General features: G+C 74.5%; 55 protein-coding genes (2 of these 55 only partly in view). 25 read left to right on the forward strand and 30 right to left on the reverse strand.

Features of this window, described 5'->3' with window-relative positions; all coding sequences use genetic code 11:
- A protein-coding gene (gene treZ, locus BM142_RS16195) for a malto-oligosyltrehalose trehalohydrolase (RefSeq protein WP_092201104.1) crosses the window boundary here: on the forward strand, positions 1-1431 show its 3' portion. Its footprint begins 327 nt before the window's first position; 1431 of the gene's 1758 nt are visible here — the last part of the coding sequence; the start codon falls outside the window, past its left edge; it ends in the stop codon at positions 1429-1431.
- On the forward strand, positions 1431-2171 hold the full coding sequence (locus BM142_RS16200) for a dihydrofolate reductase family protein (protein WP_092201105.1): 741 nt from the start codon (positions 1431-1433) through the stop codon (positions 2169-2171). Before treZ ends, BM142_RS16200 begins: the two co-directional genes overlap by 1 nt.
- Here BM142_RS16200 and BM142_RS16205 read toward each other — a convergent pair.
- On the reverse strand, positions 2141-2470 hold the full coding sequence (locus BM142_RS16205; RefSeq protein WP_254791016.1) for a GYD domain-containing protein: 330 nt from the start codon (positions 2468-2470) through the stop codon (positions 2141-2143). The two genes, BM142_RS16200 and BM142_RS16205, sit on opposite strands and share 31 nt — an antisense overlap.
- Before the next feature lie 122 nt (positions 2471-2592).
- Between BM142_RS16205 and BM142_RS16210 the strand changes: the two genes are divergently transcribed.
- The 3 genes from BM142_RS16210 to BM142_RS16220 are packed head-to-tail and all read left to right on the forward strand — an operon-like array spanning position 2593 to position 6385.
- Positions 2593-3684, forward strand: coding sequence for an ATP-dependent DNA ligase (locus BM142_RS16210; protein WP_092201109.1), 1092 nt, complete (start codon positions 2593-2595; stop codon positions 3682-3684).
- 40 nt (positions 3685-3724) lie between these two features.
- Positions 3725-5287: an alpha/beta hydrolase gene (locus BM142_RS16215; RefSeq protein ID WP_092201285.1), complete on the forward strand. Its 1563-nt coding sequence runs from the start codon at positions 3725-3727 to the stop codon at positions 5285-5287.
- A gap of 36 nt (positions 5288-5323) precedes the next feature.
- Positions 5324-6385: a DNA polymerase domain-containing protein gene (locus BM142_RS16220; RefSeq protein ID WP_092201111.1), complete on the forward strand. Its 1062-nt coding sequence runs from the start codon at positions 5324-5326 to the stop codon at positions 6383-6385.
- 54 nt (positions 6386-6439) lie between these two features.
- On the opposite strand, the gene BM142_RS16225 is transcribed toward BM142_RS16220, so the two are convergent.
- Positions 6440-7105, reverse strand: coding sequence for a hypothetical protein (locus BM142_RS16225; RefSeq protein ID WP_139228909.1), 666 nt, complete (start codon positions 7103-7105; stop codon positions 6440-6442).
- Positions 7106-7500: 395 nt separating this feature from the next.
- On the opposite strand from BM142_RS16225, the gene BM142_RS16230 reads away from it, so the two are divergent.
- Positions 7501-7899, forward strand: a complete 399-nt coding sequence (locus BM142_RS16230; protein ID WP_092201115.1) for a hypothetical protein — start codon at positions 7501-7503, stop codon at positions 7897-7899.
- Between the two features lie 4 nt (positions 7900-7903).
- Here BM142_RS16230 and BM142_RS16235 read toward each other — a convergent pair whose 3' ends face one another.
- Positions 7904-8122: a hypothetical protein gene (locus BM142_RS16235; protein ID WP_092201117.1), complete on the reverse strand. Its 219-nt coding sequence runs from the start codon at positions 8120-8122 to the stop codon at positions 7904-7906.
- Between the two features lie 266 nt (positions 8123-8388).
- On the opposite strand from BM142_RS16235, the gene BM142_RS16240 reads away from it, so the two are divergent.
- Complete coding sequence (locus tag BM142_RS16240; RefSeq protein WP_040339721.1) at positions 8389-8592, forward strand: cold-shock protein; 204 nt, start codon at positions 8389-8391, stop codon at positions 8590-8592.
- A gap of 65 nt (positions 8593-8657) precedes the next feature.
- On the opposite strand, the gene BM142_RS16245 is transcribed toward BM142_RS16240, so the two are convergent.
- Together BM142_RS16245 and BM142_RS16250 are read right to left on the reverse strand one after the other, a co-directional pair.
- Positions 8658-9137 carry a hypothetical protein gene (locus tag BM142_RS16245; protein ID WP_092201119.1) on the reverse strand — a complete coding sequence of 160 codons (480 nt, stop codon included), beginning with the start codon at positions 9135-9137 and terminating at the stop codon, positions 8658-8660.
- Positions 9138-9214: 77 nt separating this feature from the next.
- Positions 9215-9862 carry a hypothetical protein gene (locus BM142_RS16250; protein WP_092201121.1) on the reverse strand — a complete coding sequence of 216 codons (648 nt, stop codon included), beginning with the start codon at positions 9860-9862 and terminating at the stop codon, positions 9215-9217.
- Positions 9863-10039: 177 nt separating this feature from the next.
- Between BM142_RS16250 and BM142_RS16255 the strand changes: the two genes are divergently transcribed.
- The 3 genes from BM142_RS16255 to msrB are packed head-to-tail and all read left to right on the forward strand — an operon-like array spanning position 10040 to position 13309.
- On the forward strand, positions 10040-12190 hold the full coding sequence (locus tag BM142_RS16255) for a sensor histidine kinase (protein ID WP_092201123.1): 2151 nt from the start codon (positions 10040-10042) through the stop codon (positions 12188-12190).
- Positions 12183-12848 (forward strand): response regulator, encoded by a 666-nt coding sequence (locus tag BM142_RS16260; protein ID WP_092201125.1) that lies wholly within the window; start codon positions 12183-12185, stop codon positions 12846-12848. The genes BM142_RS16255 and BM142_RS16260 overlap by 8 nt, the downstream gene beginning before the upstream one ends.
- A gap of 41 nt (positions 12849-12889) precedes the next feature.
- Positions 12890-13309, forward strand: coding sequence for a peptide-methionine (R)-S-oxide reductase MsrB (msrB, locus tag BM142_RS16265; protein WP_092201127.1), 420 nt, complete (start codon positions 12890-12892; stop codon positions 13307-13309).
- A gap of 21 nt (positions 13310-13330) precedes the next feature.
- On the opposite strand, the gene BM142_RS16270 is transcribed toward msrB, so the two are convergent.
- The 4 genes from BM142_RS16270 to BM142_RS16285 form a co-directional block, all read right to left on the reverse strand.
- Positions 13331-14860, reverse strand: coding sequence for an HNH endonuclease (locus tag BM142_RS16270; RefSeq protein WP_092201129.1), 1530 nt, complete (start codon positions 14858-14860; stop codon positions 13331-13333).
- A gap of 90 nt (positions 14861-14950) precedes the next feature.
- Entirely contained in the window at positions 14951-15682 is a 732-nt protein-coding gene (gene hemQ / locus BM142_RS16275; RefSeq protein ID WP_092201131.1) for a hydrogen peroxide-dependent heme synthase, read from the reverse strand.
- 270 nt (positions 15683-15952) lie between these two features.
- Positions 15953-16474, reverse strand: a complete 522-nt coding sequence (locus BM142_RS16280; RefSeq protein ID WP_092201133.1) for a YceI family protein — start codon at positions 16472-16474, stop codon at positions 15953-15955.
- Positions 16471-16998, reverse strand: a complete 528-nt coding sequence (locus BM142_RS16285) for a hypothetical protein (protein ID WP_139228910.1) — start codon at positions 16996-16998, stop codon at positions 16471-16473. The genes BM142_RS16280 and BM142_RS16285 overlap by 4 nt, the downstream gene beginning before the upstream one ends.
- 162 nt (positions 16999-17160) lie before the next feature.
- On the opposite strand from BM142_RS16285, the gene BM142_RS16290 reads away from it, so the two are divergent.
- Positions 17161-19995, forward strand: a complete 2835-nt coding sequence (locus BM142_RS16290) for an ATP-binding protein (RefSeq protein WP_092201137.1) — start codon at positions 17161-17163, stop codon at positions 19993-19995.
- Positions 19996-20011: 16 nt separating this feature from the next.
- On the opposite strand, the gene BM142_RS16295 is transcribed toward BM142_RS16290, so the two are convergent.
- From BM142_RS16295 to hemE, 3 genes are read right to left on the reverse strand one after another with little or no spacing between them, the layout of a single operon-like run.
- On the reverse strand, positions 20012-20998 hold the full coding sequence (locus BM142_RS16295) for a hypothetical protein (protein WP_092201139.1): 987 nt from the start codon (positions 20996-20998) through the stop codon (positions 20012-20014).
- 47 nt (positions 20999-21045) lie between these two features.
- Complete coding sequence (gene hemG / locus BM142_RS16300; protein ID WP_092201141.1) at positions 21046-22422, reverse strand: protoporphyrinogen oxidase; 1377 nt, start codon at positions 22420-22422, stop codon at positions 21046-21048.
- Positions 22419-23507, reverse strand: a complete 1089-nt coding sequence (gene hemE / locus BM142_RS16305) for a uroporphyrinogen decarboxylase (RefSeq protein WP_175527307.1) — start codon at positions 23505-23507, stop codon at positions 22419-22421. The genes hemG and hemE overlap by 4 nt, the downstream gene beginning before the upstream one ends.
- A gap of 119 nt (positions 23508-23626) precedes the next feature.
- On the opposite strand from hemE, the gene BM142_RS16310 reads away from it, so the two are divergent.
- The 3 genes from BM142_RS16310 to BM142_RS16320 all read left to right on the forward strand — a co-directional run bounded on the left by BM142_RS16310 (position 23627) and on the right by BM142_RS16320 (position 27127).
- Entirely contained in the window at positions 23627-24265 is a 639-nt protein-coding gene (locus BM142_RS16310) for a DUF3000 domain-containing protein (RefSeq protein ID WP_092201287.1), read from the forward strand.
- Positions 24266-24352: 87 nt separating this feature from the next.
- A complete protein-coding gene (locus BM142_RS16315; protein WP_092201145.1) occupies positions 24353-25603 on the forward strand; it encodes an HRDC domain-containing protein in 1251 nt (416 codons plus the stop codon).
- A gap of 102 nt (positions 25604-25705) precedes the next feature.
- Positions 25706-27127 (forward strand): hypothetical protein, encoded by a 1422-nt coding sequence (locus tag BM142_RS16320; RefSeq protein WP_092201147.1) that lies wholly within the window; start codon positions 25706-25708, stop codon positions 27125-27127.
- Between the two features lie 148 nt (positions 27128-27275).
- Here the strand turns inward: BM142_RS16320 and BM142_RS16325 are convergent, their stop codons facing one another.
- The 3 genes from BM142_RS16325 to BM142_RS16335 form a co-directional block, all read right to left on the reverse strand.
- Entirely contained in the window at positions 27276-28562 is a 1287-nt protein-coding gene (locus BM142_RS16325) for a sugar ABC transporter permease (protein WP_092201149.1), read from the reverse strand.
- 10 nt (positions 28563-28572) lie between these two features.
- Positions 28573-29379, reverse strand: a complete 807-nt coding sequence (locus BM142_RS16330; protein ID WP_092201152.1) for an ATP-binding cassette domain-containing protein — start codon at positions 29377-29379, stop codon at positions 28573-28575.
- A gap of 147 nt (positions 29380-29526) precedes the next feature.
- The gene (locus tag BM142_RS16335) at positions 29527-30621 is read right to left on the reverse strand and encodes a sugar ABC transporter substrate-binding protein (protein WP_092201154.1); all 1095 of its coding nucleotides are present in this window, start codon (positions 30619-30621) and stop codon (positions 29527-29529) included.
- Positions 30622-30842: 221 nt separating this feature from the next.
- Between BM142_RS16335 and BM142_RS16340 the strand changes: the two genes are divergently transcribed.
- On the forward strand, positions 30843-32066 hold the full coding sequence (locus BM142_RS16340; protein WP_092201156.1) for a thiolase family protein: 1224 nt from the start codon (positions 30843-30845) through the stop codon (positions 32064-32066).
- Positions 32063-34150 (forward strand): 3-hydroxyacyl-CoA dehydrogenase NAD-binding domain-containing protein, encoded by a 2088-nt coding sequence (locus tag BM142_RS16345; RefSeq protein WP_092201158.1) that lies wholly within the window; start codon positions 32063-32065, stop codon positions 34148-34150. The genes BM142_RS16340 and BM142_RS16345 overlap by 4 nt, the downstream gene beginning before the upstream one ends.
- 108 nt (positions 34151-34258) lie before the next feature.
- Here BM142_RS16345 and BM142_RS16350 read toward each other — a convergent pair whose 3' ends face one another.
- The 7 genes from BM142_RS16350 to BM142_RS16380 form a co-directional block, all read right to left on the reverse strand.
- On the reverse strand, positions 34259-34537 hold the full coding sequence (locus tag BM142_RS16350; RefSeq protein WP_092201160.1) for a thiamine-binding protein: 279 nt from the start codon (positions 34535-34537) through the stop codon (positions 34259-34261).
- Positions 34538-34624: 87 nt separating this feature from the next.
- Positions 34625-36541, reverse strand: a complete 1917-nt coding sequence (gene dxs, locus BM142_RS16355; RefSeq protein ID WP_092201162.1) for a 1-deoxy-D-xylulose-5-phosphate synthase — start codon at positions 36539-36541, stop codon at positions 34625-34627.
- 135 nt (positions 36542-36676) lie between these two features.
- Positions 36677-37045, reverse strand: coding sequence for a hypothetical protein (locus tag BM142_RS16360; RefSeq protein ID WP_217640752.1), 369 nt, complete (start codon positions 37043-37045; stop codon positions 36677-36679).
- 75 nt (positions 37046-37120) lie between these two features.
- Positions 37121-37351 carry a DUF4177 domain-containing protein gene (locus tag BM142_RS16365; RefSeq protein WP_092201166.1) on the reverse strand — a complete coding sequence of 77 codons (231 nt, stop codon included), beginning with the start codon at positions 37349-37351 and terminating at the stop codon, positions 37121-37123.
- A 63-nt stretch (positions 37352-37414) separates the two neighbouring features.
- On the reverse strand, positions 37415-37939 hold the full coding sequence (locus tag BM142_RS24610) for a hypothetical protein (protein WP_092201168.1): 525 nt from the start codon (positions 37937-37939) through the stop codon (positions 37415-37417).
- Positions 37940-37982: 43 nt separating this feature from the next.
- A complete protein-coding gene (locus tag BM142_RS16375; protein WP_092201170.1) occupies positions 37983-39308 on the reverse strand; it encodes a class I SAM-dependent RNA methyltransferase in 1326 nt (441 codons plus the stop codon).
- On the reverse strand, positions 39301-41346 hold the full coding sequence (locus BM142_RS16380) for an APC family permease (protein WP_092201173.1): 2046 nt from the start codon (positions 41344-41346) through the stop codon (positions 39301-39303). Before BM142_RS16380 ends, BM142_RS16375 begins: the two co-directional genes overlap by 8 nt.
- Positions 41347-41519: 173 nt before the next feature.
- Between BM142_RS16380 and BM142_RS16385 the strand changes: the two genes are divergently transcribed.
- Together BM142_RS16385 and BM142_RS16390 are read left to right on the forward strand one after the other, a co-directional pair.
- Entirely contained in the window at positions 41520-42188 is a 669-nt protein-coding gene (locus BM142_RS16385) for a potassium channel family protein (RefSeq protein ID WP_092201175.1), read from the forward strand.
- A complete protein-coding gene (locus BM142_RS16390; protein WP_092201177.1) occupies positions 42188-42862 on the forward strand; it encodes a potassium channel family protein in 675 nt (224 codons plus the stop codon). Before BM142_RS16385 ends, BM142_RS16390 begins: the two co-directional genes overlap by 1 nt.
- A gap of 57 nt (positions 42863-42919) precedes the next feature.
- Here BM142_RS16390 and BM142_RS16395 read toward each other — a convergent pair whose 3' ends face one another.
- From BM142_RS16395 to BM142_RS16420, 6 genes are all read right to left on the reverse strand, one after another.
- On the reverse strand, positions 42920-43732 hold the full coding sequence (locus BM142_RS16395) for a DUF3159 domain-containing protein (protein ID WP_092201289.1): 813 nt from the start codon (positions 43730-43732) through the stop codon (positions 42920-42922).
- 67 nt (positions 43733-43799) lie between these two features.
- Positions 43800-44174, reverse strand: coding sequence for an OB-fold nucleic acid binding domain-containing protein (locus BM142_RS16400; RefSeq protein WP_092201291.1), 375 nt, complete (start codon positions 44172-44174; stop codon positions 43800-43802).
- Between the two features lie 137 nt (positions 44175-44311).
- Positions 44312-45031 (reverse strand): DUF3710 domain-containing protein, encoded by a 720-nt coding sequence (locus BM142_RS16405; protein WP_092201179.1) that lies wholly within the window; start codon positions 45029-45031, stop codon positions 44312-44314.
- Between the two features lies 1 nt (position 45032).
- Positions 45033-45530 carry a dUTP diphosphatase gene (gene dut / locus BM142_RS16410; RefSeq protein WP_175527308.1) on the reverse strand — a complete coding sequence of 166 codons (498 nt, stop codon included), beginning with the start codon at positions 45528-45530 and terminating at the stop codon, positions 45033-45035.
- A gap of 104 nt (positions 45531-45634) precedes the next feature.
- Positions 45635-46540, reverse strand: a complete 906-nt coding sequence (locus BM142_RS16415) for a hypothetical protein (protein WP_092201181.1) — start codon at positions 46538-46540, stop codon at positions 45635-45637.
- Between the two features lie 72 nt (positions 46541-46612).
- Positions 46613-46912 carry a DUF4193 domain-containing protein gene (locus tag BM142_RS16420; protein WP_092201183.1) on the reverse strand — a complete coding sequence of 100 codons (300 nt, stop codon included), beginning with the start codon at positions 46910-46912 and terminating at the stop codon, positions 46613-46615.
- 350 nt (positions 46913-47262) lie between these two features.
- Here BM142_RS16420 and BM142_RS16425 point away from each other — a divergent pair, with 350 nt between their 5' ends.
- Positions 47263-48321, forward strand: coding sequence for a phosphotransferase family protein (locus BM142_RS16425; RefSeq protein ID WP_092201185.1), 1059 nt, complete (start codon positions 47263-47265; stop codon positions 48319-48321).
- Between the two features lie 117 nt (positions 48322-48438).
- Entirely contained in the window at positions 48439-48978 is a 540-nt protein-coding gene (locus BM142_RS16430; protein ID WP_092201187.1) for a LytR C-terminal domain-containing protein, read from the forward strand.
- Positions 48979-48999: 21 nt separating this feature from the next.
- Here the strand turns inward: BM142_RS16430 and BM142_RS16435 are convergent, their stop codons facing one another.
- Positions 49000-49818 carry an inositol monophosphatase family protein gene (locus BM142_RS16435; RefSeq protein ID WP_092201189.1) on the reverse strand — a complete coding sequence of 273 codons (819 nt, stop codon included), beginning with the start codon at positions 49816-49818 and terminating at the stop codon, positions 49000-49002.
- A 148-nt stretch (positions 49819-49966) separates the two neighbouring features.
- Between BM142_RS16435 and ppgK the strand changes: the two genes are divergently transcribed.
- The 5 genes from ppgK to BM142_RS16460 all read left to right on the forward strand — a co-directional run bounded on the left by ppgK (position 49967) and on the right by BM142_RS16460 (position 56568).
- A complete protein-coding gene (gene ppgK, locus BM142_RS16440; RefSeq protein WP_092201295.1) occupies positions 49967-50710 on the forward strand; it encodes a polyphosphate--glucose phosphotransferase in 744 nt (247 codons plus the stop codon).
- Between the two features lie 359 nt (positions 50711-51069).
- Positions 51070-52446 (forward strand): RNA polymerase sigma factor, encoded by a 1377-nt coding sequence (locus tag BM142_RS16445; protein WP_092201191.1) that lies wholly within the window; start codon positions 51070-51072, stop codon positions 52444-52446.
- A 402-nt stretch (positions 52447-52848) separates the two neighbouring features.
- Positions 52849-53073: a DUF7455 domain-containing protein gene (locus BM142_RS16450; protein ID WP_092201296.1), complete on the forward strand. Its 225-nt coding sequence runs from the start codon at positions 52849-52851 to the stop codon at positions 53071-53073.
- Between the two features lie 145 nt (positions 53074-53218).
- A complete protein-coding gene (locus BM142_RS16455; RefSeq protein ID WP_092201193.1) occupies positions 53219-55354 on the forward strand; it encodes a VanW family protein in 2136 nt (711 codons plus the stop codon).
- A gap of 83 nt (positions 55355-55437) precedes the next feature.
- On the forward strand, positions 55438-56568 hold the full coding sequence (locus BM142_RS16460) for a YihY/virulence factor BrkB family protein (protein ID WP_092201195.1): 1131 nt from the start codon (positions 55438-55440) through the stop codon (positions 56566-56568).
- A 149-nt stretch (positions 56569-56717) separates the two neighbouring features.
- On the opposite strand, the gene BM142_RS16465 is transcribed toward BM142_RS16460, so the two are convergent.
- Positions 56718-56740 carry the final stretch of a DUF3039 domain-containing protein gene (locus BM142_RS16465; RefSeq protein WP_092201197.1) on the reverse strand. It continues 205 nt past the right edge of the window, so 23 of the gene's 228 nt are visible here — the last part of the coding sequence; the start codon falls outside the window, past its right edge; it ends in the stop codon at positions 56718-56720.

The raw sequence follows: 56740 nt of genomic DNA on the forward strand, positions 1-56740 counted from the left end.
ACCCCCGAGGGCACGCTCGACGCGGCGATCGGCCGGCTGGGCCACCTGGTGCGCCTGGGCGTCGACTTCGTCGAGCTGCTGCCGGTCAACGCGTTCAACGGCACGCACAACTGGGGCTACGACGGCGTCCTCTGGTACGCCGTCCAGGAGGAGTACGGCGGCCCGGCTGCCTACCAGCGCTTCGTCGACGCCTGCCACCAGCAGGGCCTGGGCGTGATCCAGGACGTCGTCCACAACCACCTCGGGCCGTCGGGCAACTACCTGCCGGAGTTCTTCCCGATCTTCGCCGAGGGAGGGGGGAACACCTGGGGCAACTCGATCAACCTCAGCGGCCCGGACTCCGACGAGGTGCGCCGCTACGTCGTCGACAACGCGCTGATGTGGCTGCGCGACATGCACGTCGACGGCCTGCGGCTGGACGCCGTGCATGCCCTCGTCGACGAGCGCGCCACGCACGTGTTGGAGGAGATGGCCCAGGAGGTCGACAAGCTGTCGGTCGCCGTCGGCCGCCCGCTCACGCTGATCGCCGAGTCCGACCTCAACGACCCGCGCATGGTGACCCCCCGCGCCGCCGGCGGGCTGGGTCTGACCGCCCAGTGGAGCGACGACTTCCACCACTCGCTGCACGCGGTGCTGACCGGCGAGGGGCAGGGCTACTACGGCGACTTCGCCGAGGCCGGCCTCGGTGGTCTGGCCAAGGTGCTCACCGGCGCCTTCTTCCACGACGGCGCGTGGTCGAGCTTCCGCCGCCGGCACCACGGCCGCCCGGTCGACACCGCCACGCTGCCCGGCTGGAAGTTCCTCGGCTACCTCCAGGACCACGACCAGATCGGCAACCGCGCCGTCGGCGACCGCATCTCCGGCTCCCTCTCCCCCGGCCTCCTGGCCGTGGGCGCGACCCTGGTGCTCACCGGCCCGTTCACGCCGATGCTGTTCATGGGCGAGGAGTGGGGTGCGAGCACGCCGTGGCAGTTCTTCACCAGCCACCCCGAGCCGGAGCTCGGCCGGGCCACCGCGGAGGGCCGGATCGGCGAGTTCGCCGAGCACGGCTGGGACGCCGACGTCGTGCCCGACCCGCAGGACCCGGAGACCTTCACCCGGTCGAAGCTGGACTGGTCGGAGCTGACGCGGGAGCCGCACGAGCGGCTGCTCGCCGTCCACCGGTCGCTGCTGGCGCTGCGCCGGGCCCACCCCGACCTGGTCGACCCCGACCTCACCGCCGTCCAGGTCACCTGGGACGACGCGGACCGCTGGCTGGTCGTGCACCGCGGCTCGCTGCGGGTGGTGATGAACCTGGCCGGCGAGCCCCGGGAGATCGACCTCGACCGCCCGGTGGCCGACGTCCTGTTCTGCACCGCCGAGCTGCCGGCCGTCGACGGGGAGGCCGTCACGCTGCCCGCCGAGAGCGCCGCCGTCCTCAGCACCCGCTGATGCGCCGCCTCCTGCCGGAACCGGCCGAGCTGGACGACGACGGGCTGGTCGAGGCCTATCGGCTGCCCCCGGGCCGGTCGCTGCGGGTCAACTTCGTGGCCTCCCTGGACGGCGCGGTCACCGTCGACGGGCGCAGCGAGGGGCTCGGCTCGCCCGGCGACAAGCGGATCTTCCGGCTGCTGCGGGCGCTGTCGGACGCCGTCCTGGTCGGGCACGGGACGGCGTCGGCCGAGGGCTACCGGCCGATCATCGCGGACTCCACCGTCGGCCGGCTGCGCGCCGGACTCGGGCGCCCGGCCACCGCCCCCGTCGTGGTGGTCTCCCGGCGGGCCTCGCTGGCTCCCGACGACCGGCTCGTGCACGGCGCCGTCTCCCCCACCGTGCTCGTGACCTGCGAGGCGGCGGACTGGGATCGCCGCGACGCACTGGCCGCGGCCGGGGTGCACGTGCTGGTCTGCGGGGACGACGACGTCGACCTGCCGCTCGCTCTCGACCGGCTGGCCGACCGGGGCCTCGAGCAGCTCCTCTCCGAGGGCGGGCCGGGCCTCCTGCACAGCGCACTGACCGCCGGTGTCGTCGACGAGCTGGACCTCACGGTCGCGCCCGCCCTCGTCGGCGACGAGGCCCGGTTGCTCGGCGGCGCGCTCGTGCGCCCGGCCCGGCTGGAGCTGCGGCAGGTGCTGGAGGAGGACGGCGTGCTCTTCACCCGCTACGCGGTCGCCGCACCGGGGGCCCGGTAGCCCACGTCCTGCGCACGCCCCAGCGCCTCAAGGGTCTCCTCCACCGTCATCAGCACCGTTGTCTCGATCGAGCTGAGCGCACCGCCACCACCGATGGCCAGCGCGACGGCGGCCATCGAGACGTTGTCCGGCGCCTCCCACAGGTTGATCCCGTCGTGGGAGCCGAAGGAGTACCAGAACCCGTGCAGCGTCCCGCCGACCGATTCGATGTAGGCGGCCGCCGCCCGCCGGCGGTCCTCGGGCTGGGCGATCATCATCGCCCAGGTCTCCGGGGTGTAGCGGAACCGAGTCAGGTACATGGGCATCGTCGGACCTCCGGGTCGTCCCCCGCGGGTCGACGCTAGGGGCCCGGCCGGACGGCGTCGAGGGCCCACGGCACGACGCCGTCCGGGTGTCCTGCCCTGCTGCTTGACTGACCGGCATGGACCTGCCCGTGATGCCGCCGGTGAAGCCGATGCTGGCCAAGGCGGCGACGACGCTCCCCGTCGCCGACGACATGTTCTACGAGCCCAAGTGGGACGGGTTCCGCTGCGTCGTCTTCCGCGACGGCGACGAGGTCGAGCTGGGCAGCCGCAACGAGCGCCCGCTGACCCGCTACTTCCCCGAGGTGGTCGCCGCCGTCAAGGCCTCGCTCCCGGAGCGGTGCGTCGTCGACGGCGAGATCGTCGTCCCGACCGGCGACCGGCTGCACTTCGAGGCGCTGCTGCAGCGCATCCACCCCGCGCAGTCGCGGGTGGACCTCCTGGCCGAGCAGACCCCGGCCTCCTTTGTCGCCTTCGACCTGCTGGCCCTCGGGGACGAGTCGTTGCTCGAGGTGCCCTTCGCCCAGCGACGGGCCCGGCTGGAGGCGGCCCTGGCCGGCGTCCGGCCGCCGGTGTACCTGACCAGCGTCACCCGCGACCCGGCCACCGCGGAACGCTGGTTCGAGACCTTCGAGGGCGCCGGCCTCGACGGCGTCGTCGCCAAGGCGGCCGACCTGCCCTACGGCCCCGACCAGCGGCTGATGACCAAGATCAAGCACGTCCGGACGGCGGACTGCGTGGTCGCCGGGTTCCGCTGGCACAAGAGCGGCCCGATCGTCGGGTCGCTGCTGCTGGGGCTCTACGACGGCGGGACGCTGCAGCACATCGGCGTCGCGGCGTCCTTCCCCATGAAGCGCCGGGCCGAGCTCGTCGACGAGCTGGCGCCGTACCGCGCCGACGCGCTGGACGGGCACCCGTGGCAGGACTGGGCGAACGCACAGGTGCAGGCGGACGGGGAGAACCGCATGCCCGGTGCGGTGAGCCGGTGGAACGCGAAGAAGGATCTCTCGTGGGTGCCGCTGCGCCCGGAGCTGGTCGTCGAGATCAAGTACGACCAGCTCGAGGGGCGTCGGCTTCGTCACACCGGCCAGTTCCTCCGGTGGCGACCCGATCGCGATCCGCTGAGCTGCACCTACGACCAGCTGGAGGTGCCGGTGCGCTACGACCTGGGCGAGGTGCTGACCGGTGGTCCGTCGCCCGATCGGGAGTGATCGCCTGCGGCGCGGCCGCCCGGCTCCTACGCTCGTGATCATGCGTCTGCACCGCGGCCGGCTGGCCGTTCCGTCGACCCTGCTCGCCCTGAGCCTGGTCCTGGCCAGCTGCACGTCCTTCTCCGAGTCGTTCGGGGAGGACCCGGCACCCACGACGACCTCGGCCGCCCCCGAGCCCGAGGCGGCGCCGATCGAGTGGACCGACTGCAACGAGCAGATCCAGGCGATCGTCGCCGACCGCCCCGGCAGCGAGCGCGACCTGTCCTTCGAGTGCGGTCGCACCGAGGTGCCGATCAGCTACGACGAGCCGCAGGGCGCGACGCTGCCGCTGTTCCTCGTGCGGGTGGTCAGCGCCACCCAGACCGACCGCATCGGCTCGCTGTTCGTCAACCCGGGCGGCCCGGGCGCCTCCGGCGCCGACGCCGCGATCGGGCTGGCCCTGACGCTGCCCGACGAGATCCTGGCCCGGTTCGACATCGTCGGCTTCGACCCCCGCGGGGTGGGGCTGTCCACCCCCGTCGAGTGCATCCCCGACGAGCGCCACGAGCAGCTGGTCGCCGCCGACCCGCGCCCGGTGACCGAGGAGGAGATCGACGCGGCCTTCACGTTTGCCGAGGAGATCGCCGACGGGTGCGCCGACGAGTACGGCGACGCCCTGGGCACCTTCAACACGGTGGACACCGCCCGGGACCTGGACCGCCTGCGCGAGGCCCTGGACGAGGAGCAGCTGAACTACCTCGGCTACTCCTACGGGACCACGCTGGGCTCGACCTACGCAGAGCTGTTCCCCGACCGGGTCCGCGCCATGGTGCTGGACGCGGCCGTCGACCCCGACACCGACCTGCAGGCCAACGCCGAGGAACGGGCGGCCGGGCTCGAGGCCGGCTTCGACGCCTTCGCGGCCAACTGCGTCGGGCTGCTGGCCGGCTGCCCGCTGGGCGCGGACCCGCGGCAGTTCGTGGAGCAGCTGCTCGCCCAGGCGGAGGCGACCCCCATCCCCAGCAGCGAGCCGGGCGAGACCCGGCAGGCGACACCCGGCGTGATCATGACCGCCATCCGGGCCGGCCTCAGCGGTACCGAGTCCTGGCCGCAGCTCGCCCAGGCCCTCGCCGCCGCGCAGGCCGGCGACGCCCGCGGGGTGTTCTCCCTCGCCGACAGCTACTCGGGACGGCTCGAGGACGGCACCTACTCCAACCTCTTCGACGCCAACATCGCGATCAACTGCGCCGACCACGACGCGCGGTTCGAGCCGGAGGAGGTCCGCACCCTCGTCGCGGAGTGGAGCGAGCAGTACCCGCTGTTCGGCGCCGGATCCGCGATCGGCCTGTACACCTGCTCGGTCTGGGACGCCGAGCGCACCCCGCTGCCGGAACGCGACGCGGAGGGCAGTGCGCCGATCCTCGTCATCGGCACCTCGGGCGACCCGGTGACGCCGCTGGCCGGTGCCGTCGACCTGGCCGAGGACCTGGAGGCCGGCGTCCTGCTCACCTGGCAGGGGCAGGGCCACACCGCCTATCCCAAGAGCGACTGCGTGAACGCGGCGGTCAACGCCTACCTGATCGACCTGACCGTGCCCATGGACGGCCTCACCTGCCCTGCGTGACACTCTGCGCTGGTCCACGGTGAGGGAGAACGGTTGATGGCCAGCAGCAAGGACGCCGTCGTCCTGGACGTCGGGGGCCTCGAGGTGCGCGTCTCCAACCCGGAGAAGCCCTACTTCGCCGACAAGGGCATCCGGAAGATCGACGTCGTCGAGTACTTCGTCGCCGTCGGCGAGGGCATCCTGTTCGCCCTGCGGGACCGGCCGACGACGCTCGAGCGCTGGCCCGGAGGGGTGTTCGAGGGGGCCCGCATCTCCACCCGGGCGGACAACACCGGCGACGCGTTCTACCAGAAGCGGGTGCCCAAGAACGCCCCGCCGTGGGTGCCGACGGCGCACATCACCTTCCCCAGCGGCCGGACGGCGGACGAGATCGCGCCCGACTCGGTGGCCGTCGTCGCCTGGTGCGCGAACCTCGGCACGCTGACCTTCCACCCGTGGCCGGTGGACAAGACCGACGTCGAGTCGCCGAACCAGATCCGCATCGACCTCGACCCGCAGCCGGGCACCGACTTCTCCGACGCCGTCTGGGTGGCCCCGCACGTGCGCGAGCTGCTGCACGAGTTCGGCATGGAGGGCTGGCCGAAGACCTCCGGCGGCCGCGGGGTGCACATCTACGTGCCGATCCAGCCGCGGTGGACCTTCACCGAGGTCCGGCACGCGGTCATCGCGTTCGGCCGCGAGCTGGAACGCCGGCTCCCCGAGCGGGTGACCATGTCGTGGTGGAAGGAGGAGCGCGGCGAGAAGATCTTCATCGACTACAACCAGATGGCCCGGGACCGCACGATCGCCTCGGCGTACTCCATCCGCCCCAAGCCGCACGCCCCGGTCTCGGCGCCGGTCGACTGGGACGAGCTGCCCGACGTCTCGCCGCTGGACTTCGACGTCCTCACCATGCCCGACCGCTTCCGGACGGTCGGCGACCGGCACGCCGGCCTGGCCGACCACTCGTTCGGCATCGAGCCGCTGCTGGAGCTCTTCGAGAAGCAGACCCAGGACGCCGGCATCGGCGACCTGCCCTATCCCCCCGACTACCCGAAGATGCCGGGCGAGCCGATGCGGGTGCAGCCCAGCCGGGCGAAGAAGCCGGCCGAGGGGTGATCGCCCACTGAGAACGACGGTCAGCAGCCATATCGGCCGCCGCGACCAGAAGACTCAGACGGCACAGAGCCCAGGCGCCGCCCCGCTGGAGCGCGAGCGACCGCGCCACCAGGTGGGTACGGCGACCACGGAGATCGACAGCAGCAGGATTGACAGCCTCACGGGGCCTTCCCAGATGTGGAGGTCAGGCAGGATTCCGATCAAGGCGTCCTGCGCCACGAACACCGCCAGCAGGGCCGTGGGACGGGTCACTTCGCCGAAGACCCTGATCCGCCAGTCGGGCTCGGGACCGGCATGGGCTAGCACCTCGTTCATCTGCAGAGTGGCATAGCCATGGAGGGCGCCCAGAACCCACCGGGCGAAGAGGAACAAGGGCACGAGCATGAGCGCGCCGACCACCGTCAGCCAGACAGGGCGCACATCATGCAGGAGAGGAACCAGCGTCACGAGCACGAAGACGAGCAGCGTGAACAAGTCCGGGGGCGAGAGCTTCCGCTCCTCCTCGTAGGACGGGCGCCCCCTAAGTGCCGCGTGCACCAGCCGGAAGACGGCAATGAGCCCGACCGACAGGGTCACGAGCAAGAGGAGCACACCGGCGATGAAGACCGTCTGCCCGATCTGGTCCAGCCGGTCCCCAGTCCCGGGCCAAAGCTGCGCCGCGATCCCGAACGCCACTCCCGCGCAGATGACGAGGACGATGAGCGAGAGGCCGAGGTACACGGTCCCAGTCACCCATCGCCCGACTGGGACGGAGACAGCAATGGCTCCGGACCTGTCTGACAAACCGATCGGCGGTGGGGCTTCCTGGGCCGCGAGCCGTCCAGGCGTCGTCGCCGTCGCCGTGATCGGCGACTCAGCCCGATCACACGAACGGCCAGTCCCCTGACCGAAGATCCACCACCCCACGACGACCGCCGCGGTGGCCGCCAGGCCGCCCACTATGCACCGCACTCCGCGTTCTCCTGTCCTACCGTCCGCCTGTCTCGCTGGTCTCCACGGCCGGTTGACGAGCTCCCTGGAGGGCGCCTGCGTGGCCACCCATCCCTGATCATCCGGACGGGTGAGGCCGGACCACGAGGCTCCAGGGCCGGACGGAACCGGTCGATCCGATCCGGGTGAGGGTCTCGTTCCTGGTCTACGGCGTGCTGTACGTCGTCCTCGAAGTGGTCGGGTACCAGCTCGACCAGGTCGGGTGGACCGAGATCTCCGCTCTGGACGTGGCGACGGCGCTGACCGATGCCTTCCTGGTCCTCGCGGTGTGCGCCGCGACGGTCGTGGCCGGGGACCTGGGGCTCCGGCGCTGGGGGCGGTCGATGGCCGCCTGGCGCCTCCGCGGCCCCGTCCTGCACGGGGAGATCTGGGACGAGCCGAGCGCGTCCCGCTCGCGGCGGCCGGCACCGCTGGCCGTCACCGCCGAGCGGGTGGAACAACCCCCGGAGCGCCGGCCCTGGACCGGCAACCCGTACTCGTTCGCCGGGCACCGCTTTCCGAAGGACCCGGGCGCACTGCTCTAGCCGGTCAGAAGACGGCGAGCAGCAGGAGGTGGGCGGGCAGCGCGTGCGCGGTGAGCGCCGCCCGTGCCGACCGGCCGGTGAGCGCGGCCAGGTCCTCCGCGGAGGTGACCGCCCCGGTCAGCTGCTCGGCCAGGACGCGGTCGAGGTCGGCCTCGTGCAGGTCGTCCAGGTCCACCAGCGGGTAGGGGGTGGTCGCGGACGGGCGGGCTGCGGCGGTCTCCATGACGGCTTCTCCTGGCTCGGTCGGTCGGCGGGGTCCTTCCCGCCACGGACCACCCTCCGGGCCGGACCGCACGCCCGTGTCGAGGAACCCGCAGGAATCCCGCAAGACCGCCGCCGGCGACGGCGCCCGCGCGGCCGCCCGGAACCGCAGGTCACGAAGCGGCCTCCACCTGGTCCGATGCCGCGCTCTCCCGCTAGGGTTGTCGCATCGGGAAGGCCCTGCGCTATGGCAGGACCCCGATGCACCACCACAGCTAGGAGCGAGCAATGCCCGAAGGAACAGTGAAGTGGTTCAACGCTGAGAAGGGGTTCGGCTTCGCCACCCCCGACGGTGGCGGACCGGACGTCTTCGTCCACTACTCGGCCATCCAGACCAGCGGGTACCGCTCGCTCGATGAGGGCCAGCGGATCGCGTTCGACATCGAGCAGGGCCAGAAGGGCCCGCAGGCTGCGAACGTCACGCCGCTCTGATCACCTGATCAGCACAGCGCCCCCGCCCGGATCTCCGGGCGGGGGCGCTGTCGTCCTGGGGCAGGTCAGCGGGCCCGGGGGACGTAGCCGCCGATCAGCGCCGACATGAGCAGGGCGCCGTCGTGCTCGCCGACGGCGGCCACCGCGTCGGCCACGGCCTGCCAGCGCGCCCGCTCCACGTCGGTGGGCGCGTGCGATGCCCGGGCTGCCAGCTGCTCGGTGAGCCGCTGCCACTCGCTCTGCGGCGTCGGCCACAGGCCGGTGAGCCGCCGCGCCTCGGCCGAGACGCCGGTGATCCGCACGATGTCGCCCGCGTGGTTGGTGAGCGGCTCGATGTACCCCGCGTCCGCCAGCGCCCTGGCCGCGGCGATCACCTCGGCCTTGGGCAGGCCGCTGGCGGGGACCACCGCACCCAGCAGGTAGGGCGAGTTGCCGTGCTCGGAGCTGTCGACGAGGCGGGCGATGGCGCGCAGCACCGGCAGGTCACGGGTGAACCAGGCGTCGGGGAGCAGGTCGCCCGGCGCGGTGGGATCAGGGGAGGTCACTCCCCCAGTCTCCCCTCCCGGCCGCGGGCACGACCGGGCCCCGCCCCGGGATCACGGGGACGGGGCCGCGGCGTCCCTCACCCGTGGGCGAGGGTCAGCTCCGGCCGGACCGCGAGGATGATCCCCAGCGCGGTGTACCCGACCAGCAGGTGCCCGGCGCTGACGAAGGCCGACGCCTCCTCGCTGACCAGCGCCATCGCCGGGAACATGACCAGCGCCCACGTCTCGGCGATCGCGGGCCAGATCCGCGCTGCTCCCCGCCAGCGTCCGGCGATCGCGATCCGGATGCCGATGGCCGCCATTCCCAGCATGGACAACGGCCAGAACAGGTCCAGCGCCACGAAGAACGCGTTCTCGGACAGGCCCGGCGCGAGGATCCACTGCAACGACGCGGCGATCGCCAGGCCGAGCAGTGCGTGCTCGACGTGCAGGAACCCGCGCGCCAGCCGCCCGGTCCCGGTGGCCGCGGTGCGCAGCTGCACGGAGACCAGGGCGACCAGGCCCAGCTGGAACAGCAGCGAGCTCACCTTGTACGCGACGGGATACGCCTCGCCCGCCGGGTCGACGTCGTAGGTCAGCACGGTGCCGACCGCCCACGCGAGCGCCCCGGCCGCCATGGCGAGACCGCCGAGCCGGACCAACCGGGCGGGGTCCGGCGTCGGCCGCTCGAGAGCGGCCGGCGGCAGGCCGGTGCGGGTGGACGGGGGGCTGGCGTTCGTGGACATCGATCCTCCGGTGGCTGCGCGCTGCGGCGCCCGGTGGCACCGCCGGTCGTCACCGTCGCGGCCGTCCGTCCCGGGCGGCCAGGGCCGTCGGGGACGACCTCGCCCGGGAGGTGTCCCGGGTCCGACGGGACGCCGTGCCCCTGTCCTCCGGGACGCCGCGCCCGGCATGATCCGCGCGTGGAGGTGCGGGAGCAGGCCGTGGCGGCCCAGCCGGCCGGGATGCCGCCGGTGGTCCCGGCGCTCCCGCCGCCGCGCCGTTCCCTGCTCGTGCCGGCGCTCGGCTGGGCATCGATGGTGCTCACGCTGGCCGCCGTGGCCGGCACCCTCGCGCTCGACCTGGCCACGCCCGAGGCCGCGCGCCGGGCCGCCGACTCCGGCCCCGGCTGGGAGATCGGGCTGTCCGGGGCGCTGCTGGCACTGCCCGGGGCGCTGCTGCTGCGCCGTGCGCCGCGCAACGCCGTCTCCTGGGTGGTGGCGGGGAGCGGTCTCTTCTGGGCGCTGGACGGCCTCGCGTCGGCGTACCTCACCTACGCGGTGCAGAGCGACCCGCCGCTGGTGGGTGCGTCGGCCGCGTTCTGGTTCGTGTCGCGGTTCGGGGCGTGGCTGCTCCTGGGTCTGCCGCTCCTGCTGCTGCTCTACCCCGACGGCCGGCTGCCGACCGGCCGCTGGCGCACCGTGTCGATCACGAGCCTCGCGTGCACCGCGGCGCTGCCCGTCCTGCTCCTGGTGGCCCCGTCGGCCATCGCCGAGCGGCGGTCGCAGAACCCGGTCCCGGACGTCTACCGCTCGCTCGACCTCGACCCGACCAGCCTGCCGCTGCCCGAGGGCCTCCTCCTCCCCCTCCTGCAGCTCGCCTTCCCCCTGGGCGCGCTCGGCATCCTCGGGCCGCTGGCCGTCGTCGTCCACCGGCTCCGCGCATCGACCGGTGACGACCGCCGCCGGATGCGCTGGCTGCTCTGGGCCGGCGTGGTCGACGCCCTCGTGATGCTCCCCGCGCTGCTGTTCCCCAGCACCACCGTGAGCATCGACCTGGCGGTCGCGGTGGGCCTCACCGGCCTGGCCGTCACCGTCGGCATCCTGCGGCCGCGGGCGGTCGACATCGACCGGCTGCTGGGCGGCACCCTGGTCTACGGCGCCCTGGCGGTCGGGGTCGTCGTCCTCGACCTGGCCGTGCTGGCCGTGGCCGGTGCGGTGCTCGGCGAAGGCTTCGGCCAGGAGAACGCGGTCCCGCTGGCGCTGCTCCTCGTCGCCGGGGTGTACGGACCGCTGCGCGCCCCGCTGTGGCGCTTCGTGCGGCGCTGGGTGCTGGGTGAGCGCGAGGACCCCTACCGCGTCGTGTCCGGCCTGGCCGAGCGGCTGGAGCGCTCCGACGGCGCCGACGAGCAGCTGCGGGCGGTGGCCGCGGCCGTCGCCGAGGCGTTCCGCTCCCCCTACGTGGGCGTCGAGGTCGACTCGGTGGACGGCCGGCAGCTGGTCGTCGAGCACGGCCGGCGGCCGACCGCCGTCCAGCCGCTGTCCATCGCCTACCGCGGCACGGAGGTCGGCCGGCTGCTGCTCCCGCGCGACGGCGTCCGCGCGCAGCTGGTCAGCCGGGACGAGCGTCTCCTGGCCGACGTGGTCCGCCAGGCCGCGGCCGCGGCGCACGCCAGCTCGCTCGCCGCGCAGCTGCAGCACAGCCGGGGGCAGCTGGTCACCGCCCGCGAGGAGGAGCGCCGCCGGCTGCGCCGCGACCTGCACGACGGGCTCGGCCCCAGCCTCGGTGCGGTCGTGCTGCGGATCGACACGGCGCGCAACCTCACCGTCGCCGGTCGGGCGGAGGACGCCGACCGGGTGCTGCGGCAGGCCCGGGACGACGTGGCCGCGGCGCTGGCCGACGTCCGGCGGCTGGTGCACGACCTGCGTCCCCCCGCCCTCGACGACCTCGGCCTGGCCGCCGCGGTCCGCCAGCAGGCCGAGCGGCTGCTCGGTCCCGGGACGGTCGGCGCGGTGGAGGCCGGACCGGGCGCCGACGACCTCCCGGCCGCGGTGGAGGTGGCCAGGTACCGGATCGCGTCGGAGGCGCTGACCAACGTCGCCCGGCACGCCCGCGCGACCACCTGCCGGGTGGAGCTGGTCCGCGACGCGGACCGGTCGCTCGTGGTCACGGTGAGCGACGACGGCGTCGGCCTCGCCCCCGACGCGGTCGCCGGGGTCGGCCTGGTGTCGCTGCGCGAGCGCGCCGCGGAGCTCGGCGGGCGGTGCTCCGTGGTCTGCCCGCCCGACGGCGGGACGGTGGTGCGGGCGGTGCTGCCGGTCGGCGGGACCGGGAGGGGACGCGGTCATGGCTGAGCCCGAGCACGGGGAGGAACCACTGCGCATCGTGGTCGTCGACGACCACCCGGTGTACCGCGACGGCCTGGCGGTGCTGCTGGGCTCGGTACCCGGCCTGAGCGTCGCCGGCACCGCGGCCGACGGGGAGGCCGCGGTGGCGCTCGCGCTCGAGGAGCAGCCCGACGTCGTCGTCATGGACGTGCAGATGCCCGGCATCGACGGCATCGAGGCCACCCGCCGGATCACCTCGACGTCCCCGTCGATCGGCGTCGTCGTCCTCACCATGAGCGAGGACGACGGGACCGTCTTCGCCGCCGTCCGTGCCGGCGCCCGCGGCTACCTGCTGAAGGGCGCCGACCAGGAGGAGGTGGTCCGCGCCATCACCACCGTCGCCTCCGGCGGCGCCGTGTTCGGCGCCGCGCTCGCCCGCCGCATCGCCCAGTTCTTCGCCGCCGGGCCCCCGGGGCCGGAGGCGGCCTTCCCCCAGCTCACCGCCCGCGAGCGCGAGGTGCTCGGCCTGGTGGCCGCCGGCCGCTCCAACGGTCAGATCGCGGCGGCCCTGTACCTGTCCCCGAAGACGGTGCGCAACAACGTCTCCAACGTGCTCGCCAAGCTGCAGGTCACCGACCGTGCGCAGGCGATCGTCCGGGCGCGGGAAGCGGGCCTGGGCCGCTGAGCGGCGGGAATGGCGGTCCGGCCGGAGCCGTTCCTCCGAGCATGACGACCTCCTCCCCGACCCCCAAGGTGCAGAAGACCGACGAGGAGTGGCGGGCGCAGCTGTCGCCGGAGGAGTACGCGGTGCTCCGCCAGGCCGGCACCGAGCGCCCCTGGAGCGGCGAGTACGTCGACACGAAGGCCGTCGGCGTCTACGAGTGCCGCGCCTGCGGCGCCGAGCTGTTCCGCTCGGAGACCAAGTTCGACTCGCACTGCGGCTGGCCCTCTTTCTACGAGGCCTCCGCCGAGGACAACGTGGTGCTGCGCGAGGACCGCGGCTTCGGGATGGTGCGCACCGAGGTGCTGTGCGGCACCTGCCACAGCCACCTCGGCCACCTCTTCGACGACGCCCCGCAGACCCCGACCGGCGACCGCTACTGCATCAACTCGGTGAGCATCCGGCTCGCACCGGCCGAGGGCTGATCGAGGGCACAGGACTGAAGGTCAGAAGGGCGGCGGATCGTCGTCGGACGTCGGTTGTCGTTCGGCGGCGACCCGCAGCACGATGTCGCCCGGCGCGGTCTGCATGCCGGGTGGCCGGCTGACGCGGGTGATCCCGCTGGGCGTGGAGACCGTCAGGACGCCCTCGGGCGTCATCGCGTAGCACCAGCCTCGCGCGTGCGTCTTCAGCCGGTGGTGCCGGCGGCACAGACAGCACAGATTGGCGCAGCCGGTGTCGCCTCCGTCGGCGTGCGCGACGACGTGGTCGAGGTCGGCCCAGCCGGCGCGGTTGCCGCAGCCGGGGTGGCGGCAGGTGCGATCCCGGGTGCGCGTGAAGCGCCGCTGTGCGGGGCTGGGCTCGTACCGGTCCACGGACGGCGGAGGCCCCAGTCCCTGTCCGCAGCGGACGGCGGCCTCCAGCTCGCGGCGCGTGACGGCGGCGATCAGCCGCCCGTCGGCGTCGACGACCGCGAGGGACAGCGTGCCGTCGGTCGGCGCCTGCAGCCCGCCCGGACACAGCGCGTCGAGCCGCTCCAGCAGCTCGCGGGCCAGCGCAGCGGTCACCGGCTCGCCGTCGACCAGCACCGGTGCCCTGCCCGCTCCCGGCGCGCCGGCCGCGGCGGACTCCAGCGTGTCGAGGGAGGCGACCACCTCGACGTGCGCGCTCACCGCCGGCTGGTCCTCCCAGGGACGGGTCATCCGGTCGTGCAGCGCCATGCCGCGCAGCTGACCGAGCGCCCGCTCGTCACCTGCCTTCTTCAGCGCGCGGGCCTGTGCGTCCGCCGCGGACCGCACGGCGGCCGCCTCCGGGTAGGGCATCGTGGCCCGCAGTTCACCCATGCCGTCCCCGAGGCCGCGCACCGTGACGTCGGCGGACCGTTCGGCCCGCCTCCGCCGGCGGTCGGCGGCGGCCGGGTCGGCCGCGATCAGCTCGCCGCGCACCAGGGCGCGCAACCGGTGGATCGACAGCCCGGCAGCCTGCGGCAGCACCGCCGCCTCGACCGCGGCCAGCACGTCGTCCGGCGACTCCCGGCCCGGCCACCCCAGCTCGAGGGCGATCGCCCGGGCCCGCGGCCAGTCCAGAACCCCGTCCGCCAGCGCCGCCCACGTCGCCGGCAGCCGGCGCAGCAACGTCGTCGACACCTCCCACAGCTGCGTCGCCGCCGTCCGCGAGCAGGTGAGGATCAGCGCCAGCTCGTCGGGGAAGAACTCCGACACGTCCTCGTCGAGCGGCTGCGCAGCCCACTCCCCGGACGCCGCCCCGGCCTGGCCCCGCTGACGGTCGGCGCCGGCGGGCCGGTCGGTGGCGAGCCCGACCACCAGCTCGGCCTTGTACGCGGCGAGCGCGGCCTCCACCTCACCCACCCGCTGCAGGTGTGCCGCCTTCTCCTCCGGGGTCATCAGCCCGACCGGCAGCAGGTCGCCGGGACGGGACGGCCGCGACACCACCCCGGCCGGTAGCACGTCGTCACGCACGGCCGGGCGCAACTCGGCCACCGTCACGCCGACGCCGTACGAACCCGGGGGGAACATGCCTGCACGGTAGGCCGGGGGTACGACATTTCGGCCCCGTCCCGGGACCCACCTCGAGCCTGCGAGGGGCGGGGAGGACGGGGTCCGCTCTCACGCCAGGTCGGTGACGATCTCCGCGACGGACTTGCGGACGCCGCTGTAGAACGGCACCTCCTCGCGCACGTGCCGCCGGGCCCGGCTGGCCCGCAGGTCCCGCATCAGGTCGACGATGCGGTGCATCTCGTCGGCCTCGAACGCGAGCATCCACTCGTAGTCGCCCAGGGCGAACGCCGCGACGGTGTTGGCCCGGACGTCCGGGTAGGGGCGGGCCTGCATGCCGTGCTCCTTGAGCATGTCCCGCCGCTCCTCGTCGGGCAGCAGGTACCACTCGTAGGACCGCACGAAGGGGTACACGCAGACGTAGCGGCGCGGCGACTCGTCGGCCAGGAACGCCGGGATGTGGCTGCGGTTGAACTCGGCCGGCCGGTGCAGCGCCATCTGCGACCACACCGGGTCCAGGTGCCGGCCGAGGGCGGTGCGGCGCAGCCGGGTGTAGGCCTCCTGCAGCGCCTCGGGGGTGGCGGCGTGCCACCACACCATGAGGTCGGCGTCGGCGCGGAAACCGGCGACGTCGTAGGTCCCGCGGGTGACGACGCCCTTGCCGGCGAGCTCCTCGAGCAGCGCGCCGAGCTCGTCGGCCGCCGTCGCCCGCTGGTCGTCGCCGAGCGGCCGGGCCAGCCGGAAGACCGACCACATGGTGTAGCGGATGGTCTCGTTGAGCTCGTTCGCCCGCTTGCCGATGCTCCGCTCGTCCACCGGTGTGCCGGTCCCCTGCTCGCTCATGCCGCCATTGTCCCCCGCGTCGCGCCGGTCCCCGCGGTGCGGGGTCGGCTCCGCTCCCGCCGGAGCTTCGCCCGGCGCGCGTCGCGGCAGTCCTCGCAGACGGCCATCGACACCTGGTGGCGGAGGCAGCGGACGGACCGGGTGGGGATGGGCAGTCGGTCGGGGTGGTGCTGGTTGTTCACGGAGGCTCCAACACGCATCGGGCCACGCTGATGCCCGGACCCGTGGTGGGCTGGACCACCACGGGCCAGAGCTCCGGCGGTGCCGTCCTCACGCCGGGCAGGGGCGGCGCAGCCACGCGTCGATGTCGATGGAGACGGTGCGCCCGATCAGGAACCGGGGCGCCCGGATGCCGACGGTCCTCCGGTCGAGGGTGCCCGCGCCTCGCACGCGGATCCAGCCGTCGCGCAGCACCTCCACCGGCCCGGTCACCGTCAGCGGCGCCCTGGTGCCCCGTACCCGCAGGACGCCCTCGGCGGTCCACCGGCCGTCGCCCCAGGTGAACCGGTCCGCCGTCCAGGTCATGACCGGTTGCCGGTCGCTGTCGAGCAGCGACGGCTTGCGCAGATCGGCGTCCCGGCGTGCGATCCCCGTGTCCAGGCTGCCCAGGTCCAGTTCGGCGGTCACCCGCCGGGGCGCGCCGCTCCCGTCGATCTCCACCTCGCCCCAGCTGCAGGTCACCGACCCGTGGGCCGGCCGGCCGAGGTTCCGGACGGCGAAGGTCACCCGGGTCCGGCTGTCGGAGACCGTCCACGTGCCGGCGAGGGAGCCGGCCCGGGCCGGGGCGGTCACGACCGCACCGCCACCGGGACGTCGGCGCGCAGGATGCGGCCGAGCTGCACGCGGTCCGGCCCCGGCAGCAGCGCCGGGTCCTCGCCCGGCAGCAACGGCGCGCGCCCGATCCGGTTCCTGATCTCGGCGAGCGTCTCCAGACCGGTCGCCAGGCCGACGACGACGATCCGGTCGTCCGCCGACCGGAACACCAGCACGCCGACGAGGCCCTCGACGTCCCGGATCACCGGGTGGATCCGCTCGCGGCCGCCGCGCTCGGCGGCCCGCGCGACCGCGGGGTCGCCGGTCCCGTTCAGCCAGGTCAGCTGCGCGAAGAGGGGGGTGCGGCCGACGGCGCTGCCGTCGACACGGTCGACCAGCCGGTAGGTGCGGGTGCCGGCCGGGGCCGAGACCTCCTCCGGCCACAGCGCGACGACTGTGCCCCCGTCATCGTCCAGGTGGTCGACGACGACGGCTGCGGCCGCGTCCCGGGGATCGGTGCCGGCGCCCGCCGGACGACGGTAGGGGTGGATGGTGGCGTGCACGGGGTGCTCCCTCGGTCGGGGACCGGCCGTCCCGGTCCCGGCGCGGAGGACGATCCGCCGGCGGCCGGCCACGGACGTCCGTGCGACCACGGGTCAGCGCTACTGAGATCCGGCACGGAAAGGCGGTACGCAGGACGCCCGACCGCGTGGATACTCCGCGCCGTGGCCACCGCCACCCCGCCGCACGACGTCGACGCCTTCGTCGGCCGCACCGCCGAGCTCGCCGAGCTGTCGGCCGGCATCGTGGCGGCCGCCGCCGGCCGCGGCGGCCTCCTCCTGCTCTCCGGGCCGGCCGGGATCGGCAAGACGCGCACCGTGGAGGAGGCCACCGCCCGGGCCCCCGCGGTCGCCTGGGGGCGGTGCGTCGACGACCCGGGCGCCCCGCCCCTGTGGCCGTGGCGCCGGGTCGTCCGGACGCTCCCCGAGGTCCGGGCCGCCGTCGCGCAGGCGCTGTCCGGTATCGACCTGCTCCGCGAGGGCTCCGCCGACCCCGAGGCCGCGCGGTTCACGCTGGTCGCGACCGCGACCGAGGCGCTGCTCGACGCGGCGGAGCCGGCCGGTCTGGTCGTCGTCCTGGAGGACCTGCACTGGGCCGACGAGACCTCGCTGCGGCTGCTGCGCCACCTGGCGGGCGAGGTGCAGCGCTCCCGGCTCCTGGTCGTCGCCACCTACCGCGACCCGGCGGGCGGGCCGGGCGACCGCCCGCTGGACCGGACCCTGCCCGACCTCCTGCGCTGGCCCACCACCCGCGCGCTGCCGCTGCCCCCGCTCGGCGAGGACGACGTCCGGGCGTTCCTCCCGCGGGCGCCGGCCGAGGCGGTCCGCGTGGCCCACCGGCGCAGCGGCGGCAACCCGCTCTACCTCCGCGCCGTCGCCCGTGCCCCCGCGACGGCGTCCGGCGAGGGATCGGCCGAGCTGCGGCACCTCGTCCGGACGACGCTGACGTCACTGCCGGCCCCCGTGCTCGACCTGCTCGACACCGCCGCCGTCCTGGGCGAGGAGGTCGACGCCGGCCTGGTGGCCGCAGTGACCGGCCGCCTCCCGGACGAGGTGCGGGAGGGCCTGGACGCCGCCGTGCGCGCCGGCGTCCTGACCGCGGTGCCGGACGTCCCAGGGCGGCGGAGGTTCGCACACGCGGTGGTGCGGGACGCGTTCTACGCCGACCTCTCCCCCAGCGCACGCGAGGAGTGGCACCGCCGCGCGGCCGGAGCGCTGGAGCAGGTGGCCGCCGACGACGAGACCGCGGCCGGACCGGTCGCCGGGCACTGGCTGCGGGCGGCCTCGGAGCGCGCGACCCTGCTGCGGGCGACGTCGTGGGCCCGCCGCGCGGCCGAGGCGGCCACGCGCTCGATGGCGTTCGACGAGGCCGCGCGATTCCTGGCGATGGCACTGGCCGCCGCCGACCGCGCCGGACCCGCGCCCGGCGAGCGGGCGGAGCTGCTGCTGGACCTCGCCACGGCGGAGTTCCGCGCGGGACGGTTCGGCGAGAGCCTGGACCACGCCACCGCCGCCTCGGACGCCGCAGCCGCCTGCGGCCGGACCGATCTCCTCGCCCCTGCCGCCCTGACCGTGCAGGACGTCGCGGCGCCGGGCTTCCCGCCTGCGGTGCTGCGCATGTGCGAACGGGCACTCGCCGATCCGTCGCTGGCCGGACGGCCGGCCCTGCGGTCCCGGCTGCTCGCCCAGGCGGCCTCGGTGCTGGCCGATGCCGGGCGGGGCACCGCCTCGACGGCGCACGCGACCGAGGCGCTGGCCCTGGCCGAGGAGAGCGGGGACCCGCAGGCGGTCATCGATGCCGTGCGCGCACGGATGAAGGCGCACCCGACCGCGCTGCCCCGGGAGGAGCGGCTCCGCCTGGGCCTGCTGGCGATCGACCACGCGTCCGCGACCGGCCAGCCGCTGGCCGAGCTGTGGGGCGCGAAGTGGCGGATCGACGCCGCGCTCGAGTGCGGCGACATGGCCACGGTCGACGACGAACTGGCCCGCGTCACCGCGCTCGCCCGGCGCACCCGCCTGCCGTTGGTGCGGTGGCACGACCTGCGGCTGCGCGCGTCGGTCACAGCGCTCTACGGCCGCTTCGAGGAGGCGCTCGCGCTGAACGAGCAGGCGCGGGTCGTCGGGGCGACGGAGCTGACCCAGGACCTGTCCGCCGCGGGCATGTCGGGAGCGTTCCTGTACCAGTACGCGATGGTGACGGGGATCGCGCGGGACCTGGACGGCGAGGCGGTCGCTCTCATGGACCTCGCCGACGACGTGCCGATCGTGCAGGCCAGCCGGACCGTCGTCGCCCTCGTCGCAGGACGGCGGGACGAGGCCGAGGCCCGGTACGCCGCCCTGCGGCCCCGGCTGACCGACCCGGACTTCGTGGAGTCGGCAGGCGTCGCCGAGACGCTCGTGCCGCTGGTCGAGGAGTTCGGCGACGCGGCGGCGGCCGAGGCGCTCGGGGGGATCGTCGCCACGTTCGGCCTGGACGCCGGAGGCGCGGGTGTCTACTGCTGCGGCTCGACGGAGGTCCTGCTCGGCCGGCTGGCCGCCGTCGGCGGCGGGTGGGACGAGGCGATCCCGCACTTCGAGGAGGCGCTGCGGGTCGACCTGCGGACCGGCGCCCGGCCGGCCGCCGTCAACGACCGGGTGGGACTGGCGGGTGCCCTGGTGCGGCGGGGGCGGACCACCGACCTGTCCCGGGCGGGTGAGCTGGCCCGGTCGGCGCTGGCGGAGGCACGGCGACTCGGCATGCCCGGCGCGCAGCGGCGGGCGGCCGCGCTGGTCGAGGGGGCCGGCCGGGCCGCGCGCGCCGCTGACCCACTCACCGTCCGCGAGCGCGAGATCGCCGCCCTGGTGTCGGCCGGGCTCACCAACCGCCAGATCGCCGGGCGGCTGTTCCTGTCCGCGCGGACCGTGGAGACCCACGTGCGCCACATCCTGACGAAGCTCGGCCTGGCGAACCGGACGCAGATCGCCGCCGCCGTCATCGGCAGCGGACGAGCGGCACCCTAGGCCGCCGGCCGCGGGCTCAGCGCGGCACGACCACCAGGTGCGGGCGGCTCCGGCCGGGCAGGCAGGCGAGGGCGGCCAGGCCCAGCGCGACGCCGTCCTCGAGCAGCGCCGCCTGCAGCGGGGGCATCCGGCCCGCGGCCCACCTCCGCCACCCGAGACCGGCTACCGAGCCCACGCACGCCCCGGCCATCCCGACGACAGCAGGCAGGGCCCCGTTCTCCCGTTCCCTGGCGGCCAGCCGGGCACCGCCCTCCGCGCCGTAGAGGATGCGTCCGGCGAGCGGGCCGGCGCCGTCGCGGGGCGGGGCGTCGGGGTGCTTGTCGGCGACCAACTCGCCCGTCAGCGCTGCCGCGGCCAGCACCTTGCCGGCCAGCACCCGGCGGCGGGTGGTGTCGCGGTCCCGCACGACCGCCGTGGTCGACGCGGTCAGGACGGGGCCGGCGAAGCCGAGCGAGCTGCGGCTGCCGGCCGCCAGCCCGAGCAGGGCCGACCGGAGGACCACGCCGGGCCGCGCCGGGCCGCGGGGGGTCGCCCGCTCGCGCGGGGTGGGCACCGCCTCCAGCACGCTCTGCACCGCCGCCCCGTAGGCGAGGTGCGGAGCAGCGTCGGCCAGCCAGTCGCCCGCCGTCCAGGTGCGCGGATCGCTGACGCCCAGCAGGGCGCCCGGGACGTCGGTCGCCGCCATGGCCGCCGCACCGGTGACCACCGCCCCCACCGGCGCCGGGAAGCGCACCCCGTAGGACCGGACGGCGCTGGCCAGGACGCCCACGCCCAGGCCGTTCGCGATGCCGGCCAGCGCCCCGAGCGCCGTCCGGCGGGACTCCCGCACCGCCCCGCTGCCCGGCACCCGGCGCCCGGTCTCCGCCGCGAAGGCGTCGACGACCCGCTCGGGCACGTCGCTGGCCGGTCGCCCGCGCAGGGCCATGTCCACGTAGCCGACGAGGTTCAGGGCGGTGGTGCCGGCCGCACCGGCGAGCAGGCCACGGGGAAGGGATCGGGTCATGCACCGACCCTCGCCATCGCGGCCGCCGACGGCAACCCGACCGGGTCTCAGACGAGCGCGTCAACCGCGGCGGAGGCGTCGCGGATGCAGGCCGGCACGCCGAGCCCGCGGAAGGCCGCACCCGCGATCCCCAGCCCCGGCACCGCGCCGACCGCCGCCCGGATCGCCGCCACCCGCGCGGGATGCCCCACCAGGTACTGCGGCAGGCCGCCGCCCCAGCGCACGATGCGGGTCTCCAGCGGCTCCGGCCGGTCGAGGCCGAGCAGGTCGGCCACGTCGGCGACCACGGCGGCCGTCAGGTCCTCGTCCGTGCGCTGCAGCTCGGACTCGTCCCGGAAGCGGCCGACCGAGGACCGGACGAGCAGGGCCGGCCCCTCCGCCAGGTGCGGCCACTTGGCCGACGACACCGTCACGCCCTTGACCAGCCGCCCGGTCACCGGCGGCACCAGCAGACCCGAGCCCGCGGCGACCTCCTGTGCCGGGAACGCCATGGCGACCACCGCCATGGACGCGTACGGGATGCCCTGCAGCGGCTCCACCGCGTCGGGCACCAGCCCGCCCAGCAGCCGCGCGGCCTTGCCGGCGGGTGCGGTGACGAGCACGGCGTCGGCGGTCAGCACCTCGGGTGCGGCCGCCGCGCCGACGACGAGCTCGAAGCCGGTGGCCGTCCGCCGCAGCCCGTGCGCCGGGGTCCGCAGCCGCACGCGCGCGCCGGAGGCGGCGACGAGGGCGTCCGGCAGCGAGCCGATGCCGTCGGCCACGGTGAGGAAGACCGGCCCGTCGGCGTCGCCCCGGCTGCGGACGCCGGCGTCGCGGGCCGCGGCCGCGGCGGCCAGGACGGTCCCTGCCCCGGGCAGCTGGGCGGCCAGCGCCGGCATCGTCGCGGCCAGCGACAGCTCGTCGGCGCCGCCCGCGTAGACCCCGCCGAGCAGCGGTTCGACCAGCCGGTCGACGACCTCGTCACCCAGCCGTTCCCGCAGCAGCGCACCGACCGCGACGTCGCCGTCCACCGACAGCGGGGGCAGGTCGGCCTCGGCACGCACCCGGGCGACGCCGTCGGCCGTGAGGATGCCGTCCAGGCCGTCGGCCGTCGCGGGCACGCCGAGGACGGTGCCGGCCGGCAGGGGGTGCCGCCCGTCGGGCAGCACGACGGAGGCCTGCGTGGTGGCGGGGGCGACGAGCCGGTCGGCCAGGCCGAGGTCCTCGATCAGCCGCACCGCCTCCGGCACGCGGGCCAGCACCGCCTCGGGGCCGGTGTCGTACCAGTGCCCGCCCAGCTCGACCCGGTGCAGCTTGCCGCCGATCCGCGTCCCCGCCTCGAGCACGACGATCTCGTCGTCGGGGCGGCGCCGCCGCCATTCGAAGGCGGCGGCGAGGCCGGTGATCCCGGCGCCGACGACGACCAGCCGGCGGGGCGCGGTCACGCCGTCGGGGTGGTGGGGTGGGCAGGAGACATGGAGAGCTCGTGCACCAGCTCCACGACGTGGGTCAGCACGCCGGGATCGGTGTCGGGCAGCACGCCGTGGCCGAGGTTGAACACGTGCCCGCGGGCGGCGCGGCCCTGCTCGACCACCCGGCGCACCTCCCGGTCCACCGTGCTGCGGTCGGCCAGGAGGACGGCGGGGTCCAGGTTGCCCTGCAGCGACCGGCCGGGGCCGACCCGCCGGGCCGCCTCGTCCAGCGGGATCCGCCAGTCGACGCCCACGACGTCGGCGCCGGCGTCCCCGATCAGCGGCAACAGCTCCCCGGTGCCCACGCCGAAGTGGATCCGCGGGACGTCGCGGGAGCCCAGCCCGTCGAACACGGCCCGGGAGTGCGGCAGCACCCGCTCGGCGTAGTCGGCGGCCGACAGCACCCCGGCCCAGGAGTCGAACAGCTGGACGGCCGAGGCGCCCGCGTCGACCTGGGTGCGCAGGAACGTGGCGGCCGAGACGGCCAGCCGGTCCAGCAGCCGGCCCCACGCCTCGGGCTCCGCGTACATGAAGGCCTTGGTGCGCGCGTGCTCCTTGGACGGGCCGCCCTCGATCAGGTACGTGGCCAGCGTGAACGGCGCCCCGGCGAAGCCGATCAGCGGCGTCGGCCCCAGCTCGGCGACCAGCTGCCGCACCGCCGTGTCGAGGAACGCCAGCCGGTCGGGCTCCAGCGGCGGGAGCGCGTCGACGTCGGCCACCGACCGGATCGGCTGGGCGACGACCGGGCCGACGCCGGGCTTGATGTCGAGGTCCACCCCGGCCACCAGCAGCGGCAGCACGATGTCGGAGAACAGGATCGCCGCGTCCACGCCGTGCCGGCGCACCGGCTGCAGGGTGATCTCGGTGACCAGGTCGGGGTCCTGGCACGCGGCGAGCATCCCGGTGCCGGCCCGCAGCGCCCGGTACTCCGGCAGCGACCGCCCGGCCTGGCGCATGAACCACACCGGCGTGCGGCTCACCGGCAGTCCCCGGGCCGCCCGGACGAGGTCGGAGTCGGACGGCGCGGCGGAGGGGGCGGGATCGGCGGCAGCACTCACGACCGCCGATCCTCCCAGACGCCGCCGGGACGCCGCGGCGGCGACCGCGTCCGCGCAGGTCGGCGGTCGGCTGCGGCGCGTCGGACGCGGTGTGCTACCCGGCGGCCTACCCTGCCACCGTGGAGCCGACCTGCCTGGCCAGTGCCGGGAACCGAGGCAAGGACACCGACGGGGACCCGCCCCCCGCCGAGTTCCGCGCCGCCCTGGACGCGCTCGCGACCGTCCGCGCCCGCCCCGAGATCGTCCTCGAGCAGATCCCCGCCCCGCAGCGGCTGGCGCCGTTCGCCCACGCGGTGGCCGCGCACGTGGCCGAGGCCGACCCGGACGGCGGCGACGACTTCGAGATCGCCAGCGCCCGGTTCATCGTGCTGTTCGACCCCGAGGGCCACGACGCGTGGAAGGGCACCACCCGCTGCGTCGGCTACCTGTCCGCCGGGACCGACGAGGAACTGGTCGACGACACCATGTTCTCCGAGGTGGCCTGGAGCTGGCTCACCGACGCGCTGACCGAGGCCGGCGCCGGCCACCACACCGTCGGCGGCACCGTCACCCGGACCGCCTCCACCCGCTTCGGCGACCTCGCCGGCCCCGAGCACAGCGTCGACGTGGAGATGCGCGCCTCGTGGACGGCGGAGGACGGCGCCCTGGACCGGCACCTGCAGGCCTGGCTGGACGTGCTCGGCAACGCGGCCGGCCTGCCGCCGCCCGGAGTCAGGCTCCTGGGTCCCTCCGACCGCGCCGGGAACGAGACTCTCTAGCATCGGGGGGCCGGACGGGCGCCCGCCCCGAGGGCGGCCAGGGCCGGTGGCCCGAACGACGAGGACCGGCGAGAAGGTGGACGGCAACTGAGCACCGAGCCCACGCCCAGCGCAGCGGACGACACCGCTCCGGAGGCGTCGCCGCCGGCGGTCCCGCTCCTCGCGCCGCGGGACGGCCTGCCGCCCGTCATCGAGACCTCGACCCAGCTCGTCGAGTACGCCGAGGCCCTGCGCGCCGGCACCGGTCCCGTCGCCGTCGACGCCGAGCGCGCCTCCGGGTACCGCTACGGCCAGCGGGCCTACCTCGTGCAGCTGCGGCGCCGCGGGGCCGGCACCGGGCTGGTCGACCCGGTCCCCCTGCCCGACCTCTCCGTGATCCAGGGTGCCGTCGCCGACGTGGAGTGGGTGCTGCACGCGGCCAACCAGGACCTGCCCTGCCTCGCCGAGATCGGCCTCGTGCCGGGCCGGATCTTCGACACCGAGCTGGCCGCCCGGCTGGCGGGGCTCCCCCGGGTGGGTCTCGGCGCCGTCGTGGAGTCGCTGCTGGGCTTCTCGCTGCAGAAGGGCCACTCCGCCGCGGACTGGAGCACCCGCCCCCTGCCCGAGGAGTGGCTGGTCTACGCCGCCCTCGACGTCGAGGTCCTCGTCGACCTCCGCGACGCCCTGGCCGCGATCCTCGAGGAGCAGGGGAAGAGCGAGTGGGCCCGCCAGGAGTTCGAGGCGATCCTGGCCGCCGGCCCACCGGCGCCCAAGGCCGATCCGTGGCGGCGCACCTCTGGGGTGCACGGTCTGCGCAGCCGCCGGCAGCTGGGCATGCTGCGCAGCCTGTGGGAGGCGCGCGACGAGCTGGCCCGCCGCCGCGACATCGCCCCCGGCCGGGTCCTCCCCGACTCGGCGATGGTCTCCGCCGTCCAGGCCGACCCGGCCAACGAGGGGGCCCTGCTGGAGCTGCCGGTCTTCCGGGGGCGCGCCAACCGCCGGCTGGTCGCCACCTGGTTCGGTGCGATCGCCCGGGGCAGGGCGCTCCCCGAGGCGGAGCTGCCGCCGCACAGCAGGACCGGCGACGGGCCGCCGCCGGTGAACCGCTGGGCCGACCGCGACCCTGCCGCCGCGACCCGTCTGCAGGTCGCCCGCGCCGGGCTGGCCGAGCTCTCCGAGAAGCACGCCGTGCCGGTGGAGAACGTGCTCTCCCCCGACCTGGTCCGCCGGATCATGTGGAGCCCGCCCGAGGCGCGCGACGCCGCGGGGGTGGGCGCCGCGCTGCGGGCCGGTGGCGCCCGCGAGTGGCAGGTGGAGCTCACCGTGGCGGTCCTCGTCGACGCCGTCGGCAGGGCCTGACCCCCTTCCTCCCGAGGGTCGTTACCGGATCGTGACGGTGCCGCGCCGGTGCGCGGGGCACGCTGCTGCTCGGGAGGACCGCGGGCGGCGGGGAGGGCGGGCGTGGGCGACGACGGGCTGGACGGCGGCGGGCCGACGGAGCTCGTGGCCGACCGGGCCGGGGACCGGCACCGCCGGTGGTGGACCTGGGCGGCCGCCGCCGGGTGCGCCGTCGCGCTCGCGGTCGCCGTGGTCGACCTGACCGGGGGCGACGCGCGGGAGGCGCCTCCGGCCCCCGGCACGGTCACCGGCGTCCCCGGGGCCGCGGCGACGGGTGATCCGGGTGCCGGCATCCTGACCGGACCGACGCGGGGCTCCCTGGCCGGGGACCATGCCTTCCTGGACGGCGTCCGGGCGCTGCCCTGGACCGTGGAGCCGCCGGTGCGCGCGGCGGACGGGACGATCCTCTACTACCTGTCCGAGCCGCCCGTGGAGGTTCGCCGCGTGGTGTACGCCGGGGACGTGCCGGGCGGCCGCTGGGCCCTGGTCGTCGCCGGGGCGGCGGACGCCCCGGAGGCGGCGGACCTGCCGCCCGGCGTCGTGCCCGACGACGCGCCGGTAGCCGCCTGGTTCACCGGACCACCGGGGGCGGCCGTGGCGCAGATGACGTCGGCCACCGACCCGTACACCGTTGCGACGGACTGGCCGCTGGCGCTGACCGACCCGCGCACCGGCGCGCTCGTCGTCGTCGCCGCACCCGGGGACGAGGTCGAGGTGTCGGAGCGGCCGCTGATCGACGCCGACGGCCGCACGAGCCGGGAGTGGCGGCGGGTGGACACCGAGGACGGCGTCGCGGTCACCCGGATCCCGCCGGTCCCCCGCGCCGTCGACGCGTCGACGTCCTACCGCGTGCTGCGCGACGGCAGGCTGCAGGCGCGGGACACGCCGTGGTCGCTGTTCGCCGGCGAGCCCGGTGCGGAGCTGTCCGTCGGCTACCTGCGCGGACCGCCCGGCGAGCTCGGTGAGCTGGCGGCCCGCTACGCCGCCGAGGGCGTGCTGCGCGAGCTCGGGCTCCCGGGCGACCAGGTGACGATCACCGCCCAGTGGGTGGGCAGCGTGCCGGCCGGTGGCGCCGGCCGGGCCGCCGTCGTCACGGTCGCGCTGCCCGGTGGCGCCGTCGTCGTCAGCGCCCAGTGGCTCGCCCGCCAGCCCGACGGGTCGCTCACCGGGGCCTTCTGCGGGCGGGACGTCCTCCCCGCGGGCCCACCGCCGGAACGCCGCGTCCAGGCCGCCTCCTGCGAGGTGATCGACCAGGGCACCGGCGCGCCGATGAGCACCGGCCTGGTCGTCGTGGGGCCGCCGGAGGTGGCCCTGGTGCGGACCTACGACGGGGACCGGTCGTTCCTGTCCGAGCACGGCGCCGTGGACGGCGTGCTCGTCGCCCCGATGCCGCTCGGGACCAGGTCCGTGGAGGCGGTCACCGACGGCGGGGTCACCCTCGGCCGGGTCGACCTGCTCGGCTTCTTGGTGGACTTCGGCGACTGAGGAGATCCACCGGCCCGCGGGCACCGGCCGGCCGGCGCCGGATGTGATCCTGCCGTCCGCCGGGCGACGACACGGCGGACGGCAGGAGTTCGTGACCCCGCGCCGGGTGGCCGACCCGGTGCGAGGGATGGGGAGGCGGCCGGCGTCCTCAGCGTTTGGTGGACGCCGACCGCCGACGGGCCAGCGCGTCGACGCTGGCGGCCAGCAGGAGCACCCCGCCCGTGATCACGAAGTTCAGGTAGGCGGCCACCCCCAGCAGGCCCAGGCCGTTGGCGATGATCGCGATGACCAGACCGCCGAGGACGGCGTCCCGGGCCTTGCCCCGGCCACCGAAGAGGCTCGTGCCCCCGATGACCGCCGCACCGACGGCGTAGAGCAGGGTGTTGCCGGCACCGGCGTCCGGCGTCACCGAGCTCAGCCGGGAGGTGGCGAGGATGCCGCTGATCGCGGCCAGGCTCGACGAGATCACGAACGCCATGACCCGGATCCGCGTGACGTTGATGCCGGCCCGGCGCGCGGCCTCGGCGTTGCCGCCGACGGCGTACATGTGCCGCCCGAACGTGGTGCGGGAGAGCACGAAGGTCAGCAGGAGCAGCAGCAGCACGACCAGCGGCACGGCGTAGGGGATGCCGGCCAGGTCGATCGCGGCGGCGAGCGCACGGTCGACGCTGAGGATGGCCGTCACACCGAACACCACCGCGGCGATCAGCACGACCCGGACCACCACGAGCACCAGCGGCGGGTGCGCCAGGGCGCGGGACTTCAGCGAGCGCCAGCGCCACAGCTCGAATGCGGCGTAGGAGACGGCGACGACCGCGGCGAGGATCCACCCCAGGGTGACCGGCACGTTCTCGTTGGCGAGCGCCCGGACGACCGGCTCGCGCACCGGCACCGTGCCGCCCTGCCCGATGATCCGCAGGGTGACGCCCTGGAAGCCGAGGAACAGGGCCAGGGTCACGACGAAGGACGGGATCCCGACCATGCCGACGAGGCTGCCGGTGAACGCGCCGATCACCGCACCGGTGGCGATGGCGGCCAGCAGGGCGATCGGCCAGGAGACCCCCACCTGCACCAGCAGCTGGGCGAGCACCGCCGAGCAGACGCCGCTCACCACGCCCGCGGACAGGTCGATCTCGCCCAGCAGCAGGACGAACACCAGGCCCATCGCCAGCACCATGATCGGCGTCGACTGCACCAGCAGGTTGGCGAGGTTCAGCGGGGTGAGGAACGTCCCCGGCCGGAGGATGGTGAACAGGATGCCCAGGACGACGATGCCCAGGATGGCCGGCAGCGCGCCGAGGTCACCGCCGCGCAGCTTGTTCAGGTAGCCGCGGACGGCGCCGCCGACGGTGTTGTCCTGGCGGTCGCCCTCGAAGCCGGCGGCCGGCTTCTGCGGACCGCTCGCCTCGGCGGCGGTCAGGGTGTTGCTCGACATGGCAGTCCTCTCAGTCCTCGAGCGCGTCCGGTGCGAGCCCCAGCTCGCCGGACCGGCCGGAGGTGATCAGCTCGATGACCTGGGTGCGGTCGACCTCGGAGATGGGGACGTCGGCGGCGACCCGGCCCAGGTACAGGGCGGCGACGCGGTCGGCCACCTCGAAGACGTCCACCATGTTGTGGGTGATGAAGACGACGGCGTGCCCGGTGTCGGCCAGCCGGCGGACGAGGTCGAGGACCTGCCGGGTCTGCGCGACCCCCAGCGCGGCGGTCGGCTCGTCCAGGATGACCAGCTTGGACTCCCAGAGCACCGCCTTGGCGATCGCCACGGTCTGCCGCTGGCCACCGGAGAGGCTGGAGACCAGCTGCCGCACGGACTTCAGCGTGCGCACCGACAGCTTGGCCAGGGTGTCGCGCGCGGCCTCCTCCATGGAGGCCTCGTCCAGGACGATGCCGCGCTTGCGCTCGCGGCCGAGGAACATGTTCTGCACGACGTCGAGGTTGTCGGCGAGCGCGAGGTCCTGGTAGACGACCTCGATGCCCAGCCGGGCGGCGTCCCGGGGGCCGGTCACCTGCACCGCCTTGCCCTCGAACTCCACCGTGCCGGAGTCGACCGGGTGGATACCGGCGATGGCCTTGATCAGGGTGCTCTTGCCGGCGCCGTTGTCACCCACCAGCGCGGTGACCTTGCCGGGATAGACGTCGAGGTGGACGTCGTGCAGGACCTGGACGGCCCCGAAGCTCTTGTTGACGCCTCGCAGGCTCAGCGTGGGTCGCTCCAGGGTCGAGGTGGTCGTGCTCTGTTCGGGTGCGGACACCGCTGCGTCCCTTCCTGCATGGGTTCGGCCCGGGGCGGGCCGTGGTGAGGCAGTGTGACGCCCCGCGGGCCCCGGTGGACCCGGAACCCGCGGGGCGGGGAGCACGGCGGCCGGGACACCCGCGATCGGATGCCCCGGCCGGCCGGCTCAGGAGATGCCGAGCTCGGTGCAGGCTGCGGCGTACGCGCCGGTGCAGACGTCGGCGGCGCTCTGGTAGCCGTCGTCGATGACCTGCTTGACGTTGTCCCGGAAGACCGAGACCGGGTCCAGCAGCACGGCGGGCACCTCGCGGTCGCCCTCCGTGTCCTCGACCGAGCCGTCGACCTCGGGCTCCTCGCCGTTGACCAGGGCCACGGCGAGCTCGGCCAGCGCGTTGGCCTCCTGCTCGATCGGCTTGTAGACCGTCATGCACTGGTTGCCGGCGAGGATGTTCTGCAGCCCCTCGACCGTGGCGTCCTGACCGGTCACGGGCACCTGACCGGCGGCGTTGTTGCGGCCGAGGATCGAGACGACCGCGTTGGCCAGGCCGTCGTTGGCGGCCAGCACGCCCTGGATGTCACCGCCGGCCTGGGTGTACATCTGCTCGAAGATCGTGGCGGCCTGCTGGTTGTCCCAGTCGGGCACGGCCTGCTCGGCCACGACCGTGTACTGGTCCATCGCGTCCAGGACCTCGTGGGCACCCTGCGAGAACAGCGTGGCGTTGTTGTCGTCGGGCGAGCCGTTCAGGTAGGCGATGTTCGCCGGCTGGTCGCCGAGGCACTGCGCCAGGCCCTCGCCCTGCAGGCGGCCGACCTCGGTGTTGTCGAAGGAGACGTAGTAGTCGCTCTCGCCGCCGAGGGTCAGGCGGTCGTAGTCGATCGTCTGGACGCCCTGCTGCTCCGCCTGGCGCTGGATCGCCGCGCCCGAGGCCGAGTCCAGGTTCGTGATCGCCAGGACGGTCACGCCCTCGGTGATCATCTGCTCGGCGATGGTCGCCATCTGCTGGGCGTCGCCCTGCGCGTTCTGGATGTCGTACTCGACACCGGCCTCGTCGAAGGCGGCCTCGAGCAGCGGGCGGTCGGCCGACTCCCAGCGGGCCGAGGACGCCGTGTCGGGGAGGATCACGCCGATCTTGCCGGCGGCCTCACCGCCGCCTCCGCCACCGCTGCCGCCGTTGCCACCGTCGTCGTCGCCACCACAGGCGGCCAGGCCGAAGACCATGGCCGCCGCGATCGCCGTCGTCACCGTGCGCCGTCGCACCATGAGGGACCTCAATTTCGTTGGGGTTACAGAGAAATTCCGGCGGGTCATCTTGCGCGACGGCGGCTGGTCACTGCAAGGAGACCTCCGCGCTGTTGCCGGACCGTGATCCTCCGGCCCCCCGTCCGGGTGTCGCGTGGCGCTTGGCCAGGACGGTTACCGGCGGGTAACTTGACCTCCTGTCGAGCCCTGCCGGGCCCGCCAACGACTCCTGCGGAGGTCCTGTGTCTTCTCCTGAGCGGCTTCCACGCTCGCTGCGCGAGGTCGTCTTCGTCGACGGCGTGCGCACCCCCTTCGGAAAGGCGGGCCCGAAGGGCATCTACGCCGAGACCCGCGCCGACGACCTCGTCGTCCGGGTCATCCGCGAGCTGCTGCGCCGCAACCCGGCGCTGCCCGCCGATCGCGTGGACGAGGTGGCCATCGCCGCCACCACCCAGATCGGCGACCAGGGCCTGACCCTCGGGCGGACCGCCGCGCTGCTGGCGGGGCTGCCGAAGTCCGTGCCCGGCTACTCGATCGACCGCATGTGCGCCGGCGCCATGACGGCCGTGACCACCACCGCCAGCGGCATCGCCTTCGGCGCCTACGACGTCGCCATCGCCGGCGGGGTCGAGCACATGGGCAACCACCCGATGGGTGAGGGCGTCGACCCCAACCCGCGGATCATCAGCGAGAAGCTGGTCGACCCCTCCGCCCTGGTCATGGGCTCGACCGCGGAGAACCTGCACGACCGGTTCCCGCACCTGACCAAGGAGCGGGCCGACGCGTTCGCCCTGGCCAGCCAGCAGAAGTACGCGAAGGCGGTGGCGAACGGCCAGATCGGGCCGGAGCTGGTGACCATGGCCACCCGGTCGGCCGAGCACGGCTGGGGCGTCGCCACGGTCGACGAGCCGCCGCGGCCGCAGACCACGCTCGAGGGACTGGGCACGCTCAAGACGCCGTTCCGCCCGCACGGGCACGTGACCGCGGGCAACGCCGCGGGTCTCAACGACGGCGCCACCGGCTGCCTCCTGGCCGCCGAGGACGTCGCGGAGGAACTCGGCCTGGACGTGGGGATGCGCCTGGTCGGCTACGGCTTCGTCGGGGTCGAGCCCGAGGTCATGGGCATCGGCCCGGTGCCCTCCACCGAGCGCGCGCTGGCCCGCACCGGGCTCACGATCGACGACATCGGGCTGTTCGAGCTGAACGAGGCCTTCGCCGTCCAGGTGCTGGCCTTCCTCGACCACTTCGGCATCGCCGACGACGACGAGCGGGTCAACCCCTGGGGCGGCGCGATCGCCGTCGGCCACCCGCTGGCCTCCTCCGGCGTGCGGCTCATGACCCAGCTGTCGCGGCAGTTCGCCGAGCGGCCCGACGTCCGCTACGGCCTGACCGCCATGTGCGTGGGCCTGGGCATGGGCGCCACCGTGATCTGGGAGAACCCGAACTGGGAAGGTTTCGCCAAGTGACCACTGCAGTCTTCGAGAACGAGGTCGTGACGGCCGCCAAGGTCCGTTACCTGGCCCTGCCCGGCCTTTCCGGCGAGTTCGCGCTGATCACGATCGACAACGGCCACGACCACACCCGGCCGTCGACGTTCGGCCCCGGCGGGCTGGCCTCGCTGGACGCCGCCCTCGACGAGATCGCGGCCCGCTCGCCCGCCCCGGTGGCGATCGGCGTGACCGGCAAGCCGTTCATCTTCGCCGTCGGCGCCGATCTCTCGGGTGTGCCCTCGGTGACCGACGCGGCCACCGCGCGGCAGATCGCCGAGACCGGGCACCGGGTGTTCCGCCGGTTGAAGGACTCGACGGTCCCGACGTTCGCCTTCGTCAACGGCGTCGCGCTCGGCGGCGGCCTGGAGCTGGCGCTGCACTGCCGGTACCGGACCCTCGCGTCGACGGCGATGGTGGCCTTCCCCGAGGTCTTCCTCGGGCTGGTGCCCGGCTGGGGCGGCACGCAGCTGCTGCCGAACCTGATCGGCATCGACCCCGCCGTCACGGTGATCGTCGAGAACGCCCTGGCGCAGAACACGATGACCCCTGCGCCGAAGGCGGCGAAGCTGGGCATCGCCGACGCCGTCCTGGAGCCGGCGGACTTCCTCGAGCGGTCGCTCGAGTGGGCCGTCGGCGTGCTGGACGGCTCGGTGACCGTGGACCGTCCCGAGGTGGACCGTTCGGCCTGGGACGACGCGATCGCCCGGGCCCGCCAGGTCGTCGCCGCCCGCACCCGCAACGCCTCCCCGGGTGCCGTCCGGGCCGTCGACCTGCTCGACCTGGCCCGCGCCGGCGTCGAGGGCGAGGCGTTCACGGCCGGCACGGCCGCCGAGGACGACGCGCTCACCGACCTGCTGATGAGCGACCCGCTGCGGGCCTCGCTCTACTCGTTCGACCTGGTGAACAAGCGGGCGAAGCGCCCGGCCGGCGCACCCGACAAGTCGCTGGCCCGGAAGGTCGGCAAGGTCGGCGTCGTCGGGGCCGGGCTCATGGCCTCGCAGCTGGCGATGCTGCTCGTGCGGCAGCTCAAGGTGCCCGTCGTGCTCACCGACATCGACCAGGCCCGCGTCGACAAGGGCGTGGCCTACGTGCACGGCGAGCTGGACAAGCTGGCGCAGCGCGGCCGGCTGAACCAGGACAAGCTCAACCAGCTCAAGGGTCTGGTCACCGGCTCGCTGTCCAAGGACGTCTTCGCCGACGCCGACCTCGTCATCGAGGCCGTGTTCGAGGAGATGTCGGTCAAGCAGCAGGTGTTCGCCGAGGTCGAGGCGGTGGTGTCCGACACCTGTGTGCTGGCGACCAACACCTCGGCGCTGTCGGTGACCGAGATGGCGTCGAAGCTCGAGCACCCGGAGCGCGTGGTCGGTCTGCACTTCTTCAACCCGGTCGCCGTCCTCCCCCTGCTGGAGGTCGTGCGCGCCGAGCAGACCGACGACGCCACCCTGGCCACCGCCTTCGCCGTGGGCAGGTCGCTCAAGAAGTCGTGCGTGCTGGTCGCGGACGCCCCGGCGTTCGTCGTCAACCGGCTGCTCACCCGCTTCCTCGGCGAGGTGACCGCGTCGGTGGAGCAGGGCACCCCGGTGGCCGTCGCCGACCGCGCGCTGGACCCGCTGGGTCTGCCGATGACGCCGTTCGAGCTGCTCACGCTCGTCGGGCCGCCGGTGGCGCTGCACGTGGCCGAGCGCATGCACGAGGCGTTCCCCGACCGGTTCTCCGTCGGCGAGGGCCTGCGGAGGATGGTCGAGCTCGGCAAGTCGTCGGTGTACAGCGAGCCGGGCATCGTCGACCCCGAGCTCGAGGGCATCGACGCCGGCGACTCCCCGCTCACCGAGGACGAGGTGCGCGAGCGGGCCGTCGAGGCGCTGGCGCAGGAGATCCGGCTGATGCTGGACGAGGGCGTCGTGCAGGCGGTGCAGGACATCGACCTGTGCATGCTGCTGGGCGCCGGCTGGCCGTTCTGGCTGGGCGGCATCTCCGCCCACCTGGACCGGACCGGTGTCGCCGAGAAGGTCACCGGCGAGCGCTTCCTGCCGACGGGTGTGGCCTCCCTGCCCGCCTGACCCTGCTGGGATCAGGTGACCTGATCGTGGAGCGTCCTCCCTCGTGGTGTGCGGTGAGGGAGGACGCTCCACGGCGCGGGAGGACGGCGGACGGCTCCCGCCCGGTGCTCAGCGGAACTTGCTGGTGAGGCTCTCCATCGTGCGGTTCACCGAGGCGACCTTGATGTGCGAGAGCCCGGCCGGCGCGCCCGCCGCGAGCATCGCCTCGTGCGCCGCCCGCAGGGTCGCCCACACGACGTCGTCCTCGCCCTCCACGGTCGTCCCGAGGGCGCCCACCTCGTAGCGCAGGCCGGCGGCCTGGATGACGGCGATGGCCGCCTCCACGTAGGCGTGCGGGTCCCCCGGCGTACCGGGCGGGGACGGCGCCACCTGGATCTCCGCGATCATCACGTCCTCCTCCGTGTCTGCCCGTTCACCAGGCCCCGTCCGGAGGCTCGCCCTCAGCGTGCGAAGGGTGAGCGGGACGGGGTCCTCCTACTGCTGCGCCCCGTCGACCGGCTCGACGACATGGTTCTCGCTGCGCTCGGCCAGCTTCGCGGTCCACTCGGCGATGCGGCGAGCGACGTCCTGCTCGGTCAGGCCCGCCTCGGCCAGCACCTGGCCCCGGCTGCCGTGCTCGAAGAACTGCTGCGGCAGCCCGACGGCACGCACCGGCACGTCGCACTCCCGGTCCTGCAGCGCCTGGCTCAGGGTCGTGCCGACTCCCCCGGCGCGGCCGCCGTCCTCCACGGTGACGACGAGACGGAAACCTGACGCGAGCGCCACGAGTTCATCGGCCACCGGCAGCACCCAGCGCGGGTCGACCACCGTCACCTCGATCCCCTGGTCGGCGGCCCGCTCGGCCACGGCCAGGCACATCGGCACCATCGACCCGACGGCGACCAGCAGCACGTCGGCCCGGTCCCCACGGCGCAGGACGTCCACCGGCCCGCGCCGCTCGAGCGCCGGGATGTCCACCGGCGGCGGGCCCTTGGGGAACCGCACCACCGTCGGCCCGTCGGTCACGGCGACCGACTCGCGCAGCGCCTCCCGGAGCGTGGACTCGTCCCGCGGGGCCGCGAGCCGCAGGCCCGGGACCACCGACAGGATCGACATGTCCCACATGCCGTTGTGCGAGGCGCCGTCGGTCCCGGTCACGCCGGCCCGGTCGAGGACGACGGTGACCGGCTGCCGGTGCAGCGCGACGTCCATCAGCAGCTGGTCGAAGGCCCGGTTCAGGAAGGTCGAGTAGACGGCGACGACGGGATGCAGCCCGCCCATCGCCAGCCCCGCGGCCGAGGTCAGCGCGTGCTGCTCGGCGATGCCCACGTCGAAGGTCCGGTCCGGGAAACGCTCGGCGAAGGCCGCCAGCCCGGTCGGGTGCAGCATGGCCGCGGTGATCGCCACGACGTCGGACCGCTCGGCACCGATCCGCACCAGCTCGTCGGAGAAGGCCGTCGTCCAGTCGCGGGCGGCCACCGTGCTGGCGCCGCTGTCGGGGTCGAAGACCCCGGTGGCGTGCCAGGCGTCGATCTGGTCGGTCTCGGCCGGGGCGTAGCCGAAGCCCTTGGTCGTGACGGCGTGCACGATGACCGGACCGCCGAACGACCGGGCCCGCCGGAGCGCGGACTCCATCACCTCGATGTCGTGCCCGTCGACCGGACCCACGTACTTCATGCCGAGGTCCTCGAACATGCCCTGGGGCGACAGGACGTCCTTGAGGCCCTTCTTGATGGCGTGCAGCGCGTCGTAGAGCGCGGAGCCGAGCACGGGCGCGCGGTGCAGCGCCTGGCGCACCTGCAGCAGCGCGTTCTCGTAGCCGGGGCGCAGCCGCAGGGTCGCCAGCGCGTCGGCGACGCCGCCGATGGTCGGCGAGTAGGACCGGCCGTTGTCGTTCACCACGATGACGACCGGGCGGTCCTGGGCCGCGGCGATGTTGTTCAGCGCCTCCCAGGCCATGCCGCCGGTCAGCGCGCCGTCGCCGATGACGGCGACCACGGGCCGCCCGTCACCGCGGACGGCGAAGGCCTTGGCCAGCCCGTCGGCGTAGGACAGCGACGTCGAGGCGTGGCTGTTCTCCACCCAGTCGTGCTCGCTCTCGGCCCGGCTCGGGTACCCCGACAGGCCACCGCGCTGGCGCAGCCGCTCGAATCCCTCGACCCGGCCGGTCAGCATCTTGTGGACGTAGGCCTGGTGCCCGGTGTCGAAGACGATCGGCTCGCGCGGGGAGTCGAAGACCCGGTGCAGCGCGATCGTGAGCTCGACGCACCCCAGGTTCGGCCCCAGGTGCCCGCCGGTCTTGGCGACGCTGGAGACCAGGGCGTCGCGGATCTCGGCCGCCAGGGTCGGCAGGTCTTCGGCCCGGAGAGCCCGGACGTCTTCGGGGCCCTGGAGCGATCGCAGGAGCGGCACGGCTCGACGGTGTCCTCTCGGTCGGCGGCAGCTGGGTCGGCGACGAAGGAGCAGGCCGCCGGTCAACTGTAACCGCGCTTTCCCCGCACTTCCGGTCGAGCGGGGTCGCCGGATGCACTGCACGCGCACGCGGCTCTACAGCCGCGGTACCCACCGTTCGCCGCGCAACGCCCCGGCCACCACCTCGACGCCGCGGGCCGCGGCCGCCAGCCGGGCACCCTCGCGCTCGTAGGCGGTCATGGCCGCCTCGATGGCGTCGGCGGGCAACTGGTCGGCGAGCTCGACGCGGACCGTGCGCCAGCCCGTGCGGGCGGCCTCCAGCCCGGCGGCGACGTGGTCGGCGGCGAACCGGGCGAGCAGCACCGGGTAGCGCCGGAGCACCTCGTGCGCCCGGTAGTCCGGCGGGACGAGGTCGTACAGCCACGTCACCGCCGTGCGCTCCCAGTCCGGAGCACCGGGGGGTCGGACCTCCTCCGGCCAGCCGGGGGGCACGGTGTCATGCACCTGCCCAGTGTGCCGCATGGATCGAACGCACGTTCGATCCTGCGCGGCCCTCGCGCGTCGCCGGAGGTCCCTCGCTCAGCCGTCCGACTGCCGCTTGAGCCAGAACTGCTCGAAGCCCCAGGTCCCGGCACCGCTGGAGTGGTAGCTCACCAGCTCCCAGCCCTCGGCACCCAGACGGTTGAGGACGGAGCTGGTGTCACCCTGCTGGCGCTCGGACTGCCCGCCCGGGAGCTTGATGCTGACGCCGGCGCGCTCGGACTCGGCGTCGTTGGCGGTGATGACGGAGGCGTATTCCCACGTGGCCACACGCAGACGTTAGCCGGTGGCGCCGGGCGGACAGTGCCGCCGCCCGGCCGCGCCCCGCCGTGCTCAGGGGGTGACGGGCTCCAGTACCGGGTCCAGCGGGTCCGTCGGGTCGACCGGGGGCTCGGTGGGGAGCAGCAAACCGGTCACGCAGTCGAGCAGCCCGCCGTCGGGCAGGGTGAGGATCCCGTCGACCACGCAGTCGGTGACCTCCGCCAGCGTGTCGATGACGTCCGCGAACAGCCGAGGGAGACCGGGCAGCGGCGCTCCGGCGGCGTCCCCCGCCGCCGTCCCGGCCTGGACGTCGCGGACGGTGTCGGCGGCAGGGGCCGGCACCCGGCCGGCCGGCACCGGCGCGGCCTCGGCCGCCGGGACCTCCGGCGCCACCGGGGAGGGCGCCCGCAGGGCCGGTGGCGGACCACCGGCCGCCGGCCCGGGGTCCGGGCGCGGGGCGGGCGGCCGCTCGGCCACCGGCTGCTCGAGGGACGACGGCATGTCGCCGAGGTACCGGGGTTCCTCGTCCGGGATCGCCGCGACGCCGCCGAGGGCGAGGAGGGCGGCCGCACCGAGGATCACGGTGGTCCGGGCCATGGGAGCAGCCTACGACGTCTGTGCACGGCGCGTCACATGAACATCAGCGGACGAGCAGCGCCACGCATTCGACGTGCGCGGTCATCGGGAAGGCGTCGAACCCGCGGATGCCGGCCAGCCGGTACCCCTCACCCGTGACGGCGGCCAGGTCCCGGGCGAGGGCCGCCGGATCGCAGGCGACGTAGACGACCGCTCGCGCGCCGGTACCGGCCAGCAGCCGGCTCACCTCTCGCCCCGCACCGGCCCGGGGCGGGTCCAGGACGACCACGTCGGGAGCCGTGCCCAGGTCGGCGAGGAGACCGGCGAGGCCCTCGGCGTCGACGTCGCCCTGCCAGACCTCCGCCTGCGGGAACCCGGAGAGATTGGCGTCGGCGGCTGCGCAGGCCCCCGGATCGGACTCCACGCAGACGACCCGCCCCGTCGGGCCCACGGCCGGCGCCAGGGCGCCGCCGAAGAGACCGGCCCCCGCGTAGAGGTCGAGCACCGTCTCCCCCGCGCGCACGTCGGCGAACGCCGAGACGGCGGCGACCAGCGCGTCGGCGGCGGCGGGGTGCACCTGCCAGAAGCCCGTTCCCTCCACCTCCCAGTCGCGGCCACCGGCCCGCCGCTCCGCGCGCCCCGCCGGCTCCTCGGGCAGGGCGCCGCCGGGCCGCACGACCCGGCTCGACGTCGGCCGGCCCCGACGGTCCAGCCGGGTGGTGGTCACCGCGCCGGTGGAGTCGACCGAGACGTCCACGGCTCCGGCCCCGGGCCAGGGACGCCGCAGCACGGCGGCGGCCGCCGACTCCTCCGTGATCGGGCAGTCGTCGAGGACGACGACGTCGTGCGACCGGTGCCGGCGCAGCCCGGCCGCGCCCGTCCGGTCGACGGCGAACCGGGCGCGCGAGCGCCAGCGCAACGGTCCCCCGGGCAGCTCCTCGACGGGAACGTCGACGTCCAGCCCGGCGAGGCGGGACAGCTGCTCGCGGACCACCGCCGCCTTGAGCCGGCGCTGCTCGGCCGGGTCGACGTGCTGCCAGTCGCAGCCGCCGCACCGGCCGGGGCCGCTGTGGGGGCAGGGCCGCTCGACGCGTGCGGACGAGGCCTCCAGCACCTCGACGGCGTCGGCCCGGCAGAAGCCCGGGTGGCGGTCCTCGGTCACCCGGACGACCACACGCTCCCCGGGGAGGCCGTGCCGGACGAACACCACCCGCCCCTCGTGCCGGGCGACGCAGTGCCCCCCGTGCGCGACTGCGCCCACGGTCACCTCGAACTCGCGCCCGCCCCACCCGAGTCCCTTGTCAGCCGCCCGAGCCCGGCCCTTCGGCCGCCCTCCAGGGCCCCGCGCCGAGCCTGCGAGGTGTGGGGGGGAGGGTGGTCCTTCAGCCATAAGGCGTGCTCTCGACGTCGTCCTCGGTGAACCCGCGGCGGAGATCGCCCGGCGCCGGTCCGGCGCCGCGGGCGTCCCCGTCGTCGCGGCCGACCGAGCTCTCCAGCTGCCAGGGCACGGTGGTGATCATGACCCCGGGCTGGAACTGCAGCCGGGCCCGCAACCGCAGCGCGCTCTGGTTGTGCAGCACGTTCTCCCACCAGTGCCCGACGACGTACTGCGGGACGAACACGACGACGAGCTCCCGCGGGCTCTCCCGCCGGATCGCCTTCACGTAGTCCAGGACCGGCCGGGTGATCTCGCGGTAGGGCGACTCGACCACCGTCAGCGGCACCGGGATGTCGTAGCGCTCCCAGTCGGCCTGCAGCCCCCGGGTGTCCTCGTCGTCCACGTTGACCGTCAGCGCCGTGAGCTGGTCCGGGCGGGTGGCCCGGGCGAACGCCAGCGCCCGGAGCGTCGGCTTGTGCACCTTCGAGACCAGGACGACGGCGTGCACCTTGCTGGGCAGGGTGCGCGAGTCGGTGTCGGGGGCCAGCTGGTCGGCCACGTGCGAGTAGTGCTTGCTGATCGCCTTCATCAGCACGATGAGCAGCGGCATGGACACCAGCACCAGCCAGGCCCCGTGGGTGAACTTCGTGACGACGATGATCACCAGGACCACCGACGTCAGGCTCCCGCCGACGAAGTTGATCGTCTGCGACCGGCGCATCCGGCTGCGCTCCGGCCCGTCGTCGGTGAGCCCGATCTCCCGGTTCCAGTGCCGGACCATCCCCCACTGGCCGATGGTGAAGCTGGTGAAGACCCCGATGATGTAGAGCTGGATCAGCCGGCTCACCGACGCGTCGAACGCCACGATCAGCAGCGCCGCGAACCCGGCCAGCAGCAGGATCCCGTTGCTGTAGGCCAGCTTGTCGCCGCGGGTGTGCAGCTGCCGGGGCATGTACCGGTCCTGCGCCAGCACCGAGCCGAGCAGCGGGAAGCCGTTGAAGGCGGTGTTGGCGGCCAGGATCAGGATGAGGGCCGTCGCGGCCTGGATGACGTAGAAGCCGAGCGAGCCGTCCCCGCCGAACACGGCGGCCGCGAGCTGCGCGATGACGGTGCGCTGGGGGTCGGTCTCGCAGTCGCCCTGGAAGCCGACCAGATCGCAGGTGAACTCGGTGTACTTCACGTCGGCGAGCAGGGCCAGCGCCGTCACCCCGGCGAACATCGTCGCGGCGATACCGCCCATGAGCGCCAGCGTGGTGGCGGCGTTCTTGCTCTTGGGCGGCCGGAAGGCAGGCACGCCGTTGGCGATCGCCTCGACCCCGGTGAGGGCCGTGCACCCGGACGCGAAGGCCCGGAGGGCGAACAGCACCAGCGCCAGGCCGGCGAGGTCGGAGTACCCGGGCTCGGGGATGACCGTGTACCCGGAGCTCTCGGCCACGAGGCCGTCGGGCGTGAAGAAGTACCGGATGAACCCGGTCACGAGCATGACCAGGATGCCCGAGATGAACAGGTAGGTCGGCAGGGCGAAGGCCCGGCCGGACTCGCGCAGGCCGCGGAGGTTGGCGGCGGCGAGCAGCCCCACGAGCGCGACGGCGATCAGCACGCGGTGCTCGTTGAGCGACGGGAACGCCGAGATGACGTTGTCGGTGCCGGCCGACACCGAGACCGCCACCGTCAGCACGTAGTCCACCAGCAGCGCGCTGGCCACCACCAGCCCCGCCGCGGGACCGTGGTTCTTCATGGCGACCTCGTAGTCGCCACCACCGGAGGGGTAGGCGCGGACCACCTGGCGGTAGCTGAGGACCACGGTCACGAGCAGCACCACGACGGTCGCCGCCAGCCACGGGGCCAGGTACAGGAAGGCCGTCCCGGCCAGCGTCAGGACGATGAGGATCTCCTGCGTGGCATAGGCCACGGAGGACAGCGGGTCGCTGGCGAAGATCGGCAGCGCGTAGCGCTTGGGGAGCAGCGACTCGCCCAGGCGGTCGCTGCGCACGGCGCGTCCGAGGACGAGCCGTTTCGGGAGGTGTCCGAGGTCGGACAGGCGAGGCACGGCGGCGATGGTACGGACGCAGTGGCACCGGATGCCGCCACTCCCGGGCGCGCCCCGCCCGGGAGGGGGACGTCACCCGCCGCGCGCCCACCGCGGCCCGTCCGCGGGTGTAGCTTCGCGCCCGGTACGCGCGGCGGACGGCGCTCGCGCGAGGGGCCCGGAGGAGTCGTGTCGTGCACGTGGTCGTGATGGGCTGCGGACGCGTCGGCTCCGCCATCGCCCGCCGCCTGGAGGAGGTCGGGCACAGCGTCGCCGTGATCGACCAGGACCCGGGCGCGTTCCGCCGGCTGGGCCCGGACTTCGCCGGGCGCCAGGTCACCGGCCTGGGCTTCGACCGGCAGACCCTGCTGGACGCCGGCGTCGACACGGCGGGCGCCTTCGCGGCCGTCAGCAGCGGGGACAACTCCAACATCCTCAGCGCCCGGGTGGCCCGCGAGACCTTCGGCGTCCAGCACGTGGTCGCCCGCATCTACGACTCCAAGCGGGCGGAGGTCTACGAGCGCATGGGCATCCCGAGCGTCGCGACCGTCCCGTGGACGGTCAACCGGCTGCTCCGGGAACTCCTGTCGGTCAAGGTCAGCGAGCTCTGGCGGGAGCCCACCGGCAAGGTGCTGCTCATGCGCATCACGGTGACCGAGGGGTGGGTCGGCAGGAAGCTCGCCGACCTGGAGAGCGCCTCCGGCGCCCGCGCGGCCTGGCTGGTCCGTTTCGGGGAGGCGGTGCTGCCCACCGCGAGCACCGTCCTGCAGGACGGCGACCAGCTGGTCGTCGCCGCGACCGACGAGCTCACCAGCCGCGTGCACGAGGTCGTGGAGCAGGCACCCGAGGGAGGGCAGCGCTGATGCGCGTCGCCATCGTGGGCGCCGGCGCCGTGGGCCGGTCGATCGCCGGGGAGCTGCTCGGCAACGGGCACACCGTGATGCTCATCGAGAAGGACGGCCGCAAGGTGCGCACCCGCTCGGTGCCCGGCGCGGAGTGGGTCCAGGCCGACGCCTGCGAGGTCTCCTCCCTGGAGGAGGCCCAGCTGGCCACCTGCGACGTCGTGGTCGCCGCCACCGGGGACGACAAGGCGAACCTCGTCGTCTCGCTGCTGGCGAAGACCGAGTTCGCGGTCAACCGCGTGGTCGCCCGGGTGAAGGACCCCCGCAACGAGTGGCTCTACACCGAGGCCTGGGGCGTGGACGTCGCCGTCTCCACCCCCCGCGTGCTCGCGGCGCTGGTCGAGGAGGCAGTCACCGTGGGCGACGTCGTCCGGTTGATGAGCTTCCGCAAGGGCGCGGCCAACCTGGTCGAGATCACGCTCGCCGAGGACACCCCGTGGGTCGGCAAGCCGCTGCGCGAGGTCCCGCTCCCACGCGAGACCGTGCTGACGGCGGTCCTCCGCGGCGAGCGGGTGATCACCCCGTCCCCCGACGAGCCGCTGGAGGCCGGCGACGAGCTGCTGTTCGTCACCCATGCCGAGGTGGAGGAGCAGCTCAAGGCGGTGCTGGCTCCCGAGGGCGGCGGCCCCGTCTGAGAAAGGACCCCGTCCTCCTCATCGCTCGCACGCTCGCGACGAGCCTCTGGACGGGGCCTACTGGGCGCGGTGGTGGTGCAGCCGGGACACCACCCAGAGGGTCACGACGATCTCGGCCGCGGTCACGGGCAGGCCGAGGATCAGCGTCACCACACCGAGGTCGGTGGCGTCGGTGTTCTCGCTGCCCAGGTAGAGGTAGAACTGCACCGCGGCCCGCAGGAAGAACACCGCGGCCCAGAGCACCGTCAGCCAGCCGTACGCCCGGAGCAGCCGGGGGTCCTCCCGCCAGGGCCGGTCCGGAGCCGGGTCGGGACGGGCGCGGCCGGTCTCCGGGTCGCGCTCGCTGGGCGCCAGGACCGCCCGGGCGCGGCCCACCCGCCCCCGGAACCCGGGTACCGAGTGCCGATGGGAGGCCATCGCCCCGAGGTGGCTGGGGGCCAGGAACTCCGCGATGACCCCGACCAGCGGGCGGCGCAGGACGACCGAGCCCAGCAGGACCACGGTGAGACCGGCGTTGCGGATGATGCCCGGCACGTAGAAGTCCCGCGCCTCGCCCGTGGCAGCGGCGATGGCCACCGCGATGCCGACGGCGAACAGCCCGCTGATCGCCTGCTGCACGCTCTCGCGGCGCAGCAGGCGGAGCAGGAAGACGAGCACGGCCGCGGCCAGCGCCGCCCAGATGCCGATCCGCAGCCCGGCCAGCGAGTTGGCCACGATGAAGGCGATCGTCGGCAGGGTGGCGTCCACCATGCCCCGCCAGCCGCCGAGCTGATCCAGCACCAGGTGCCGGTCGAAGACGAGCGGCGCCGCCGCCTCGTCCCCGGAGGGCGCCGGTGCGGGCGGCTCGGCCCGCTCCTCAGCTGCGCTCATCGCCGTCTCCCCCGGTGCGTCCGTCGCCGGGGTCTGCGCCCGGGCCCTGTCCACGCTGTCGCTCCGATCAGGAGCAGAGCTCGTACCAGGGGTTGTAGATGACCCGCTTGCCGTCGAAGGCGGCGAACCGGCCACGGGCCGTCAGCGACCGGCCGGGCTCGATGCCCGGGATGCGACGGCGCCCCAGCCAGACCAGCGTGACCGAGCCGGAGCCGTCGAACAGCTCCGCCTCGAGGGTCGGCACGGTCTCCCGCGGGGTGTAGACCACCGACTTCAGCCGGCCGGTCACCGTGACCACCGCGCCCTTCTGGCAGGAGCCCAGCGGCTCGCAGCCGGCGCTGGCCGACTCGGCCCGCAGCTCCTGCGCGTCGATGGTCTGGTCGTCCGCAGCGAGGCGTTGCAGCGTCCGCGACAGCCAGCTGGGCGATCGGGTCTCCGTCACGTGCTCTCCTCGCTGGCGCTCGTCGACCACGTGCCGACGGTGCTGTGCCTCCTGCGCGACCTCGCAAGCTCGGTCACGCGCTCCAGCGTACGGCGCCTGCCACGGCGAGCGGTGGACCCGGCGGGGTCCGGGCCGGCTCAGCCCGCGGGGGGCCCGGACGGCGGCCGGCCGGACGGCGGCGTGGCGTCCTGCTGACGCGCGAGCTGCGCGGCCGCCTGCGGCGGCAGCGTGAGCGGAAGCTGCTCGCGCACCGGCATCGGCTCGCTCCCCCGGACCACCACGATGTCCCGGAACGCGGACTCGAGCTCGGCCGCGGCGTCCGGGCTCTCCGCGGCCGGGCCGGTGATCAGCGCGCGGAGGAACCAGCGGGGACCGTCCACCCCGAGGAACCGCGCGGCCCGGCGCACCGGCCGGGCGGGTGCCGGCTGCCCGGCTTGCGCCGACGGGACCGTCACGATCGTGCCCACCAGCTCGGGGCCGAACGGCCCCTGCACCTCCCGCAGCGAACCGCCCTGCCCCGATGCGCTCCTGGCCAGGTCCTCGCGCACGCCGGCCCAGATCCCGCCGGCCCGTGGCGCGGCGAACGCCGACACCTGCAACAGGGACTCCCCCGCCCGAAGCGTCGCCCCGATGACCTTCTGCTGCTGGTTGAGCTCCAGCCGCAGGTCCGTACCGGGCCGGCCGGGGAGCCGGATGGACCCCAGGTCGATGCGGGGGATGCCGTCGTCGGGTGCGTCCGCGGAGTCCCAGGGGCCGGTCGTCTCCTCCACCTCGCGCTCGCGGTGCTGCGGCTCCGGTGGCACCCCCCGCTCGCGCAGGCTCCGCTCGATCCGGTTGCGTCGGCGTCCGAACGGCATGTCAGCCCTGCCCTTCCTGAGTCGCGACGGCCCCGCCGGACGCGGAACCCCCCGTGGACCCGTGCCCGCCGGCGCCCCGCTGGCTCACGGGCAGCTCGTCGACCGGCACGAAGCGGGCCCGGACCACCGGTTGGACCACGAGCTGCGCGATCCGGTCGCCGCGCCGGAGGCTGATCGGCGTCGTCGCGTCGAGGTTGATGAGGTTGACCTTGATCTCCCCGCGGTAGCCGGCGTCGATCGTGCCCGGCGCGTTGACCAGGCTCAGGCCGAGCCGGTGGGCGAGACCCGACCGCGGGTGCACGAAGCCGGCGTACCCCTCGGGGATGGCGACGGCGACCCCCGTGCCGACCAGCGCCCGTTCCAGCGGGGCCAGGTCGACGTCCTCGGCCACGGACAGATCCGCCCCCGCGTCACCGGGGAGGGCGTAGCGGGGCACGAGGTCCTCCGGCGACGTCAGCCGGACGGGGACGTCGATCGTCGGAGGGGGGAGATCGGGCACGACGGCGACCCTATAAGGCGACGGTCCCCGTCCTCCTGATCCCTCGCGGGCCCGGGACGAGCCGCGGGGCGCGGCCGGCGGCGGGACCCCCGGAAAGCGCTGGATCAGGTCAGGGGCCGGGTCGCCCGCAGGTCGGCCAGGACCCGCTCGGCCAGCTTCTCGGTGGTCCTGCGGTTGCCCCGGCCGGCGATCGCCGCACCGATGAGCAGCGGCGCGGCAGCCGGTACGGCACCCGCCAGCCGGCGGCCCAGCCGCCGCTGGAGCGCCCGCACCCCGGCACCGGTCAGCAGGGATCCCAGGCCGGCGGTCCCGGCGCCGTCGACGGAGCGCTGCGCGGACCAGCCGGCCAGATAGGCGCCGGCGCGCGCCCGCGCGTCGCCCGGAGCGCGGCGGCCGTGGAGCTCGTGCAGTTCCCCGATGAGGACGACCTCGACCCCGGCGACGAGCACGGTCTCGGCGCCCAGCTCCACCGGCAGCGCGAGGAGGGATGCGGGCGCCAGCCAGTGTGCGGCCGACAGCCCGCCGGTGGCCGCGCCGATGGTGGCGGTGAGCCGTGCGGCCCGGCCGACCAGCGCGTCGGCGATCTCCCTGTCGGAGAGCCCGGGGTGGGCCCCGCGCAACCGGTCGGCGTCCCGGATCGGCAGCCGCGGAGCGGCGGCCGACAACAGGTCGCCCAGCAGCGCGCCCGGGGACCGCTCGGGTCCCGCGGTGCCGACACCGGCGGCCCCCGGCGGGGCGGCGCTCTCCCGCTGCGGGGCGAACGCCGCGGCGACGGCGCCCGCGACGGCGGAGACGACCTCGCGCAGACCGCCCGCGACGGAGGCCCCCGGTCCGCCGTCCGGCGCCTCGGACCGCCCCCCGGCGCCCCCGACCAGCCCGGAGACCGCCTCGGCGACCGCACGGGCAGCGCGGCCCAGCCCGGTCTCCTCCGGAGCCGGCTCCGGGGACGCGACGGGACGCGGCGGCGGGACGTCCCGCGGTGCACCGGATCGCGTGGAGTGGTCCGTCATCGCGCTCCTCCCGTCACGGGCTCGCATCCGTGGGCGTGCCTCGCCCTGGGCTCCCCCGCCCTGGGTCCTCGTTCAGGCGCAGTCGCGGCAGAAGAGCTGGTCGCCCTTGGTCGCGGCCAGCCGGCTGCGGTGCTGCACCAGGAAGCAGCGCGAGCAGGTGAACTCGTCCTCCTGCTTGGGCAGCACGCGGACGGTGAGCTCCTCGCCGGAGAGGTCGGCGCCGGGGAGCTCGAGGTTCTCGTTGAAGTCGGTCTCGTCCACGTCGACCGAGGCGGACTGCGCCTCGGCCCGTCGTGCCTTGAGCTCCTCGAGCGAGTCCTCGCCCAGCTCGTCGGCCTCGTTGCGGCGCGGGGCGTCGTAGTCGGTGGCCATGGGGTGCCCCTCCCTGGGGTCTCGCGGGCATCGAGCCCGCTCGTACTGACGACGACGCGGGGTGTGCGCCGTCGTGCTGGCCGGCCGCGGTGGCGACCGGTGGATCATGGACCGGCAGCCGTTTCTGGGCTGCCGTGCCGGTGGTGCCCCGGACGGGTCCCGTACCGGCTCGCGAGGTGCGGGGCGAGCGGTCGTCCGTCCGGGCCGATCCCCCGCTCCCCGTCCGGGGACGGCGAGCGGGAAGGTCCGGCCAGCCCCCCAACGCGGTGCGACCCCGGTTTGTGCCCACCTCCGGAAACGAGTTCCGAGCGGGCCCCGGGCCGCGGAGCGCCAGAGGTTACCCTGCCGCCGTGTCGACTCCCGTGGGTGCTGATCCAGTCGTCGTCGGGCCGTACCTGGCCGCCGTCCTGAACGACGAGCGCTGGCGCTCGGTGGACGTCGAGCTCATCGCCGCCGGCATGTCGAACCTCACCTACGTGGTCACCCCGCTGGGCGGCGACGGGGGCCGCGACGAGGACGCCGCGGTGATCCTCCGCCGCCCTCCCACGGGAGCCGTGCTGGCCACCGCGCACGACATGGCCCGCGAGCACCGGGTCATCTCCGCGCTCGGCCCGACCGACGTCCCGGTCCCCCGGACCCTCCACCTGTGCACCGACGAGTCGGTGCTCGGCGCACCCTTCTACGTGATGGAGCGGGTCGTCGGCATCCACGTCGTCCGCGACTTCCCGGCCGGGTACGCCGACCGGCCGGAGCAGCGCCGCGCCGTCGGCGAGACCCTCGTCGACGTCCTGGCCGACCTGCACTCGGTCGACCACGAGGCGGTGGGCCTGGCCGAGTTCGGCCGTCCGGAGGGCTTCGCCGCCCGCCAGGTCCGCCGCTGGACCAAGCAGTGGGACGCCACCCGCGACCGGGACCGCCCGAACCTCGACGCCCTCGCCGCCCGCCTGGCCGAGACCGTCCCGGCGACGCAGCGGTCGAGCATCGTGCACGGCGACTACCGGCTGGACAACTGCCTGCTGGACCCCGACGAGCCGGGCCGGATCAAGGCAGTCCTGGACTGGGAGATGTCGACGCTGGGTGACCCGCTGACCGACATCGGGATGATGTTCGTCTACTGGCCGCAGGCCGGCGAGGAGCGCGCCTCCACGATGAGCCCGGTGACCACCCTGCCCGGCTTCCCCACGCGCGCCGAGGTCGCCGAGCGCTACGCCCGGCGCACCGGCGCCGACCTCGCCGACCTCAACTGGTACGTCGGGTTCGCGTTCTTCAAGTTCGCCGCGATCATCGCCGGCATCGTCGCCCGCTCGGCGGCCGGCGCCATGGCCGGCAAGGACACCAGCGGCTACGCCGACCGCATCGACCCCTGTGTGGAGCTGGGACGCGCCGCGCTCGAAGACGGTGCGATCTAGGGAGCCGGTCCCGGCCCTAAACTCCCCCCGACGCCCATCTCCGGTGGCGCCGCCCGGCCGGGCCCCGTCGTGGGGCCGGCGGCCGCAGCGGGCCTCCGGGTCCTGCCGAGGAGAGACGTGACACTGCGGACCGAACGCCCGCCGGTGCGACCCCGCAGCGGCCGCCGTCCCCTTCCGCCGTTGATCTTCCTGCTCGTGCTGGCCCTCGCTGCCCTCGGCGTGTGGTGGAACGTGCTGCGCACGGAGGAGCAGCGGACCGCCGAGGAGGAGGCCGCCTGCGAGTCGGTGGCCCAGGAGGCGCCGCCGGCCGACCTGGAGCCCGCCGACATCACCCTGCGGGTGTTCAACGCCACCGACACGGCCGGCCTCGCCCAGACCGTGGCCACCGCCCTCGGCGAGCGCGGCTTCGTCATCGCCGAGGTCGCCAACGACCCCACCGAGCGCGAGGTCACCGGGGTCGGCGAGCTCCGCTACGGAGCCCGCGGCTCCGACGCCGCGAGGTACGTGAAGGTCTTCCTCCCGCAGGCCGGTGACTACCAGGACGTGCGGGCGGACGCCCGCGTCGACGTCGTCGTCGGGCCGGAGTTCAGCACGCTGGCGTCCGCCGAGGAGGTGGCCGCAGCCCTCGCCCCGGCCACCGGCGCCGCCGAGTGCTGACCGGGACCCGCCCCGGGGCCCCTAGGCGCGGTGCAGTTCCTCCAGCAGCTCCAGCAGCGGCCCGGCGATCGTCGGCGCGGCCGCCACGGCCATCGGCCGCGCGAACGGCCGCCCGCCCAGCCCGGTGACGACGAGCCCCGCCTCCGCGGCCACCAGGGCACCGGCCGCGTGGTCCCAGGGCTTGAGGTCGAGCTCGTAGTAGGCGTCGACGCGCCCGGCCGCCACCGAGCACAGGTCCAGGGCCGAGCTGCCGTGCCGGCGGATGTCGCGCACGTGCGGCAGCAGCCGTGCCACCACCGCCCCCTGGGTCCGTCGCTGCTCCACCCGGTAGCCGAAGCCGGTGGCCACGAGGGCCTGCTCGAGGGAGACCGGCCGGCTCCCGGTGAGCCGCACCGGCTCCGGATGCGCCGGGGTGGACAGGTGGGCACCGCCGCCGGCCGTCGCCGTCCAGCGCTCGCCGGTCGCGACGTTGAGCACCACCCCGGCGCGCACCACGCCGTCGACCTCGGCGGCGATCGAGACGGCGTAGGCCGGCAGGTCGTAGAGGAAGTTGACCGTGCCGTCGATCGGGTCGACCACCCAGCGGACTCCACTGGTCCCGGTGCGGTCGGCCCCCTCCTCGCCCAGCAGCCCGTCGTCCGGGCGGGCGGCGAGCAGCCGGGAGGTGACCAGCTCCTCGCTGGCCCGGTCCACGGCGGTGACGACGTCCACGGAGCTGGACTTCACGTCGACGTCGTCGGCCGCCGACGCCCGGCCGCGGGCGACCAGCTGCGCGGCCTCCCGGGCGACGTCCACGGCGAGGGCCAGGAGCTGGGCGGGGTCGGCGGAGGATGCGCTCACGCGACGATCCTGCCGCAGCCGTCGCCGCCGGCCCCCTCGCAGGGGCCGCCCCGTCCCGCGGCCCGCCCCGAGCGTGCGAGGGGTGCGGAGGACGGGGTGCTTGTCGAGCAGTTGGGGGGCGAGGGGGTCCTTTCACTACCCTGTGCGCGTGCAGGGCTTCGGAGTGGACATCGGCGGCAGCGGCATCAAGGGATGCCTGGTCGACCTGGACAAGGGGCAGCTGATCGGCGGGCGGCTGCGGATCGAGACCCCGCAGCCGTCGCTGCCGGAGCCCGTCTACGACGTGGTCGGGCGGATCGTGGGCCACTTCGGCTGGACCGGGCGCATCGGCGTCACCTTCCCCGGTGTGATGAAGCACGGGGTCGCGCACACCGCGGCCAACGTCGACAAGAGCTGGATCGGCACCGATGTCGATGCCGGGCTGGAGCAGCGCATCCCCGGCACGGTCGAGACGCTGAACGACGCGGACGCCGCCGGCATCGCCGAGATGCGCTACGGCGCCGGCCGGGACCGCTCCGGTGTCGTCCTGATGCTCACCTTCGGCACCGGCATCGGCAGCGCCCTCTTCGTCGACGGGCACCTGGTGCCCAACACCGAGTTCGGGCACATCCAGGTGGACGGCGAGGACGGCGAGCGCCGGGCCTCCGCCGCCGCGCGCGAACGGGAGGAGCTCGGCTACCCCGAGTGGGCCCGGCGGGTCGACCGCTACCTCGACGTGCTCGAGGCCGGGGTGTGGCCGGACCTGATCATCGTCGGCGGCGGCGTGAGCAAGAAGGCGCACAAGTGGGTGCCACTGCTGTCGACCCGGACTCCGGTGGTCCCCGCGGAGCTGCAGAACGACGCCGGCATCGTCGGGGCGGCACTGGCCGCGTACGAGCGCACGGACCGCTGACCTGCGGCGGGGCGCCCGAACGGGTGAGACGGGAGGTGCTCGCGGGGCCGGGCGCTCCAGGTATCTCCCCTTCCGACCGATGCACCACGAAGAGGAAGAACCGCCCCGCAGCACGCAGAACGCCTCGTCGGAGCGAGCCCGCACGATCCGGGACGGTGGAGAACACCGGCCACGTCGTTACAATGAGGGAGCCCCACCCCGTCGCCCTCCAGCCGGGAGGGATCCCCTGCCCGTCCAGCGGCCAAACGCCGCGCCGGTCTGCCGGGACCTCTGCCGCTGCACAGGTGCGAGGACCGGAGCCGCTGCCCAGGGACCAGAAGGCCCCCCGGGGAACGAACCCAGCACGGGAAGGAACCTGAGTGCCCGCCGATCAGCCAGCACCGGAAGCAGCCGCCGCGAGCACCCCCACGGGCTCCAGGTCGGCCGCCGCCGGTACCCGGGCTCCCCGGACCAGCGCCGCGGCAGCCAAGTCGGCGAAGACGGTGACGGCCTCCGCCACGCCGGCCGCGAAGCCGGCCGCGCGGAAGAAGGCTCCCGCGAAGACGACCGGCAAGACCAAGCCCGCGGTGGTCCCCTCCCCGGGAGCCGGCGAGGGCGCCGTGCTGACCGCGGTCGTCGGTGACGGCTCGGCCGTCGTCGTGGTCGACGCGGGTGCGGAAGGTCTCAAGCTCGACGAGACCGTCGTCACCGGCAAGGACGGCGTCGAGGTCGCCGCCGTCGAGGAGGAGGCCGCCGAGGGCGGCACCGACTTCGAGTGGGACGACGAGGAGGAGTCCGAGGCGCTCCGCCAGGCCCGCAAGGACGCCGAGCTCACCGCCTCGGCCGACTCCGTCCGCGCCTACCTCAAGCAGATCGGCAAGGTCGCGCTGCTCAACGCCGAGGAGGAGGTCGACCTCGCCAAGCGGATCGAGGCCGGCCTCTACGGCTCCGAGCGGCTGCGCCAGGTCGAGGAGGAGGGCCAGAAGATCTCGCCGCAGATGCGCCGGGACCTCAACTGGATCGTCCGCGACGGCGAGCGGGCCAAGAACCACCTGCTCGAGGCCAACCTGCGCCTCGTGGTCTCCCTCGCCAAGCGCTACACCGGCCGCGGCATGGCCTTCCTGGACCTGATCCAGGAGGGCAACCTGGGCCTGATCCGCGCGGTCGAGAAGTTCGACTACACCAAGGGCTACAAGTTCTCGACGTACGCGACGTGGTGGATCCGCCAGGCGATCACCCGCGCCATGGCCGACCAGGCCCGCACCATCCGCATCCCGGTGCACATGGTCGAGGTCATCAACAAGCTCGGCCGCATCCAGCGCGAGCTGCTCCAGGACCTGGGTCGCGAGCCCACGCCGGAGGAGCTGGCCAAGGAGATGGACATCACCCCGGACAAGGTGCTGGAGATCCAGCAGTACGCCCGGGAGCCGATCAGCCTCGACCAGACCATCGGGGACGAGGGCGACAGCCAGCTCGGTGACTTCATCGAGGACTCCGAGGCCGTGGTGGCCGTCGACGCGGTGAGCTTCACGCTCATGCAGGACCAGCTGACCAGCGTGCTGCAGACGCTCTCGGAGCGGGAGGCCGGCGTCGTCCGGCTGCGCTTCGGCCTGACCGACGGCCAGCCGCGCACGCTGGACGAGATCGGGCAGGTCTACGGCGTGACCCGCGAGCGGATCCGGCAGATCGAGTCGAAGACGATGAGCAAGCTGCGCCACCCCAGCCGCTCCCAGGTGCTGCGCGACTACCTGGACTAGGCGATCCTGCGGACGAGGGCCCGGACCGTGAGAGCGGTCCGGGCCCTCTTCCGTGCCGGCCGGGTATCGGTTCCGTCACGGAGCCACCCGGAGGGGCTCCACGCCGGTGTACGCCGACATCTGTCGGGTAGACGGCGTAGCGTGGACGTCGTCAGAACAGCAGCGGACCCACGGTCGGCCCGGTCCTCCGGTCCGGCAGACGACAACCAGCACGTGCACCACCGGTTCCACCCCAGTGACGTCCCCTGCTGAACCCGCTCCATCACGACCCGGCGTGTTACGGACTCATCTCTTTCGGCGAGTCCGCGACGATCCGGATCGGAACGGGAATCCGAGGGGCCATCCTGGCGCTGTGCAGGAGGCCGATCCGCAGCCGCGGGTCCGTGCGGTAGAGAGCGAGTGATGAGCCAGATGACCCAGACGCTGACGTCGACCCCGCCCACCGATGACCTCGTCGTCCCGTTCCACTGCGACCGCTGTGGAGCCCTGGCAAAGGTTCGTGTCGTTCTCGCGAGCGGTAGCGACCTGGTCTTCTGCGGGCACCACGCCCGCGAGTACGAGAGCAAGCTGCGTGACATCGCCGTCGACATCATCGACACGGACGGCGAGCAGCGCGTCACTGCGTGAGCAAGGAGATATCGTCGCGCCCGCGATGACCGCCTCACACGACGACGACGCCGCCGCGTCCTCCACACCGCCTCGCGCGGGTGGAGGGCCGGCGGCTCCGTCGTTCCCGGGGACCACCGGTCGGCCCACACCGGAGGACACCCCCATGCCGCACCAGCCGCCCGTACACGACGAGACGGTGCGGATGCGCCCCGAGGACGCCGACGGGCGCCCCTCCCCCGAGGACCTCCGGCCGTCTCCGGCCGACGGTCACGACGACACCCGCCCGGTCACCCGCGACTGGCTCCTGGGCGCCCCCGAGCAGGGCGGGCCGGCCGCCGGCGCCCCGCAGCAGCCGCCCGCGACGGCCGGGCCCCTGCCGGAGGAGGACGAGGACCGCAGCACCCAGGCGCTGGACATGTCGGAGCCACAGGCGTCCGCGGGGACCGTGGACACCGCGCCGGTCACCGACGACCGGGACGCCGCGCCGACGCCCGTCCAGGACACCGCGCCGGTGGCGGACACCCCCGAGGTGCCACCCCCCGCCGGCAGCACCGGCACGGGCGGGCCCACGGGGCCCTGGTGGCGCCGCCGCGCCGTCCTGGTGCCGGCCGGGGCGGTCGCCGCCCTGGGTGTCCTGTACGGCGCCGACCTGCTGATCACCTCCGGTGAGATCCCCCGCTCCACCGTGGTCGCCGGGGTCGACATCGGCGGGCTCTCCCCCGCTGCCGCCCGGAGCACCCTCGAGGAGGAGCTGGCGCCCCGGGTCGACGCCGAGCACATCGTCCGCGCCGACGACGTGACGGCCCCCTTCTCGCCGCTCACGGCGGGGATCACCCTGGACGTCGACGAGACGCTCGACTCCGCCGACGACCAGCCGCTGAACCCGTGGACGCGCCTGACCTCGCTGGTCGGCGACCGGGAGGTCGTGCCCACCTTCACCGGCGAGGAGACCGCTCTCGCCGCGCAGATCGACGCGGTGGCCGAGCAGGTGGACCGTGCGCCGGTCGACGCGTCGATCGCCATCGAGGGCACCACCCCCACGGTGACCGAGCCGGCCGACGGCCGCACGCTCGACCGCGAGGGGGCCGCCGACGCGGTCATCGACGCGCTGCAGTCCGGCGCGGACCCCGCCACGCCGATCCACCTCCCCGTCGACGTCACCCCTGTCGACGTGGACGCCGACGAGGCCCAGCGGGTGCTGGAGGAGACGGTGCAGCCGGCGCTGTCCGCCCCGGTGACCGTCGCGGTCGAGAACAGCGACGACACCGCCGAGGTCTCGGTGGAGGCCATCGCCGCCTCGCTCGCCTTCACGCCCCAGGAGGACGGCGTCCTCGCGGTCTCCGTCGATCCGGCGGCCCTGCAGGCGGCCCTCGGTGACGAGCTGGACGTGTTCGGCAGCGGGGCGGCCGACGCCCGCTTCGAGGTCTCCGGCGGCGCGGTCGCGGTCGTCCCGTCGGTGGACGGCACGGGGGTCGCCCCGGCCACCCTGGCCGACCAGCTCCTCCCGGTGCTGACCGACCCGGCGCCGCGGACGGTCACCGCCCAGCTGGGGCCGGTACCGGCAGACTTCACCACCGAGGAGGCCCAGGCGCTCGGTGTCACCGAGGAGATCGGCAGCTTCACCACCAACATCGGCAACGCGGCCAGCGGGACCAACATCCGCGTGGTCGCCCAGGAGGTGGACGGCGCACTCGTCCTGCCGGGCGAGACGTTCAGCCTCAACGGCTTCACCGGGCCGCGCGGCACCGCTCAGGGGTACGTCGAGGCCGGCGTGATCAACAACGGCGAGTTCACCACCGCGGTCGGCGGCGGGATCAGCCAGTTCGCCACCACGATGTTCAACGCGGTGTTCTTCTCCGGGCTCGAGGACGTCTACCACAAGCCGCACAGCTACTACATCAGCCGCTACCCGGCCGGCCGCGAGGCCACGGTCTACTACGACTCGATCGACCTGAAGTGGCGCAACGACAGCGACACCGGCGTCTTCATCGACACCTCGTGGACGCCGGGCACGATCACGGTCACCTTCTACGGGACCAAGCGGTACGAGATCGAGTCGATCAGCAGCAACCGCTACAACCTGCGCGCACCGGTGGTCCAGGAGAAGCCGGATGACGGCAACTGCACGCCGCAGAACGGGTCCACCGGCTTCGACATCACCGTCACCCGGGTGTTCCGGGACCTCGCGACCGGCGCCGAGGTGAAGCGCGAGGAGTTCCAGACGCGCTACGCCGCCGAACCGATCATCCGCTGCGTCCCGCCGGCCGCACCGCCCGTGGAGCCGGCGCCGGGCGGCTGACCGGTCCCCCGAGCGGGCGACGGGTCCGGCCGGGATCGCCCGGGAACGGGGCCGTCGCGGTACCGGGCGTGCACACTGGACGGATGAGCGCCGTCCTGCCCAGCGGCTCCCCGGCGCCCGCCGGGGAGCCGGGCGCGGCGGACGGGAACGGCGCTCGGCCCGCCGGCGCCGTCTCCGCGCCGGCCACGACGGCCGTGGACGGCCGCTCCGCCCGGGGCGCGACGCGGGTCCGGCCACCGGACGACGGGAGCACCTCCCCCGGCCGTCTGGACCGGTGGCCGGCACCGGTGCGCGTGCCGCTGCAGGTCCTGGGTCGCACGCTGGCCAAGGCGTGGCAGGACCGCATCCTCGGCCTCTCCGCGGAGGCGGCCTTCTGGCAGATCCTCTCCGTCCCGCCGCTGCTGATCGGGCTGCTCGGATCGCTGGGCTACCTCGGCTCGCTGATCGGCGAGGAGTCCGTCCTCGAGATCGAGGAGCAGCTGCTGTCGGCGTCGGCCGAGGTGCTCACCTCCGACGTGGTCGACGACCTCGTCGCGCCGACGCTGTCGGACATCCTCGGCTCGGGCCGGCTGGAGGTCGTGAGCCTCGGTTTCCTCGTGGCCCTCTGGGCCGGGTCGTCGGCGACCGCGACCTTCATGAACACCGTGGTCATCGCCTACGACCAGCGCGACGTGCGCGGTCCGATCCGCACCCGGCTCAAGGCCCTGTGGCTGTTCGTCGTCGGCATGTTCCTGGCGGTGCTGAGCCTGCCACTGCTCGTGCTCGGCCGGGAGATCCTCGTCGGGTTCCTGCCTGCCGACTGGAGGTCGACCGCCGCTGTGCTGATCAACGCCGTCTACTGGCCGGTGGTCGTCGTCGGGTTGCTCCTGGCCCTCACCAGCTTCTACCACGTGGTGCTGCCCAACCGGCTGCCCTGGCGCAGGCATCTGCCCGGCACCCTGCTGGCGACGGCGTTCTTCCTCGTGGCCGCCCTGCTGCTGCGGGCCTACGTCGGCGACGTGCTGATCACCGCGCTGCCCTACGGGGCGCTGGCCGCACCCATCGGGGCGCTGCTGTTCTGCTTCTTCTTCGGCATGGCCGTCCTGCTGGGCGCCGAGCTGAACGCCACCATCCAGGCGCGCTGGCCCGCGCCGCTGCGCCGGCACGACCGGCGCCGCCGCGAGCGCCGCGCGGCGAAGCTGCAGGAAGAGGCCAGGCGGCTCGGTCTGCTCTGACAGTGCGGTCCTCCGGACCGCCGGCCCCGCTGCAGGGTCCCGCCGCGAGCTTGCGAGTGGTGGGGGGGGCAGCGGGGTCCTTCTCCTGCGCGGACCCCTCCGGGGCCCACTCGGGACGACCATGCACTCCCGGAGCGGCGGAGGCCCGGCTACTTCCGGAGCTGCTCGTAGA

The organism is Blastococcus tunisiensis (assembly GCF_900112815.1).
GTDB classification, from domain to species: domain Bacteria; phylum Actinomycetota; class Actinomycetes; order Mycobacteriales; family Geodermatophilaceae; genus Blastococcus_B; species Blastococcus_B tunisiensis.

Excerpts from the sequence above, each read along its gene's own strand:
- BM142_RS16200 (WP_092201105.1), top strand. The coding sequence starts at position 1,431 with ATGCGCCGCCTCCTGCCGGAACCGGCCGAGCTGGACGACGACGGGCTG.
- BM142_RS16205 (WP_254791016.1), bottom strand. The coding sequence starts at position 2,470 with ATGTACCTGACTCGGTTCCGCTACACCCCGGAGACCTGGGCGATGATG.
- BM142_RS16210 (WP_092201109.1), top strand. The coding sequence starts at position 2,593 with ATGGACCTGCCCGTGATGCCGCCGGTGAAGCCGATGCTGGCCAAGGCG.
- BM142_RS16215 (WP_092201285.1), top strand. The coding sequence starts at position 3,725 with ATGCGTCTGCACCGCGGCCGGCTGGCCGTTCCGTCGACCCTGCTCGCC.
- BM142_RS16220 (WP_092201111.1), top strand. The coding sequence starts at position 5,324 with ATGGCCAGCAGCAAGGACGCCGTCGTCCTGGACGTCGGGGGCCTCGAG.
- BM142_RS16235 (WP_092201117.1), bottom strand. The coding sequence starts at position 8,122 with ATGGAGACCGCCGCAGCCCGCCCGTCCGCGACCACCCCCTACCCGCTG.
- BM142_RS16240 (WP_040339721.1), top strand. The coding sequence starts at position 8,389 with ATGCCCGAAGGAACAGTGAAGTGGTTCAACGCTGAGAAGGGGTTCGGC.
- BM142_RS16250 (WP_092201121.1), bottom strand. The coding sequence starts at position 9,862 with ATGTCCACGAACGCCAGCCCCCCGTCCACCCGCACCGGCCTGCCGCCG.
- BM142_RS16260 (WP_092201125.1), top strand. The coding sequence starts at position 12,183 with ATGGCTGAGCCCGAGCACGGGGAGGAACCACTGCGCATCGTGGTCGTC.
- msrB (WP_092201127.1), top strand. The coding sequence starts at position 12,890 with ATGACGACCTCCTCCCCGACCCCCAAGGTGCAGAAGACCGACGAGGAG.
- BM142_RS16270 (WP_092201129.1), bottom strand. The coding sequence starts at position 14,860 with ATGTTCCCCCCGGGTTCGTACGGCGTCGGCGTGACGGTGGCCGAGTTG.
- hemQ (WP_092201131.1), bottom strand. The coding sequence starts at position 15,682 with ATGAGCGAGCAGGGGACCGGCACACCGGTGGACGAGCGGAGCATCGGC.
- BM142_RS16295 (WP_092201139.1), bottom strand. The coding sequence starts at position 20,998 with ATGACCCGATCCCTTCCCCGTGGCCTGCTCGCCGGTGCGGCCGGCACC.
- BM142_RS16325 (WP_092201149.1), bottom strand. The coding sequence starts at position 28,562 with ATGTCGAGCAACACCCTGACCGCCGCCGAGGCGAGCGGTCCGCAGAAG.
- BM142_RS16335 (WP_092201154.1), bottom strand. The coding sequence starts at position 30,621 with ATGGTGCGACGGCGCACGGTGACGACGGCGATCGCGGCGGCCATGGTC.
- BM142_RS16350 (WP_092201160.1), bottom strand. The coding sequence starts at position 34,537 with ATGATCGCGGAGATCCAGGTGGCGCCGTCCCCGCCCGGTACGCCGGGG.
- BM142_RS24610 (WP_092201168.1), bottom strand. The coding sequence starts at position 37,939 with ATGGCCCGGACCACCGTGATCCTCGGTGCGGCCGCCCTCCTCGCCCTC.
- BM142_RS16375 (WP_092201170.1), bottom strand. The coding sequence starts at position 39,308 with ATGGCTGAAGGACCACCCTCCCCCCCACACCTCGCAGGCTCGGCGCGG.
- BM142_RS16390 (WP_092201177.1), top strand. The coding sequence starts at position 42,188 with ATGCGCGTCGCCATCGTGGGCGCCGGCGCCGTGGGCCGGTCGATCGCC.
- BM142_RS16395 (WP_092201289.1), bottom strand. The coding sequence starts at position 43,732 with ATGAGCGCAGCTGAGGAGCGGGCCGAGCCGCCCGCACCGGCGCCCTCC.
- BM142_RS16405 (WP_092201179.1), bottom strand. The coding sequence starts at position 45,031 with ATGCCGTTCGGACGCCGACGCAACCGGATCGAGCGGAGCCTGCGCGAG.
- BM142_RS16415 (WP_092201181.1), bottom strand. The coding sequence starts at position 46,540 with ATGACGGACCACTCCACGCGATCCGGTGCACCGCGGGACGTCCCGCCG.
- BM142_RS16420 (WP_092201183.1), bottom strand. The coding sequence starts at position 46,912 with ATGGCCACCGACTACGACGCCCCGCGCCGCAACGAGGCCGACGAGCTG.
- BM142_RS16450 (WP_092201296.1), top strand. The coding sequence starts at position 52,849 with ATGAGCCAGATGACCCAGACGCTGACGTCGACCCCGCCCACCGATGAC.
- BM142_RS16455 (WP_092201193.1), top strand. The coding sequence starts at position 53,219 with ATGCCGCACCAGCCGCCCGTACACGACGAGACGGTGCGGATGCGCCCC.
- BM142_RS16460 (WP_092201195.1), top strand. The coding sequence starts at position 55,438 with ATGAGCGCCGTCCTGCCCAGCGGCTCCCCGGCGCCCGCCGGGGAGCCG.